The organism is Taklimakanibacter deserti, from assembly GCA_003574785.1.
This window is the reverse complement of record QORU01000021.1, coordinates 55,792-110,887: the sequence shown is the minus strand read 5'-3', so window position 1 is coordinate 110,887 and position 55,096 is coordinate 55,792. Positions and strand designations below refer to the sequence as shown.

Below are 55,096 nucleotides of genomic sequence, written 5' to 3'. Positions count from 1 at the left end.
GATCTCGGCCCGTGGCCAGGACTTTGGCCCCGCGACGGGCAAGCGCCATGGCCGTCGCTTCGCCGATGCCGCTCGAGGCGCCGGTCACAATGGCGACCCGGCCAGCCAGGTCCTGCCCATCGCGAGGCGGCGTCATGCGGCATCCTCCCCTGTCTCTTGGGTTGCGTGAACCAGCCGGCAGAAGCGTTGCATCGCCTGCGCCGGGTCGGAAGCGCCCCAGGCATTGCGACCGATGGCAACACCGGCAATTCCGCTCGCCAATGCCCTGGCTATGGAAGCGTCATAGGCTCGGCCGTCCTTCGCCGGCGCTCCGCCCGCGAGCACGACCGGAATATCGCAGGCCGCCACCGCGCTTGCGATCCCTTCCCCCGGGACGGGCATGGTCGTCTTGATCACATGGGCGCCGAGCTCCTGGCCGGTCCGGCAGGCGGCAGCGATAGCTTCCGGCGCCTCAGGCGTGGGATACATGGCGCTTTCGACCGGCATGATCTCGCAGAGATAGGTGAAGCCGCGTGCGTCGCATTTTGCGGCAAGACGCGCCGACTGGCGCAGGGCCTCGAGCTCGAAAGGAGCTCCAAGCTGTATGTAGTTCAGAACGGTTTTGACACCGAGCCTCTCCGCATCATCGAGATCATAGGCCATGACATATTCAGTCAGCGGATACTGGCCGCCCAGCGTCAGCGACGTCAGATCGAGCTTGAGGATGGGTTTAACGGGACCGAAGGCGGAGCGGAAATCGCGTATTGTCCCATAGCTTGCGATCATCGCATCGACCCCGTAGCACGCGCCGCGGCGATGATGGCCTTGCGGTCTTCGAGACCGGGGCAGGGCCACGAATAAAGCGAATGATCGATGGCGATGATGACGGTCCGGCCGTCATCGCTCAGGCAATCCGGCCGCGTCATGTCTCGGGCTCCGGCGTGAACATGATCTTCAGTCCGGTAAAATTCTGTCGCGTCCGCAAGGCCTTCTCCAATGTTGCAAAACCGCAGGTCGATGTCACGAGGCTCTCAAAAGGCACATGCGGATCCATGAGGAACTGCAAGGCTTCGTCGTAACGATGCCGTCTCTGGTTGGGCGGCGTTCCGATCCATTCGCTGCCGATCAATTCGATCTCGCGATAGTGGATGTCGTTGAGATCAATGACGGCCTCCCGCCGGTTGCCGAAGCCCGCGAACAGCACGACGCGTCCGCCGGGCCGCGCGGCGCGGATCGCGGGCATCACGAGATCGGGGTTGCCGATGGTGAGAATGACCGCATCGGCGCCCTCCCCACCGGTCCATGATTTGACGTCGTCGATCCAGCTGTCCGGAGACGAGACGGCAGCAGCACCGAACGTGAGCGCCACCGATCGGCGCTCCGCCAAAGGCTCGACCGCCAGCACCTCGCAGCCCATGCGCGCGGCATCGGCGATGATCTTGAGGCCCATCACGCCCGCGGCGATGACCACCAGTTTTCCGCCCGACAGGAGCCGGGCCTGGTCGCGCACCGCATGAATGCAGTCGGCCAGAGGCTCGATGAAGATCGCGCGGCGCACATCGAGGGATCGCGGCAGAAGCATGGGCCCGCGCGACCAGTCGACGGGCATGACCGGAATGGTGGCATAGTCGGCGTAGCCGCCATAGGTGTCGCCATAGACCCTGTCGCCCGCCTTGAAGCCGGTGACGCCCGAGCCCACCTCGGATACCTCGCCCAGCCATTCGTGTCCGGGGTTGAAAGGATAATGGCCGTCATTCACGCCGATCTCATATTTGCGTGAATCGGTGGCGCAGACGCCGCAGGCCTCGATCTTGACTTGTATCTCACCCGCCTTGGGCCGAGGGACCGGCACGCGATCGACCTCGAGCTGCCTGATGCCCACGAGCCGGGCCGAGCGCATGCCGGCACTCATGATGGAATTCTCCTTTCATCGGTCACGCGGCGGATTTCACCCATCATCGGCGCCAACAGGGCGCCGAGCCGCCGATAGGCCTGAAGCTTCTTCGTATAGACGCCGTGCTGGCGGGGACGCGGACGATAATGCCGTTCGACAGGCAGGCGGATCGTCACGCCGCAGCTTCTGGCCGCGAGAATTGCCGGCCCAAGGCTCGCATCGGCGCCCGCGATCACATCGAGGCGGGCGCCCAGGGCGTCGGACAATTCCACCATCAGCGAAGTGTTGCGGGTGCCGCCGCCCGCGACCGTCCAGCGCGGGATCCGGCCGAACTCTTTTTCCAGGCGCTCCGCAATGTCGGCCGCGGAGAGGGCGACACCCTGGACAAAAGCGCTGCGCAAATCTTCAGGCGTCGTGTGCGGCGTCAGCCCGGCAATCACACCCGTCGCCTGTGACGACCAGATGGGCGCGCGTTCGCCAGCAAAATAGGGCAGGAGCAGCGGCGTCGATCCCGATCGGGCCGAGGGGCCGGGCTTCATCCATTGGTCGGCGAGAAGGAGAGACGACCCGGCGCAATTGGTCCAGCCGCCGGAAAACCATCCTTCTCCCAGATGGGGCACCGCGCGCAGGCTCCGATCCCGCACCGGTTGCGCCGTCAGGATGCCCATCACTAATGTCGAGCCGAGGACGATCGCCGCTCTCGTCGTCTCGCCGAAGCCCAGCGCGGCAAGGTCGGCCGCACTGTCATAGGCGCCATAGGCCACAGGAATGCCCTGCGGCAGGCCAAGGCGGCGGGCGGCCGCCGCATCGAGCGGACCGGCATGGTCGAGCGATGACGCCTCGACCGGCAACCGAATGCGCTTGGGCAGCGAAGCTTTGCGGAAATCCGCGGCGGTCAACCTGTCCATCACGGTGTGTCCCACGAGACGCGAGACGAGATATCCGGTGACGTCACAGATGAAACGGGCTTTCGAAAATCGCGCAGGCGCCTTGCGGCGATACTCTCGCAAGCGTCCTTCGAGGTCATCCTCCTCGCCGTTCGCGGGTGAGAATAGCGGCAGATAGCCGATGATGCGCCGAGACTGATCGAGAAGGATGGGAGCGGGACCAAAGCCGCAAACGGCTATTCCGGCGATAGTCACTTTGCGGTTTTGGCGAAGCGCCAGCCGGACGGCGCGATCCATCGCTTCCACCAGGGCCTCAGGCGTCGGATCAGCGCTCGCATGGGGAAGGCGAGCGCTCGCCAGTACCTTGCCGGTCGGGGAGAGAACCGCGCTGCGGGCCCCCGATAGTCCAATATCGATGCCAAGAAATCCGGTGGTCATCGCAATTCGGCCTTGAGAGTCGTCTGAAACCGGTAGCGGTCGCCTCTGAAGACTGTTTCGCTGAGCTCGACCGGCACACCATTGACGTCGCGGCTTATCGCACTGCAGGCGAGGAGCGCCACCCCCGGCCGAACCCGCAAACGCCGTGCCTGCTCCTTCGTCGCGGAGGTGGCCGAGAGCACATAATCCGCGACAGCGGGCCCTGCGCCCGCCTCGCGCAGCGCCGCGTAGAGAGAACCTTTCGCCAGATCGGCGCGCATCAGTCCGGGCGCTCGCCGGACAGGTATCCGGCTGTGCTCGATGCCGACAGGCTCGCCGGCAAGGATGCGTATCCGCTCGACGTCGAACAGCTCCGCTCCGGCAACAAGCTGAAGCGCTTCGGCCTCCTCGCGGTTCGCCAGGCGAATCTCCTTGCGGATCACCTGCGAAGCGGCGGTGAGGCCGAGGGCGGCGGCCATTTCCGTGAAACTGCGCAGCACGTTCTGCTCGCCCACTTTCGGGGGAGCGACGAACCATCCCTTCGCTTCACCGGAGACCAGGATTCCCCGTTCCTTCAACTCGCCGAGCGCGCGCCGCAAGGTGACCCGGCTCACACCGAGCAGCTTGGCCAATTCACGCTCGCCCAGAATGCGCGATCCGGCGGCGATGCCGCCGTCGCGGATGTGCTCCTCGATCCGGCGTGCCGCGGCGCTGTAGCGATGCGGCTCTTGGACGATGACGCTTGAAGGTTGATCCTGAGCCACCAGACCAGATTAAGACCAGAAACGAACCAGTCAAGGTCCATTGTTCACCCCCGCTCCCAGCGAAGGCCTAGACCATGTCATATGACCCCTCACCCCAAATGCCGGATGCGACTAACCCCTGAGTAGAATGGGCCGGCTCATCTCGATCGACTAGCCTCGAACCACTGCATCTCGTCGCGAGACGAATCCGCGCCGCAGGTTGTTGCGGGGCATCAGCGAGTGGAGGTGGACGATGATCGACGTGTATGAGGCGGTCGCCAGCCGACGGGCGGTGCGCGGATTCACCGACCGGGATGTGCCCAAGGAGGTGTTGCAGCGCGTCCTCGCCGCCGCGGCCTGGTCGCCATCCGGATCGAACCTCCAGCCGTGGAACATCTATGTGGTGACCGGCGGGCCGTTGGCCGAGCTCAAGAAACGCGCCGGCGAACGCGTGGCCGCAGGCGACCCGTGGGACAAGCGGGAGTACCAGATGTACCCGCCCGAACTGAAGTCCCCCTACAACGAGCGCCGGTCCGCCTTCGGCAAGGAACGCTACAGCGCGCTCGGCATTGCGCGCGAGGACTGGGAGGCGCGTCAGCGGGCCGCTTCCGCGAACTGGAGTTGCTTCGGCGCGCCCGCCGCCCTGTTCTGCTACATCGACCGCGACCTGGGACCGCCGCAATGGTCCGACGTCGGCATGTATCTGCAGACCGTCATGCTGCTGCTGCGTGCCGAGGGGCTGCACAGTTGCCCCCAGATGGCGTGGTCGGTCTATCGCAAGACCGTCGCGGAAATCGTGTCACCCAAGGACGGGCTCATCCTCTTCTGCGGCATGTCGATCGGATACGAGGATGTCGCGGTGCGTTGTATCCGCACGCGCCGGGCGCCGCTCGCCGAGACCGTCACGTTCGTGGGTTCGGCGGAAAGCGTACCCGACCGCCGCCCGGATTTGCTGGTCACCGAGATGGCCACTGAGGACGTTCGTTAGCCGACATCTCCGCAAGAACGGTTATTTCGAGTTCAGGACCGTATCCACCGCCTCGGCGATCCACTTCTCCGGAGTTACGCCGGCCGCCGCGGCTTTGCTTCTGATGGCATCGACCACCGGCGGATCGAAGGGAACATCCAGGATAATGGCCTCGGCGCCCTCGAAGGAATAGACGAGCCGGGTAATGCGCATCGCGAATTTCTGCACGCGCGAGGTCTTCTGCGGCACGGTAAGCGATGTGTCCGCGGCGACGATCGGGCAGTAGGAGCCGATCAGGCCGTCGATGATCAGAGCAGAGGAAAGACCTTGCCGGCGCAAGGTGTCGATGGCCGCGTCCAGTTTGGCCGGATCGTCCAGGGGATCGCCGACCGGCAGCAGAGCCGCCATCTCGGCGGGACCGAGCTTGAGATAATCGCCAGGCTGCGCCGGGCATTCGAAATTCGAGCTCGCCGCCACCGCCGTTGTCGTCAGGCCGAGGAGGACAAGAAAGACTACCGAAAGATGCCGCAAGACCCCCTCCATATCATCGCTTATGACGATCGAGTATCTGTATCGTTGGTACGTGCATTCTGCAACCGCGCAGGAATCGCCGTCACTTCACGCAGGCTGCCGCCCAGGTTTTGACATCCGCCGTGACCGGGAGCGTCAGGCTCTGGCCGCCGAGCGTGGCTTTGAAGCTTGCCGCTTTGGCGAGCGCGGCCGTGAATGCCGCCGGATCGGTAAACAAGTGGCCGCTCACGTCCCAGGATCCGGTCAGTTCGACAAAGCGCAGTTCCTCGATGGGGAAGCCGAAAGTCTTGCCACCGGCTTTCACCGCAATCTCCTGCTTGTCGCTGGTGATGGCTGCCGCTGCATTCTTGGACGGCACATCTGCGACATCAAATGAGATGCGGCGAGAGCCGTCGCAGTGAAGGCTCGCCGCATTGCACTCCTCCTCGCAACCTTTCTCGGAGAACACCACGCTGGAGGCCGGCGCCTCGCTTTCGCCACTGAGCGTGGTTTCGTAACTGTCAGCGGCTTCAGCCGCCTGTCCAGGGAGGGCGGCAAACAGCACCGCGGCGGCAAGGCTGGCGGCAAGGCGCGTCATCGCCAAAGCGTAAGTCGGCAGCACCTCAATAGCAAGCCGAGAGCTTCAGCATGTCCGGGAGCAAGGTTCGCACGCGATCAGTAAGTGCGGCCATAGGGGCGGCAAAAAGGCGGTATCCAGCCGTCATAGGTGTCGTAGTAAAAAATGCAGCGGTCGCTCCAGCCTGCGTTGGGCTCGCCCCACGGATATTTCTTCTTCCCGTGCGGATATGCTTGCTTCTTCTGGTCGACCTTCTTCTTTTTCTTTTTGACAGTGGTCTGTGCCGCCTCCGCCGGTTGCGGATCGATGGGCAGGGTGGTGTGGATGAAGCCTCCCAGAATCACGCAAACCATCAGATGTCGCATAGCCATGATTGTCTTTCCTTCTCATCCCCGATGGTTTGCTCCCCTTTTTACCTGTTTTGTAGCTATTTCAGCCGCACCCCGGCGGCATGAAACCACGCAATGCTAACCACATCCGGCGGCGCGAGGAAAGTCGGCTTCAAAGGATCGGATAGTAAGCGAAATCCGGCGTGTTGGCGCCGCTCCGACTCAAAAGCTTCTCGAGCTTCTCCAGCGCCTTGGTGATCACCCCGGGGCGTTTGCCCTCGCCCAGTTCCGCCTTGATCTCGACAATGATTTCATTGGCGGCGTCGAGACGTTGCGCCAGCAGCGCCGATACATAAAGCAAGGCCGCGGCGTTCTCGGCGAGCAGCGAGGAAGCCTTGGCGACATGGAATTCGGAGCGCTCCACGGCGCGCACGTCGGCGGTATGCGGCTTGTCCAATATCACGGAGAGCTCGCCGAACACCGCGCCGGGCTCGGAGACGACAGCGATCTGCAGGCCGTCTCTGACGACTTCGACGACGCCCTGGCGAAGAATGAACAATTGCCCGGTCTTCGATCCCGCCGCCAGCACGGTTTCTCCGGGCTCAAAGGTCTTCGCCGGAAGGGAAGCGAGGCTCTTCTTGAACGCGGCTAGGTCTGGAATAATCCCCATAATCTCTGATCCTCTCGTCTCCATGAAGCTCCGACGAGCATCTGCTGTCCGGCCGATTCCCCTGAGCCTGACGCCAATCTGACGTTGCGTATGAAGGGGGTCAATGGCCGAGAGAAGCGGGTCTCCACAATCCAGCAATGCGTGATCCTCATGCAACAGGGCGGCCATTCGCGAGAGCTACGACGGCCAAATTAATCCTGATCGTGCCCGGCTTTTTGGGCTATCCTTGACAGGCAATATCATCATCTCCGGCTCAGGATGATCGTGGAGAAGCCGATGTCGCGATGGCTGGTGCTGGCGGCGATGGCGCTCGCTGCCGGAATGAACAGCCCGCAGCCGGCGCTTGCCCGATCCTCGACGATCGGCTGGCGGCCCGGCGGCGATGTCTACAGCTACATCGCCCAAGCCCTGGACATGATCCGCAGCGGCAAGGGCTATCGCGTGACCGGCGATCAATATTCAGCCGCGGCGATGCAAGTGGTCTATCTCGAGAGCCGGATGCCGGCGCGCATCTGCGCCAGCCCCGGCGCCAAGCTCAATTTCCATCTCGGTTTCGACAAGGAGACGAAAAAGCCCATGAAGGGCCTCGACCCGGTGTGGGTCGCCTTCATCGGGCCTCGGAACCTGAAACGCCTCGGCAAGCTTCCCGCCTATGGAAAAGGCTTCAAGACGGTGAAGGCTAGCGACTATCTGGGACTGTGCAAATAATCGCGGCCCTCCGAAGCCTTGGCGAAGGAGGGCCCTGCTTCGCGCTGACGCGCTTCGCAGGACTGGAAAGGAGCCCTCCGAAGCTTTAGCGAAGGAGGGGCCGGCTGATTGTCGCAGCACAATCTAGGGGTTGGCCTCAAGACGGAAAGCTGTGACTATGCCCGGGGCTCGCGCCAAATCCAACCCCCGGTGATGAAGCGCTCCCTAAAGCGTGATGGCATTGCAGTGAATGGCCATCACGCTTTACCGTCGAAGCCGGCATCGCAAATGGCAGCGCGGCGCATCGCCTCTCGCGCCTGAACGAGCTTCGTTTACTCTGCCGTTTTGCCTCCTTCTTCATGAGGATTCGCATGCCAGTGCTTCCCAGAATTGCCGATTTCGCGGACGAGCTGACCGCCATACGCCGCGACCTTCACAGCCATCCCGAAATCGGCTTCGAGGAAATCCGGACGAGCCGCATCGTCGCCGAGAAGCTCGTCTCCTGGGGCATCGAGGTTCACACCGGCCTCGCCCAGGCGGGCGTCGTCGGCGTGCTGAAGGGCCGGCAGACGGGCATGCGCAGCATCGGCCTGCGCGCCGACATGGACGCCTTGCCGATGAACGAGCAGACCAATCTCGCCTATGCCTCGAAGACGCCCGGCCGCTTCCATGGCTGCGGCCATGACGGGCATACGACGATGCTGCTCGGCGCCGCCCGCTATCTGGCGGAGACGCGCGATTTCGCCGGCACCGCGGTTTTCATCTTCCAGCCGGCGGAAGAAGGGCTCGGCGGTGCGCGCCGGATGCTGGGCGAAAGGGCTGTTCAACCGGTTTCCCTGCGACGAGATCTACGGCCTGCACAATGATCCTCTCGCCCGGCCGAACACGGTCGGCGTGAAGCCCGGCGCGGCGATGGCGGGTGCGACCTTCTTCGATATCACGGTGAACGGCGTCGGCAGCCATGGGGCGATGCCGCATCACGCCAAGGATCCCATCATCGTGGCGACGAGCCTCGTGCAGGATCTGCAGACGGTCGTTGCCCGCAACGTTCCGGCGGTGCGCCCGGCGGTGCTTTCGGTCACCCAGATCCATTCGGGCTCGGCCTATAATGTCGTCCCCGACACGGCGACGATTGCGGGCACCATCCGCTATTTCGACGATGCCACCATGCAGCTGATCCATGATCGTGTCCGCGCGCTGTGCGCCGGGGCGGCGCTTGCTCATGCGGTGAGCATCGATGTCGACCTGCGCAATATCTTCGACGTGCTGGTCAATGACGCCGGCCTGTCGCAAGCCTATCTGGCGGCAGCCTCCGAGATCGTCGGCCCCGAGAATGTGTCCGAGACCAAGGAGGTCGTGACCGGCAGCGAGGATTTCGCCGACATGCTGAAAGTGGTGCCCGGCGCCTATTGCACCTTGGGGCACAAGGGCGGCATTCCGGTGCACAATCCGGCCTTCATCCTCGATGAGGAGGTGCTGCCGGTCGGCGCCAGCATCATGGCGCGCATCATCGAGCGGCGCTTGCCGCTCACGCCGGCATAGTTCCACCGCCGCGGCGGCCGGAACCCTGCCTCCCGTGACGGTTAACAGCCGCCAGACCTCCGGTTTCTTCCCCAACGCTAATTCGATTTGACGCCATGTCAGAGCGAAGGCAGGATATGGCGGGCGCCCATCCATGAGAGGACAGAAATTTGCGTTCACATCCTCATGCACGTCATATCGTTTGGCTTATCCTCGCCGGCGGACTTCTCCTGTCCGGCACGGCTTCGGCCCTTGCCGAGGTGGCGGGAACCGGGCCTGCGATAAACAAGAAGGAAATGCCGAACTACTGCCGCAACATGGCCATTGAGATGTTCGCGGTGAAGCCGAACAAGGTGAAGCTGAAGAAGCTCGTCGAGGGCAGCAATGTCTTCTCGGTGCCCGGTGCGGCGGACCAAGGGTCCAACGGCACGCGGGCCTTTCAGTGCACCTTCGATGCCGAAGGCAGGTTTGTCGAAATGGTCGTCGAAGCCCAGGGCGGCGAGTAGCCGCGCCGGACATTCATCACGCTGCCGGATCGACGGCGGTCAAAGGTGTCTTTGACGGCGGATTGCTGCGCGCCGCCATCATCAGGCGTGCCGCGATCTCATTCTCCTGTGCCGCGGTGATCGCACCATGCTCGCGCGCATATTCCGCGCATTCCTGCTGAAGTTCCTTGTAAAGCGCCGCGAGCTGGGCGCCGTCGAAATAGCCTGTAGCCATGCTCAATTCCTCCCTCAGGAAGGGATGCCGCGGTCAATGCGTAAGGTCATTCCAGCGTTTGGAAATATAGACCTCGCGGTCTACACGCCTGACCCACTCTTTCGGTATCGGCTGGTCGGACCTGTTCATGAAAATCTCGTCTGCCGTGCAGCCGCTCACATGACCGGCACACCGGCCGTCTGCGGTAATGACTTCCATCTGTTGGCGGACACGGCTCATCGGATCATCGTGAAGGCGAGTTTCTGTCATTCTTGCCTCCTTGCACCGTCATGAAGCGATCATATGCCTGAGTGTCGGCGCAAGCGAATCATATTTGCGCAGAACGCCCGTGTTTCCGGCCATTTTAACGCGATTTAATGCGATGGTGACATGTTAGATGTTCAAGGAAGCGTGACCGCGTACGCTAACGTACATTCGTTTTCGTTCGCTTTCGCACTTTCGTTCGCGCAATTCGAAAGAGCGCCGCAATCGCGCGTGAATAGAGAGGCAAGCTGGGAATGTATGACTCCTAGCCGACTTTACCCGCATTATATTGCTCGTCGCTGACCTGCTCGAGCCAGTCGGCCGTGTTGCCGTCGAGCGCTTCCTGAATGGCGATGTGAGTCATCGACGATGACGGTGCCGCGCCATGCCAATGTCTCTCGCCGGGCGGAAACCAGACGACGTCGCCCGGCCGGATCTCCTCGACGGGACCTCCCCAATGCTGTGCCCGGCCGGTGCCTGAAGTGACGATCAATATCTGGCCGAGCGGATGCGTATGCCAGGCGGTGCGGGCGCCCGGCTCGAAGGTGACGGCGAGCGCGCGCACGCGCGCCGGATCGGCCGCGTCGAATACCGGATCGATGCGCACATTCCCGGTGAAATACTCAGCCGGGCCTTTTCTCGACGGCCGCGAGCCGCTTCGCTTGATGTCCATCTTCATCCTCACTCATTGATGCGCCGGCGCGGACGGCGTGACCGCGAAGCGCTTGCGATAATCCCCGGGCTTCAGCCCCACAACCTTCTGAAACACCTTGCGGAAGGAACTCGTGTCCTCATAGCCGACATCCCAGGCCACCTGGTCGATGGTGCGGTTCGTCAGCTCCAGCATCTCGCGCGCCTTGCCGACGCGCAAGCGCTGGCAATATTCGGTCGGGTTGAGTTCCGTCGCCTTGCGGAAGCGGCGCAGGAAGGTGCGCTCCTCGAGCCCGGCCAAGGCCGCCATCGCCGGCAGCGTCGCCTTGCGCAAACCCTCCTTCTGCAGCCAATGCTGCACCTTGAGCACGGCCTCGTCACCATGCCGCAGCTTGGGCGAAAAGCTGCTGTAGAAACGCTGCTCGCGCCCGGCGGTATCGATCAGGAAGAATTTCGCCGTGGTCAGCATCACGGCGGAGCCCAGGAACCGGTCGATGAGCTTCAGGCCCATATCGGTCCAGGCCATGATGCCGCCCGCCGTGATGATGTCGCCATCATCGACGATCACCTTGTCGCCATCGACATGGATATCGGGATGACGTCTCGCCAGCTCTTCGGCATAGCCCCAATGCGTGGTCGCGCGACGATTGCGCAGCAGCCCGGTGTCGGCCAGGAGGAAAGTGCCGCCGCAGACCGAGCACAGCGTCGTCCCTTCCTCATGCTTGCGGCGCAGCCAGCCGGCAAAGGCTGCGCTCGTCTCGAGCGCCGGCGGCCCATGGAGCGTCGGCGGCGCGATGATGACCGCCGGCCGGGCCGGATGTCCCGCATGCGTGTCGAAGCTCACTTCCAGCTCGCGTCCAGATGTGCCGGGCCGCCAATGGGTGACGCGCAGCGTGCGCGCCGTCGCTCCCCCCATCTCGCGCGAAATCCGGCTCGCCTCGATGAAGAGGTCGGTCAGGCCGTGGATCGCGGTGCGTTGGGAATGGCGGTAGTCCAGTATGGCGATCTCGGTCAGGGAGGTCTCGGGGTTCCTTGTCACTTTCGCCCTGAAGAATGTCAGTTTTGCCAATCCGCATCATGCGCCGGACTGCCTATCTTTTCCATGTCAAAGACGTTCAACCGTCGCATTCGCATTCAACAAAGGATCAGAACCATGCCTATCGTCACCACCCAGGACGGCGTCGACATCTTCTACAAGGACTGGGGCAAGGGCCAGCCCATCGTCTTCAGCCATGGCTGGCCGCTCTCGGCCGATGACTGGGACGCCCAGATGCTCTTCTTCTTCAACCAAGGCTTCCGCGTCATCGCCCATGACCGCCGCGGCCATGGCCGGTCCACCCAGGTCGGCCATGGCCATGACATGGATCACTATGCCGACGACCTCGCCGCCCTGACGAAGCATCTCGATCTCAAGGACGCCGTCCATGTCGGCCATTCCACCGGCGGCGGCGAAGTCGTGCATTATCTGGCGCGCCATGGCGAGGCCCGGGTGGCGAAAGCGGCGATCATCGCAGCGGTGCCGCCGCTGATGGTCAAGACGCCGGCCAATCCGGGCGGGCTCCCCAAGGAGGTGTTCGACGGTTTCCAGGCCGAGGTCGCCGGCAACCGCGCCCAGTTCTATTACGACGTGCCGGCCGGCCCCTTCTATGGCTACAACCGCCCGGGCGCCAAGCCTCGGCAAGGCGTGATCTGGAACTGGTGGCGCCAGGGGATGATGGGCGGCGCCAAGGCCCATTATGACGGCATCGTCGCCTTCTCGCAGACCGACTTCACCGAAGATTTGAAGAAGATCACGGTACCGGTGCTGGTGATGCATGGCGATGACGACCAGATCGTGCCCTATGCCGACTCGGCACCCTTGTCGGCAAAGCTCCTGAAGAACGGGATCCTCAAGACCTATAAGGGCTTCCCGCATGGCATGCCGACGACCGAGGCCGAAACGATCAACAGCGATCTCCTGAGCTTCATCAAGGGCTAGGAAATCATCGCCCGCCAGAATGCTAAAGCGTGATGGCTTTACATCGAATCGCCATCACGCTTTATCTTTTGTTTGCGAAAAACCGGTTTGAAGCCGCGCTCGCCAACTTCGGAGAGATGAAGGATGAAACCTATCTGAGGCTGGCGCAGGACTGCCTCGCGCGGCTGCCGCTGGACGAACCAACTAAAGCGCGAGGGCCGCGGCGAGAAGCATAAGCGCGAGCAGGCCCAGGGCGGCGCGCGCGATATGGGCATATTCCCAGCGGTCGCGCAGCTCCGTCCAATCGGGCCTGAGCCCTGAATCGTTCCGTGTACGGAAATCGAAACCGAAGAAGCGCGCGCCGAAACCCTTGAGCTCGAAATCCTTGAGCCAGAAGCTGTTGATCGGGTGAATGAAGAGCCAATAGACGCCATGCATCACGATGACCGTGAGCAGTGCCGAGAGCGTCAGCCAGAAGGGCACGCCTTCCCAGGGCCCGAGCAACAGCAGGATGAGCAAGAGCAGCAGTCCGATACCTTCGCTGGCGCCGCCATAGGTGAAGCCCGGATAATAGATCTCCTGGACGGTCTCGTAGTCGGCGCGCGAAAGCCTGAGCTTGCCCGGGAACTCCAGCGCATGAGCGAGCGCCAGCGCCATGGCGATCGACACCGCCAGGAGCGTCAGGATCTGAAGCAGCGGGGTCATGGACGGCATTCCCATGTCTTCGCAGGAACCGGCAAAAGGGTAATTCCCATCGCGCGCGAGGGTTCCCCTCGACTTGGCGCGCTTCAGCGAATTGATTTCACTTCGCCGGCATGCGCGCTAGAGTTTCCTTCGGTGAACCATGTCACGGTCATTGATCATCATCGGTCTCGTTCTCGTCGCTGCCGGCGTTCTGTGGCCATGGCTCGGGCGCATCGGGCTCGGGCGATTGCCGGGCGACATCATGATCGAGGGGGAGAAATTCACCTTCTATGCGCCGATCACGACGGGCATCCTTGTCAGCATCGTGCTGTCGCTGATCCTGTGGTTCTTCAATCGCTGAGACCTCCATGCCGAAAAGAAGCGCCGGAATCCTGCCCTTTCGCAAGTCGACGAATGAGCTCCAGGTACTCCTGGTCCATCCGGGCGGCCCGTTCTGGCGCAAGCGCGACGAAGGCGCCTGGTCGCTGGCCAAGGGCGAATATGGCGAGACGGAAGTGCCTTCGGCGGCGGCGCGCCGCGAGTTCAAGGAAGAGACCGGATGGGACGTCACCCAGGACATGCATCCCCTGGGCGAGATCCGCCAGGCCGGCGGGAAATATCTGACCGCTTTTGCCGTCGAGGCCGCGTTCGATCCGAAAAGTTTCGTCAGCAACAGCTTCGAGCTGGAATGGCCGCCGCGCAGCGGCCGGTCCCAGTCCTTTCCGGAAGTCGATCAGGTGGCGTGGTTCGGCCTGGCCGAGGCGCGGCGGAAAATCCTGCCCAGTCAAGAACCGCTGCTTGACCGTCTCGAGGAGCTTCTCGGTCGAAGCCGGTGATGTCCTGTCCCAAGGATATTTCCATCCTGGCGTTAGAAAATCTCAAACGACCACTTTTGCGGCGTGTGTAGGATCGGGTCCGGATGAAGGCGGGCCGAGGCGCCCCACGCTCAAAGGACTCTACCATGTCACCCCTCAGAATATTGATTGCCGCCGCCGCCATGCTGCTTGCATGGCCGGCCAATGCCGAAACGGTCGTGCGTATCGGTTATCAGACCGCTCCCGATCCCTCGCAGGTCGCCATTGTCGACGGCGATTACGAGAAGGCTCTCGGCACGAAAATCGAGTGGCGTAAATTCGATTCAGGCGCCAGCGTCATCACCGCGCTCGCTTCGGGCAGCATCGATATCGGCTATGCCGGATCGAGCCCGCTTGCTGCCGGCGTTACCCGCGGCGCTCCCATCAAGGCTTTTCTCGTCGCCGGCCTGATCGGCGAGGCCGAGGCGCTCGCCGTCCGCAACGGCTCAGGCATCAACGAGCCGCAGGATCTGGTGGGCAAGAAGGTTGCCGTGCCCTTCGTCTCGACGACGCATTACAGCCTGCTCTTCGCGCTGAAGCACTGGGGCATCGATGCGTCCAAGGTCAATATCCTCAACCTGCAGCCGCCCGAGATCGCCGCCGCCTTCGCGCGCGGCGACATCGACGCCACCTATGTCTGGGATCCCGCTCTGGCGAGCGCCAAGAAGACCGGCAAGGTGCTGATCACCTCGGCCCAGGTCGCCGAGCTCGGCGCGCCGACCTTCGTCGCCTGGATCACGCGCGAGGATTTTGCCAAGGCGCATCCCGAGATTGTGACCGGCTTCGCCAAGGTGACGCTCGGGACCTTCACCCGCTACCGCAAGGATCCGGCCGCCTATGGACCGGGCACGCCGGAAGCCAAGAAGATCGCCGACTTCACCGGTGCCAAGCCGGAAGAGGTGTCCGAGCAGGTCGCCGGAAACTATTATCCGCTGGCCGATGAGCAGGTCTCCGACAAGCTTCTCGGCAAAGGCACGGCGGAAGCGATTGCCGCCACTTCGGCCTTCCTCAAGGAGCAGAAAAAGGTCGACAGCCTGCTTTCGGATTATTCGCCGACGGCCACGCCGGAATTCGTCAAGGCGGCGACGGCTTCGAATTGAGAAACGGAAGAAGCAGGCGGGCATGCCCGCCTGCCTTTCGCTTGTTAGGACGCAGGCCTTGTCCCGAAAAGTCTCCAACTTTTCGGGGGCCAGCTTTTTGGACGTATCATGAGTATCTTGACCATAGAGAATGTCGTTGTCCGATACGGCGCCGAAAGCGGCGCCGTTACTGCTCTCGATCGCGTGTCCCTGTCGATCGCCCCCGGTGAATTCGTCGTCGCCCTCGGCGCGTCCGGATGCGGCAAGACCACGCTCCTCAATCTGATGGCCGGATTCCTTGCGCCGAGCGAAGGCACGGTGAGGCTCGGCGATGCCGAGATCACCAGCCCGGGCGCCGAGCGCGGCGTCGTCTTCCAGCATGGCGCGCTCTTGCCCTGGCTCGACGTCGTCGACAATGTCGCCTTCGGATTGCGTCTGCGCAATCTGCCGAAAGCGGAGCGGCGCGAGCGGGCGCGGACCATGCTGCGCCTCGTGGGCCTCGAAGGCATCGAGAACCGGCGCATCTGGGAATTGTCGGGCGGCATGCGCCAGAGGGTCGGCGTGGCGCGCGCTCTGACCGCCGATCCGGATGTCCTCTTGATGGACGAACCGCTCGGTGCCCTTGACGCCCTGACCCGTGAACAGATGCAGGAGCTCATTCTCGACATCTGGAGCCGGACGAAGAAGAGCATCTTCTTCATTACCCATGGCATCGACGAGGCGGTGTTCCTGGCGAGCAAGCTTCTCGTCATGTCGCCGCGGCCCGGGCGGGTCGTGGCCTCGATCGATCTCGATTTCGGCCGGCGCTATGCGGCGGGAGAGCCGGCCGGCAAGATCAAATCCGATCCGCGGTTCCTGGCGACGCGCGAGCGGGTGAAGGCGCTGATCTTCGCCAATCGCGAGCCGCTCGAGGCTGCCGCATGAGCGACGTGACCGTCCCTTCGGCTCAATTCAACGGACCTCCCGCTCGTTCCTTGCGTGCGCCGCGTCTGACCTATATCGCGAAAACCGCCATCGTCACCTTCATCACGCTCATCGCCCTATGGTGGCTTGCCGCCTATCTGGAAGTCGTGCCGGCGATGTTCCTGCCGTCGCCCTATGCGGTCGCCCGCAAGGCCATCACTGTCTGGACGGAAGGTTTCGAGGGTGCCACCTTGCCGCAGCATCTCCTGGCGAGCGTCTGGCGCGTGGCGGCGGCTCTTCTCTTTGCCGCGATAACCGGCGTCGCTGCGGGCTTTGCCATCAATCTCAATGAGACCGCGCGCGGCATCCTCGAGCCTGTCGTCGAATTCTACCGGCCTATCCCGCCGCTCGCCTATCTGCCGCTGATCATCATCTGGTTCGGCATCGGCGAGTTCGCCAAGATCCTGGTGATCTATCTCGGCATCCTGCCGGCGATCGTGATCGCCACCGTCGACGGCCTGCGCTCGGTGGCGCAGGACAAGATCAATGCGGCCCGATCGCTGGGCGCGACGCGATCTCAGGTCGTGACCCTGATCCTGCTGCCGCATGCGCTGCCCAGCATCCTCACCGGGATCAGGATCGGCCTCGGCACCGGCTGGGCGACGCTGGTGGCGGCCGAGCTGATCGCGGCCAATCAAGGGCTCGGTTTCATGATCAAGGGCGCTGCCGATTTCCTCGTCACCGATGTCGTCATTCTCGGCATCATCGTCATCGCGGTGGTCTCGATCGGGCTGGAACTGGGCTTGCGAGCCATCCAACGGCTCATCGTGCCGTGGCAAGGCCATGATTGAGAGGCCGTCATGATCAAACGTCATTTCGTTGCAAGCGCGCCGCCGCCGCCCAAAGGCGTCAAATATCATCATGCGAGCGAGGCGGATGGCTGGCTCCATGTGACGGGACAACTGCCGAGCGACCCTTCGGCGCCGGCCTCTCCCTTTGTCGAAGGCATCGAGGCGCAGACCGAGCAGACCTTCCGCAATCTCATCACGATCATCGAAGCGGCCGGCTACCGGCTCGGCGATACCGTGTTCGCGCGCATCTATCTCAGCAATTTCGAGCGCGACTATGATGGGCTCAATCGGGCTTTCTGCCGTTTCTTCACCGATGATGCGCAAGTGCCCTCGCGCACCACCGTCGGTGTCGCCAAGCTCGGCCGCGATGCCCTCGTCGAGATCGACCTCGTCCTCCACAGAGCGCGATGAGCGGCGATACCGAAGCTGCCAATGACGAGGCGGTGCGCCGGATCGCGGCGGTCGAGCCATGCCTCACCGGCTTCGAGCCGGCCGATGCCGCCCTCGGCCTCTTAGCCGGCGAGCTCGGCCATGCCGGACCGCCCTTCGCCAGCGTCGATCACATTCCGCCCCCTGTCCTGAACGCGCTCGCCGGAGCGGCTTTGCATGAAGGCTGGGCCTGCACGCCTGCGGACGCGAAACGCCGGATCGCCAAAGGAGAGATCAGGCTCAGGTCCAACTATGCGCTCGGCACCGTCTCGCCGATGGCCGGCGTCATCCGGCCGAGCCAAGTGCTGGCTCGCATCGAAAATGCGGCCGGGCCCGGCCATGTCCATGCGACACTGGCGGAGGCCGGGCGCCGGGCACTGCGCTTCGGCGTCTATGACACCAACACCGCCGAAGGCCTCGCCTGGCTCGATCACGTGCTGGCGCCTGCATTGGCACAGGCTCTGCCGCCCGGCGGCCTGCCGCTTCTGCCGATCATCGCGGAGGCCGTGTCGCTCGGCGATGACGTGCATCAGCGCAATGTCGGCGGCATGTATTCGCTGATGCGGGCACTCGACCGGCTCGATGCGGAAGCCCGCGGCTGGCTTCTCGACAATCCGCAACATGCGCTGAACTACGCCATGGCGGCGGCCAAGCTGGCGCTCGATGCGGCGCGCGGTATCGCCGCCTCATCCATCGTCACGGCCATTTCGCGCAATGGCGATGTCTGCGGGATACAGCTCGCGGGAACGAGCGCGCGCTGGTTCACGGCGCCGGCCATCATCCCGGAAGGCGCGTTCTTTCCGACCTATGGCAGAGAGAACGCGCAGGCGGATCTGGGCGACCGCGCCATCATGGAGGCTTACGGCCTTGGCGGTGCCGCCGCGCATATAGCACCCGAACTGGCGCGGACCATGACTCTGGAGTGGAGCGAAGCCGCCGCCGTGGGGCACCGGATGCGCGACCTGTTCGTCGCCAGCCATCCGCGCTTGCGACCGGCCAGCGCCGAACCCCAAGGCATCGGGCTCGGCCTCGATGCGCGCAAAGTGGTTGCGCGCAACGAGCCCGTCCGCATTCACACCGGCATCTCGCATCGCGACGGCGCCACGGGATGGATCGGCATCGGCGTTGCCTTCGCGCCGGTTGCCTGCTTCGCGGCGGCGATAGCCGCCCTCAACGCCGGAGCCCGCCCGTGACGGTACCGATCCAGCTCCATATGCGCCTGCGGATCATCGTCGTCGGTGGCGGCTTCACCGGCGCCGCCTTCATCCTTCATGCGATCCGGTCGCTGCGCGGCCCGCTCGACTTCGAGGTGATCGAGCCCGCCGGCGAAATCGGGCGCGGCATCGCCTATGGCGCGGCAGATTCGCGGCATCGGATCAATGTGCCGAGTGAGCGGATGAGCCTGTTTCCCGACGATCCCTTGCATGCGGTGCGATGGCTGTTCGACAAGGATATCCTGCCCGGCGATGGGGCAAGCCGCGACGCCGCCGGCCATCACTATGTTCCACGCCGGGATTATGGCGCCTATGTCGCAGATACGCTCCGCCAGGCGCTGTCTGAAACCAGAGGCCGGGTGCGGCTGCGGCATCACCGCACGCAGGCGCAGGATGTTTGCAGGCAAGGTGCGCGATGGTCGGTCAAGCTCGCGGATGGCGAGGCCATCACGGGCGATTATGTCATACTGAGTTTCGGCCATGCGGCACCCAGGGCGCCTTTCCCGGTCAGCGCCGAAGCCGCCGCCGATCCTCGCCTGGTGACCGATCCTTGGCGCAACAATGCTCTGGCGGGCCTGAGCCGCGATGCATCCCTGTTGCTGGTCGGGACGGGACTGACCATGGTCGACATGGTCGAGACCTTGCTGTCGCGCGGCCACCAAGGCGGCATCACCCTCGTGTCGCGCCATGGCCTTTTGCCTCGGCCGCACGGATTGTTCGGGGTCAGCGTCGATCTTCTCCAGGGGGGCGCTGCGCCAAGCTCGGCGCTGGCGCTGCTCCGCCTGGTGCGGCGCCAGGTGCGAGAGGCCGTGCGCCAAGGGCTTGGCTGGCAGCCGGTCGCAGATGCGGTGCGCTTCGATCTCGGCAACATATGGCCGGCACTGCCGGTCGCCGAGCAGCGGCGTGTGATCAAGCGACTCCTGCCTTATTGGGATGTCCATCGCTTCAGGATATCGCCGCAGGCTTGCGCCACTCTCGAGAGAGCGATCTGGACGGGCCGGGTCGTCCTGCAAAAAGCCGCCGTCCTGTCGGTCGAAGCGGAAAGCCGATCGCTTGTTGCCACCTTGCGCCGTGGCGGGACGGTCGAGCGCCGACCATTCGACGGTGTCGTGCTGTGTATCGGGCCTGACAAGGATCTCAACCGCAATCCGCTCGCCCGCAACCTCCTGGCATCAGGTCTTGCGCGCTCGGATGCCTTGCACTTCGGACTCGATGTCGACCGGCATAGCCGTCTCGTCGCGGATGACGGCCATGCGCATGCGACGCTTCTCGCGCTCGGTCCGATGACCCGCGGCACCTTTGGTGAAATGACCGGCGCGCCGGACATCGTTCGCCAGATCGTGATCGTCACGCGCTCGATGGCGGACAGCGTGGCGATGCAGGCTTCGGCCTGATGCGCCTTGCCGGCGGCTATTTCCGCGCCTTTGCCGGCTTTGCCTTCTGCTTTTTCGAGATCAGCAATTTGTCGATGCGCCGCCTGTCCATATCGACCACTTCGAATTTCCAGTCCCGGTATTTGAACTTCTCTCCCGCCGTCGGTATGTGCCCGAACCGGTACAGCGCAAAGCCCGCTATCGTGTGGAACCCGTCTTGCGCCGAGACTTCCGGAAGGCCCAGCCGGTTGAAGACGTCGCGAATAGGCGTCAGACCGTCGACGAGGAAGGATCCGTCGGAGCGTTCGACGATGTGCGGCTCCTCGTCCTCCGCCTCCGGCAGATCGCCGGCAAGAGCTTCCAGGAGGTCGGTCTGGGTGACGATCCCCTTCAGGCTGCCATATTCATCGACGATCATCGCCAGCCGGACCGGGCCCTTCTTGAACTGGCTGAGCACGCTGAAGATGGGCGTGACTTCGAGGACCACGAAAGGCTGGTGCATGATGCTTTCCAGGCTCACCTGGTGCCCGTCCAGAATCTGGTCGAGCACGTCATGCTTCGATATCAGGCCGATCGGCTCGTCGATCGTTCCCCTTGCCACCAGCATCTGGTCATGCGGGCATTGGCGGATGCTTTTCAGAATTTCATCCGGACCGTCGTCGGCATCGACCCAGTCCAACTCGGGCCGCGGCGTCATGATGTCGCTGATGCGACGGTCGGCAATGCTGAATACCCGTTCCACCACTTCCTGCTGCGCTTCCTGGATCAGTCCCGCCTCGTAGCTGGCGGTGATCAGGAGTTTCAATTCCTCGGGCGAATGCAGGGACTCTTCGCCGGTCCCCGGGCGCAGCCCCACCAGCCGCAGGACGAGGTTGCCCAGCCCATTTAGAATCATGATCGCCGGCTTCAGGAGGAACAGGAAAACCGTAAGTGGGCGCACCACCCAAAGGGCGGTGCTTTCGCTGCGCTGAAGAGCGAGGCTCTTGGGGGCGAGCTCGCCCAGCACGATGTGCAGTGCGGTAATCAAGATGAACGCAATGGCGACCGCGATGGCATGCGAGCTCGCCGCCGCGAGCGTAGCCGGGAGATAGCTCAGCAGGGGCTGAATCAGATGGGCCAATGCCGGCTCGCCGATCCAGCCCAGCCCCAGCGAGGAAATGGTGATGCCGAGCTGGGTGGCGGCGAGGTTGGCGTCGAGGTTGTTGACGGCCCGCTGGAGCGCTGCGGCATTCATCCGGCCGGCGGCCACCAATTCGGCGACACGGCTGCGGCGGACCGCAACCATCGAAAACTCGGCAGCGACGAAGAAACCATTTGCGGCGACCAGAAATAGGACACTCAAGATGCCCAGCAGATCGAGAAGACGGCTATCTGATTCCGACATGGCCTACCTTTGCGCATCCGGCGCGATGATTGTCGATAAGCCAGTATATACGATCAGGAGAGGACTGCGGTCAGCCTATTCTGCGGCACTGCGGTAAGCTTCGTCGCGCAGCGAAAGGTCGAGCGCTCCGCGCAATTTGTGCTTCAGCGCTTCGAAGTGGCGGCTGTCGCGATGACGGGGGCGCTCGAGCCGCACATCGACCACGGCGTCGGTGCGTCCCGGCCGCGGACGCAGGACGACGACCCGGTTGGCGACGACCAGCGCCTCTTCGATGTCATGCGTGACCAGGACGAGAGTGGGGCGGCTCTTTTGCCAAAGCTCGACCAGGTGGTCCTGGAGACTGGTCCGCGTCAGCGCGTCGAGCGCCGAGAAGGGTTCGTCGAGAAGCAGCACGCTCGGCCGCGTCACCAGCGCGCGCGCCAAGGCAACGCGCTGCGCCATGCCGCCCGACATCTCGCGGGGCCATTTGTGCCACTGCTCGGCAAGGCCCACGCTCATCAGGGCCTCGTGAATTCGCGCCGTACGCTCGTCCTTGGCCACGTCCTCGAGCCCGAAGCCGACATTGTCGCCGATGCTGAGCCAGGGCAGGAGCCGCGGCTCCTGGAAGACGAGGCCGACGGCGGGATGCGGCTGCGATATGCGCTCATTGTCGACAGAGACTTCGCCGCTCGACGGAGGGTCGACGCCGGCGATCAGGCGCAAGAGAGTGCTCTTGCCCGAGCCCGAGCCGCCGACGATCGCGACGGGCTCCCCGTCCTCCACATTCAGCGTGAAGTCATGCAGGGCTTCCGTGCCATTGGCATAGGTCTTGGAGATGCGGCGCAGTTCCAGCATGTCAGTGCGCCGTTTCGTAGGAATCCTGCCAGCGCAGGAACGGCGCGCTGGCCGCGACGACCAGCGCGTCGGTGATCTTGCCGAGCACGGCGAAGACGAGGATGGCGGCGACGATCTGATCCGGCTTGCCCAGCTGCTGGCCGTCGACGAGAAGATAGCCCAAGCCTTGCGCGGCGCCCATGATCTCCGCCGCGACGACGAACATCCAGCCGAGGCCAAGACCGGTGCGCAGCGCCAGGATGACATTGGGAAGTATTGCCGGCACCAGGATGCGCCGGATGAGCCTCGTACCCTTCAGCCTGAATATCCGGCCGACCTCGACGATTTTGCGGTCGACGCCGAGCACGGAAGCCGTGACCCCGAGATAGACCGGAAAGAACACGCCGACGGCGATGAGAGCGACTTTCGATCCCTCGAAAATCCCGAGCCAGAGAATGAAGAGGGGAACCCAGGCGAGCGAGGGAACGGCCCGCAATCCCTGAATGGTCGGATCGATGATCCGGCGGAACGCCTTCGAATATCCGGCGGCCGCGCCAATGAGAATCCCCGCGACGGATCCGGCGAAAAATCCAACCGCGACACGCCACAGCGTCGCCGAGATATGCTGAAGCAGCTCGCCGCCCTGAGCGAGGGACCAGAGCGTCTCGGCAATCCGGCTGGGCGGTGGCAGAAGCCGGCCCTCCGCCCATCCCGCCTGGACCACAATTTCCCAGCCGGCGGCGAGCGCCACGGGCAAGATCGCGCCCAGCGCCATCGCATGCCAGGCGCCGCGTCCTTTTGCTTGTGGCGGCGCCGGCGTCTCGCTGGCTGCTGCCGGCACCCTGATATCGATGCTGGCCACCTTCACCTCAGCTGCCGGGAAGCTTGAAGCTCGAGTCGATGAGGGAGTCGAGTGCCGCCTTCACATCCACCTTGGCATCGACAACGCCCGCCTTCTGCAGGGCAAGCCCGGCCTGAAGGATGGTTTCACGCTGCTCATCGCCGATGGCGCCGTATTTGATGTCGGTGCGTTCGATCTGGCGGGCGATCACGTTCTCCGGCAGCTTCGCGACCTTCACGAGTGCAGCGGTCAGTTCTTCGGGATGCTCGATCGCATATTTGCGCGCCTTCTCGTAAGCCGCGAGAACCCGCTCGACGAGCTGTGGGTTCTCCTTGGCGAAGGCCTCACGCACATTGAGAATGCCCCAGCTGTTCAATTCCGGCCTCCGGTAAAAGAGCTCGGCGCCGCTTTCGAGCTCGGCCGACGCCATCAGCGGGTCGAGGCCCGCCCAGGCATCGACATCGCCGCGCACCAGGGCCGCTTTTCCATCGGCATGCTGCAGCAGCACGAACTCGACGTCGTCGGCGCTCAAGCCGTGATCCGCCAAGGCGCGGATGAGGAAGATATGCGGATCCGTGCCGCGCGTGACCGCAATGCGCTTGCCCTTCAGATCCTCGACCTTGCCGATCGGGCTGCCTTTCGGCTTCACCAATGCCGTCCATTCCGGACGGGAATAGACATAGATCGATTTGATCGGATTGCCGTTGATCCTGCCGACCAGCGCCGCGGCGCCCGCGGTGGAACCGAAATCGATCGAGCCGGCATTGAGGAATTCGAGCGCCTTGTTGGAGCCCTGCGACTGGACCCAACGCACCGAAACGCCGTCGGGGCTGAGGCTTTCTTCAAGCCAGCCCTTTTCCTTCAACACCAGGCCGACGGGATTGTAGGTCGCGAAATCGAGGGTGATTTCAGTGACCTGCGCCTCGGCCGGCGCGCCCAAACCGACTGAAATCATGGCGGACAGAGCAAAGAGCGTGCGGCGGGACAGGCGGACTCTTGACATGAAAATCTCCCGGTTCAGCGAATTCGAGTTAACCCATTGGGCCGGCCAGGGTTCCGGCATCCGGCCTTGCTTGGTGCATGATGCGGCACCCGCGGTATCGGCCATCGAGGCCGGCCGACAGTTTCGGATCGAGCGTCCTTGATGGCGAAAGGTCGACGGTCGATCCGCGGCGATCAATTGAGAAAAACTAAAGCCGGCCGCAAACCAATCTTGGCCTGCCCATCTGCTCTACATTGGCTGTTGCATGCGTGGGCCAGACCGTGCGATTTGGGAAATATCAGCATGGAAGACGTGCCGGCATAGGGGCCGCAGGGGTACAAAATTCCCTGCTCGGCGCGATCCATGAGGCTAACTCTTTGAAATTGCTCAACCCGAGAATTTTTTGCAAAAATTCCCTGATAATCCCTGCAAATCCCTGTATCCGGCGTCCCGGAAGGCCGGTCATTCGTTCTGGGCCTCAGCCTGGGTGACGATGCTGCCCGGGGGCACACTGTGGGTCAGCCAGACATTGCCGCCGATCACCGAATCCCGCCCCACGGTAATACGCCCCAATATGGTGGCGCCGGCATAGATCACGACATTGTCCTCGATGATCGGATGGCGCGGCGCACCCTTGAGCAGGCTGCCGTCGGCGGCGACCGGGAATCTCTTGGCGCCGAGCGTGACCGCCTGATAGAGGCGCACATGGCTGCCGATGATCGCCGTCTCGCCGATGACGACACCGGTGCCGTGATCGATGAAGAAGCTTTCGCCGATCTCGGCGCCGGGATGGATGTCGATGCCGGTCGCCGAATGGGCGATATCGGCGATGAGCCGCGCCACCAGGCGGGCGCCAAGCCGATGCAATGCATGGGCGAGACGATGATGGATGATGGCGGTGACGCCGCGATAGCACAGCAGGATCTCGGCGATGCTGGTCGCCGCCGGATCGCCGCGCAAGGCCGCCCGGAAGTCGCTGACGAGGAGCGCCCTAAGCGCCGGCAATCGATGCGCGAAGCAGCGGATGATCTCCAAAGCCTTCGCCTCGGGATCATCGACCGGCGGATCGGCGTCGGCGGTGAAATGAAGGCCGCGGCGGACCTGCTCCTTGAGGCTGGTCAGGGCGCGCTCGAGGCTGCTGCCGACGAAATAGTCGATGCTCTCGTCGGTGAGCACGGTGCGCCCGTAATGGGTGGGGAAGAGGGCCGCGGCGAGATCGTCGAGGATGCCCGCGACCGCCGCGCGCGACGGCAACTCCCGGACCTCGCCGCGATGGCGGATGTTGTCGGCGACCTCGCGCGACAGGCGCAATTCTTCGACAATGGCGTCGAGGTCCCAGGATTGCTCCGGGGCGCCGGCCGGCTTGAGCGTCTGGATCTGGGCTGTCACTTGTGCCGTCTCGTCTCGCTTTTCAATAAGCGGAAAGCGCCAGGCAAGCAGCTTAGATATTGTAGGGGCAGCTTTTAGTTTTTCTGTGCGTTCCGCGAAATCAATGCGCTCGCCGGCGGGTGGAAAAGAAGGCGCCCAGCTCTAGGGCCGGGCGCAAGTCTGGGGAGGAACAGCAATGAAAAGCTTCATTGCTGCACCAGCTTTACTCTCTTCCGCAAAGAGCGGGCCTTGAGAAATATGTCGTATCCGGGTTAGTTTCTTTCCCGAGACAATCATCGAGTTTGCCCCTATGCATGATCCCGGCGATGACCATGTCGTTGCCCATTTCTCTGGAGACTTGCGCCCGGTCCAAAGCCGGGCGTTTCTTCTGGATTGATTTGGCGGTCGAGGGCGCGACCCTTTCGCAGGGCGAATTTGCGAAATGCTCAGTTGCGCGATCGCACCGCCCGATTCGGACTACTGTTGAAAGGGACCGCGCCGGGCCGCGGGACACATGCGCCGCATATGGACGGAGGTTTCGGCGCGCTCCTTGGTGATCGCATCGCGGACCTTGCCGAGATCGAGAGCGCTGATCCTTGCCAGCAGTTCGGCCATGCGCTCGGCCGAATGCTCGCCCGGCTCCAGATAAAGGACGATACCCTCCCGGAAGATCAGCAAGGCGGGAGCGGCGGCGATCCCGAACATCCCGGCAAGGCCAGGCTCGGCCACGGGATCGACCCGCGCGAAAGTGACGTCCGGAAAGCGTGCCGCAAGTGGGTGTGGATCCGCGGAATGTGAGGAGGGGTGCGCGAATTCCACGGCGAGGACGACGCTGGCCTCGACGCGGGAATGGAAATCCGACTGGGTCAGCTCAAGCATTTTCCGCGGATCCTCCAGCCGTTGCTGCAGAGTGCATCAAGCCTCCCGTGAGACGGGCCGGCTGTCAAGCTGCAATGACCGTTGCGTCAATTCACCAAACAGGCTCATATAGGGCCATTGCAATCGACAATTGAGGTCAAGGAATCATGAGACGGCTAGTGCGTTTGGGCAGTCTGTGCTTAATGATGGCGGCAGCGCTCGCGGCCGGTGCCTTCGCGGCAGCATCGCAAGAGACCACCGGGCAGACCAACCAGGCCGCCCCCAAGAAGCAGCCCATCCCGTGGTCGAGCACCTGCTCGGCCGCCGCCCGCAACCTGCCGCTCGAATGCGCCCTCGAGCAGCGCGCCTTCGTGCGCCAGTCCGGCCAGCTCATCGGCATGGTCACCATCAGGGTTCCCTCCGACACGAAGAAACCCGTGGCCATGATCCAGGCGCCGCTCGGCCTTTTCCTCCCCGCCGGAATCACCGTCGATGTCGATGGCGACATGGCGCAGAACTATCCGCTGCAGACCTGCAACGCCAATGGCTGCTATGCCGGCTTCCCGATAACCGACCAATTGCTCAACCGCATGTTCAATGGCGGCAAGCTCAATGTCATCTTCCAATATCTGGACAAGAAGCCGTTCACGCTGCCCATGTCGCTGGTCGGCTTCACCGAGGCCTATGCCCGGATCAAGTGATTTTCCGTCATAAGTCGTAGTGACGCTTATTTCTTCACCGGGCGCTTCTGCATGAAGAGCTTGACCGTCGCATGGGCGACGGAAGCGAATTGGGCGGAGAGGCCTTCGGGGCCCATGCTCTGGCGATTGGAGCGTGCGCCCTCGATCAGGAGAACGAGGGTCGTGGTCAGGAGCTCATAATCGTCGATGCCGGCGGCGCGGCATATCCGCGCCAGGCGATCGCGCTGCCGGGTCTTGAATTCATTGATGACCTTGAGGGCCGAACCGTCATCCGGCATCAATTGGAAAGCGGCAGACAGAATCTCGCAATTGCAGTCGCCGCCGCTCCTGATGCCCTCCGCCACCCGGTCGATCCAATCTTCGAGCTGCGCTGCCGCATCGTCAGGGTTGCGGGCCTCGATCCCTTGCCAGAAGGAGTCCCATTCGCGCGTCGCCGCCTGCAGGCAGGCGACGATGAGATCGTCCTTCGAGCCGAAGTGACGATAGAGCGTCATTTTGTTGCTGTCGGCGGCGCTGGCGATGGCATCGACGCCGACGCCACGGATGCCGTGCTTGCGGAAGAGGTCGCGCGCCGCATCGAGGATGCGGTCCCTGGGCTTCAGGCTCGTCGTGTCACCGGGCGCCATGTCTCTCCGGCTTGCAAAGAATAGTAACTTGACAGATGTTACTGACCTGTAACATATGTATGTGACTGAGTAGTAACATGAGCCGGTGACTCGTTCAAGTGCAGATCGACAACTCAGTCTGGGTCCGGTGCCAAATGCGGATCGAGGCTTCACTGCTGCCAGGTCCTGCCGTCATGCGGCTGCATCATCCGCCGGGATCATGATCACTCAAGGACGGATCGACCTGAAGTGATCGTGATCGGAATCTTGGGTTTGGCGCGTGATCGGACGGAAAGCCGATGCCCACTTTCCTGATCACACGCCGAGAAAGGCTTAATGCGATGTCTCGTCACAGCCCGGCCCGTTATCGCATCCCGCGCCAGCGCATGAGCGCGCGATGATCGGCTTCTTCATCGAGCGGCCGATCTTTGCTTCCGCCATCGCCATCATCATGACGCTGGCCGGCGCCATCTGCTATTTCCTCCTGCCGGTCGCGCAATTTCCCGATGTCACGCCGCCGCAGATCGTGGTCAGCGCCAAATATCCCGGCGCCAGCGCCCAGGTCGTCGCCGACACGGTGACGACGCCGCTCGAGCAGCAGATCAACGGCGTGCCGGGCATGCTCTATATGTCGTCAACGAGCTCCAATGACGGCTCATCGCAGATCACCGTCACTTTCCAGGTCGGCTATTCGCTCGATACCGCGGCGATGGACGTGCAGAACCGCGTGTCGCAGGCGGCCTCCTCGCTGCCTGCGCTCGTCAACCAGTCGGGCGTGACCGTCGTCAAGCAGAACCCCAATTTCGTGCTGATCGTCGATCTGACCTCGCCCGACGGATCGGTCGATCCCGTCACCTTGAGCAACTACGCCTATCTGCAGGTGCTCGACCAGATCAAGCGCCTGCCGGGCGTCGGCGATGTGCAGATCTTCGGCGAGCGGCGCTATTCGATGCGCGTGTGGCTCGATCCCGACAAGATGGCGAAATTGGGCGTCACCGCGGTCGATGTGCAGAACGTCATCGCCGAGCAGAATGTACAGGTCGCGGCCGGCAAGATCGGCCAGTCGCCGGCGCCGCAAGGCACCGCCTTCGAGATGCAGGTCAATGCCCTTGGGCGCCTTTCCGATCCGGAGCAATTCGGCGACATCGTATTGCGTACCGACCTTGCCGACGGCGCCATCGTGCGCCTGCGCGATGTGGCGCGGATCGAGCTCGGCGCCCTGCAATATTCGTCTTCCGGCCGTTTCGGCGACAAGGAGACGGTGGTGCTCGGCGTCTTCCAGATGCCGGGATCGAACGCGCTCGATCTGCAGAACCAGGTCACGCGGAAGATGGAGGAGCTGGCGAAGCGATTCCCGAAGGGCATCGCCTGGGGCATGAACTACGATACGACGCGCTTCGTGTCGGCGGCGATGCGCGATGTGGTGGTGACGCTTTCGGAAGCGCTCATCCTGGTCATCGCCGTCGTCTTCATATTCCTGCAGAACTGGCGCACCACGGTCATCCCGACCATCGCCATACCGGTGTCGCTCATCGCCACCCTCGTCGTCATGTATCTGCTCGGCTTCTCGCTCAATATGCTGAGCCTGCTCGGCATGGTGCTGGCGATCGGCCTCGTGGTCGATGATGCGATCGTGGTGGTCGAGAATGTCGAGCGCCAGCTCGAGGCCGGACTGGCTCCGCTCGCCGCGGCGAAGAAGGCGATGCAGGAAGTGACCGGACCCATCATCGCCACGACCGCGGTGCTGATGGCGGTGTTCGTGCCGGTCGCCTTCATTCCGGGCGTCTCGGGCCTCCTCTACAACCAGTTCGCGCTGACGGTGGCGATCTCGGTCGGCATCTCGGCGTTCAATTCGCTGACGCTCAGCCCGGCGCTTTCGGCCGCCTTCCTGCGCCATCGCGGCGAGACGCGGTTCTTCCTGTTCCGCTGGTTCAACCGCGGCTTCCACTGGCTGGCCGACTTCTATGCCAGAAGCGTGCATGTCTTCGTGCGCTGGCGCTTCGCCCTCCTGATGCTGTTCGTCGCGGCGCTGGGCGCCGTCTATCTCCTGTCGCAGCGCATCCAGTCGACCTTCCTGCCGGTCGAGGATCAAGGTTATTTCTTCGCATTGATCCAGCTTCCCGACGGGGCATCACTGGCCCGCACCGAAGCGGTGTCGAAGCAAGTGCAGCGCACCATAGAAGCCGAGCCCGGCGTGTGGATCACCGGCGCCATCACAGGACTCAATTTCCTCACCAATGCGGCTCAGTCGAATACCGGCATCGTCTTCGCCATCCTGAAGCCTTGGGACGAGCGGGGAGCCGAGCTCACCTCGACCCATATCGTCAATGCGGCGCGTCCGAAGCTCTTGCAGATCCCCGACGCCATCGTCTTCGCCATCGAGCCGCCGGCGATCCAGGGCCTGGGCGTCACCGGCGGCTTCGAATTCCAGCTCGAGGACCTGGCCGGGCGCGGCAGCCAGGCGCTCAACGACGCGGCGCAGGCGCTCCTTGCCGAAGCGCGCAAGCAACCGGAGCTCGATCCCTATCAACTCTTCACCACGTTTTCGACCTCGACGCCGCAATTCGTCTATGACCTCGACCGCAACAAGGCCAAGCTCCTGGGGCTCAGCCTGCCCGATGTGTTCAGCACGCTGCAGATCTATCTGGGCTCTCTCTATATCAACGACCTCAACCTGTTCGGACGCACCTTCCGCGTTACCTTGCAGGCGGACGAGAATGCGCGCGCTGCCGCGACCGACATCTCGCGCCTCTATGTGCGCAATGCCCGAGGCGAGATGGTGCCGCTCAGCACGCTGGGCGAGCTCAAGCCGATCACCGGGCCCGAGGTCGTCACCCACTACAACAACTATGGCGCCGCGCTGATCAACGGCGTGGCGGCGCCTGGCTACAGCTCCGGCCAGGCGGTCACGGCGATGCAACGCGTCGCCCAGACCGCCCTGCCGCGCGATTTCAGCTTTGAATGGACCGGCATCACCTACCAGGAGATCCGGGCGGGGTCGATCGCGACCCTCGTCTTCGGCCTGGCGCTTGTCTTCTGCTTCCTCATCCTCGCCGCCCAGTATGAAAGCTGGTCGATGCCTTTCATGGTGCTGCTGTCGGTGCCGCTGGCTTTGCTCGGCGCGCTGTTCGCCATCTGGGTGCGCGGCATGCAGATCGACGTCTATTCGCAGATCGGCTTCGTCATGCTCATCGGGCTTGCGGCGAAGAATGCCATCCTGATCGTCGAATTCGCCAAGCGCCGGCGCGAGGAGGGACTCTCGGTCATCGATGCCGCTGCGGAAGCCGGACGCTTGCGTTTGCGCCCCATCCTGATGACCGCCTTCGCCTTTATCTTGGGCGTCGTGCCGCTGCTCAAGGCGTCGGGTGCCGGCGCCATGAGCCGGCAATCGATCGGCACCGCCGTCTTCGGCGGCATGCTTGCCGCGACCGTTCTCACCCTCATCTTCGTCCCCGTCTTCTACGCCGTCATCGAGCAGTGGCGGGAACGTGTCTCCGGTACAGAAGCTTCGCCGCATCAAGCGATCGCCGATGCGGCGGCAGAGAGGATTTGACCATGCGCCTGTTGAAAGTCGGTTTCGGTGTCACCCTGGCGGCGGCCCTCGTCGGCGCCGGCGTCTATTTGCATGTCTTCAACCCGCAGAAAGGTGCCGATGCCGCGGCACCGAGTCCCGCCATGGCGGCGATCCCGGTCCCGGTGACCAAGATCGTCAGGCAGACCGTACCGATCTATCTCGACTATTCGGCGCGCACCGAGGCCGTCCGCCACGTGACGCTGCAGGCGAAGATCCCGGGCTATCTGGAAGAACAGGCAGCACCCGACGGCACGGATGTGAAGGAAGGCGAGCTCCTCTATCGCATCGATGCGCGCGACTATCAGGCCGCCCTCGATCAGGCCAAGGCGCAGGTCGAGCGCGATGAAGCTTCGCTCGACTATCTGAGCGCCAACCTCAACCGCGGCGGCAAGCTCGCCAGCAGCGGCTATCTCGCCAAAGACAGTTTCGACCAGCGCCGCAGCGCGGTACGCCAGGCCGAGGCCGCGCTCGCCATGTCGCGGGCGCAGTTGCGCATGGCCGAGCTCAATCTCGGCTATACGGAAATCAGGGCGCCCTTCGCCGGGCGCCTCGGGCGCAACCAGGCACCGATCGGCACGCTGATCAGCCCCGCGGCGGGCACGCCGCTCAATACAGTGGCGCAACTCAAGCCGATCTACGTCACCTTCAATCCGAGCGAGCGGGAGCTGGCCCAGATCCAGAGCGCCCGCGCCCGCGGCACGGTCGAGGGCGATGTCTTCCTCTCGGGCAGCGACACGCCGCGCTATCACGGAGAATTGACCTTCCTCGACAATGCCATCAGCCAGTCGACCGGCACGATCGTCGCGCGCGCCACGCTCGACAATGCCGATCTGACCCTGATGCCGGGACAATATGTGCGCATCAGGCTGCATGTCGGCGAGGAGGCGGACGCGCTGCTCATCCCGCAAGTGGCGCTGGGCTCGAGCCAGCTCGGCAAGTTCGTCTACGTCATAGGTGAAGGCAACAAGGTCGAACAGAAGCTGGTGTCGATCGGGCACGCCGCCGGCGAGCTGGTGACGGTGCGCAACGGCCTGAAAGAGAGCGACGTGGTCATCGTCGGCAACCTGCAGAAGATCTTCCCCGGCATGGAGGTCAGCCCGCAGGCCGCATCACCGTGACGTGCTCGCTGCCCATTTTTACCGATGCTCTAAATATGCAGCCGCGCCGGCCCCAGCCATTTGTAGCTACGGTCCTTGAACTGGCTGCGCGCCGATTTTATTTCCGCGCCATGCTCATCGACCCAGCGCATCAGTCCGGTCACTTTATCGAGAAACATGACGCCGAGCGGCGTCAGGCTATACAAAGTACGTGACGGGAATGTTTCAGAATGTTTCCGCGTGGCAAGTCCATTCCTGATCAGCTGGCGAAGGGACAATGCGAGTTTCCGCTGCGATATTCCGTCAACAGATTGACGAAGCTCGTTCAGCCCCGCCGATCCTTCGCTCAAGCGCAACGTAACTTTCAGCGTGAGCGCATCACCGACATGATCGAGAAGCTCGCGTACGATATCGGAATCGCCGCTCATTGCTTCGCGGCTGGGCAGCCTTGCTTCTTTTGCCATTGTGAGCATCACGCGGGCTCCTTATATGCCTACGCAGAGGGTATAAGCGATGAAATCTCTGATACAAGAAGGCACATCGATGTCACTAAAGCGCTTCGCGGTTAGCGACGATCAGCGGGTGGTCGTGAGAGAGGTTCTCTCGCGACTCGGCGACAGGTGGAGCGTGCGTGTCATTTATCACACAGCCGGGGATCCGATCCGGTTCAGCGAATTGAAGCGCAAGATCGACCGAATCACACCGATTTCGGCGCGCGTGCTCACCCGCGCGCTGAAGCAATTGGAGAAGGACGGTCTCATCTACCGTCAGGTCTATCCGATCATTCCGCCGCGCGTCGAATACAGCCTGACCGCGCTGGGTCAGCGCTTTCTCTATCTGGCGATGGAGATTATCGACTGGTCGATCGAGAATCAGCTCGACTTCGAGGCGGCGCGCCGTGAATTCGAAGCGCAGGAAGCGCGGCAATAAGCCGCCAGAATCGGGACTTTTCAAGCTTTGATGGTGCACCGCGACGCGCATGCGGGGCGCATGAGCGCATGCGGCGCATCGGCAAGACAATCGGGCTTTGATTTCCCGATAACGCAACGTGATGCACAAACTGAATTACTGAGCGGCATAATATGCGCGCAAGTCGCCTAGTGACATTGGTGTCACCATATGCGTTTGCGCATGTTTCGGCTCATTGCCGTGATTACGATGCGGAAAATTGCCATGGCAAGTCAGTCAACAAGTGACATCCATGTTCCTGTTGCGTGAATCTCACAACGCAAATTTATCGCGCTCATCCTCCGGCCAAGTGATTGTATTCGAACAGGTCGAGGGTAAGTATGCAGCATCTCGATTCACCGCGTGGGGGGTTGAGCAGGCTCCTTGGGGGCATCGTAGTAATATCGCAACACAGCAGAATCTCGCTGTTTTGAGGGAGAACAATAATGAAGATGATGAAGTGGGCGCTTCTGGGCGGTGCGGCTCTGGCCGTGACGGCCACCGCCGCCCGCGCCGACGACCTCGGCGCGCTCAAGGCGCAGATCGAAGCCCTGCAGACGCGGGTGTCGCAGCTCGAGGCCCAGCCGCAGGCGGCGATGCCGTCCGGCTACAGCTTGATGGCGATCCGCGACGGCCAGGGCACATACGAAGGCATTGCCCCGGAACGTTATGGCGATCGGGTGCGTGACGATTCGGGCTTCACGCTCTCGGTTCTCCCGACGGCTGACGCGGCCCCGGTCGCGGAAGTGTCGGTGTCGGGCGAAATCCGCACCGCCTTGATCTACAGCGACTTCGATGTCGATAACGACGACAATCTCGACGTTGCCAACCGTGGCCGCATCTTCATCCGCGGCAAGTCGGACACGGCGGTGGGCGAGGTCGGCGGTTATTTCCGTCTCGAAGCCTCGGGCGGCGGCAACTTCTCGGACTATGACGAATCCGTCAACATGAACAAGGCCTATGGCTGGTGGAAGTTCGCTCCGGAATGGGAACTGATGGCCGGCTATAACGACAATACCGGCGCTCTGCAGACCTCCTATGACTGGCTCGTCACCTCCATCCCGATCGCGACCGTCGGTCCGTCGAATCCGAACAACGAGCAGTTCCGCCTGACATATGCGAGCGGTCCGCTGTCCTTCGCAATTTCGTTGGAAGATTCCGATTCAACAGCATTCATCGATGCCGACGATGATGGCGATCTCGACGTCATAGACGGTGTGGACACAAGCGATCTTCCGAACGCGCAGGCCTACCTAATGTATTCGTCGGACACCTTCACGGCCCAGCTCGTCGGTCTTCTCCAGGATGACGATTGGGGTGACAATTTCGATTGGGCAATCGGCGGCGGCGCCACGATTGGCATCGCCGACAGCTTCACCTTCCTCGCGGCCGCGGTGGTGGGCGAAGGCACGTCATCCTATGCCAACAATCTTGCGCCGGTCTCGGCGGACGAGGAGTTCTGGGGTGGCAGCATCGGCGTGATCGCCAATCTGTCGGAAGATACCCGCATCGAACTGGGTGTCGGCTACGAAGACTACGATCTCGCCGGCGAAACGCTCGGCTTCAACGGCGGCGTCTTCTGGGATCCGGTCAGCCAGGTTACCCTCGGCGTCGGCGCCACCTATCTCGATCGCGATGATGCGTTCGACATCGATGATGGAGATATTGAAGTCTTGGATGACAGCCTGCAGGTCTATTTCGGCACCTGGCTGCGCTTCCCGTAAGCCTTTCAGGATTGTGACCTGACACCGGTTGTTCCCACTTCCGGACGCTAGGTCCCGATCCCCTACAGAGGGTCCCCGCTGAACCTTGCAGCGGGGGCTTTCTCTTGTCTGAGCTCTCCGTTACGGAAAACGGACGAGATTGTGAACGGGCAGCGGGCCACCGGGGAACTGAACCAGCGGGGCTCCGATTGCCAGGCCGCCGAGATCGAGACCGAAGAAGCCGAGACGATCGATGAGACGGGCGACCTCCGCTTTGGCATGGGCATCATCGCCGGAATAGAACAGCACGCGCTTACCTCCCTCAGCCATCGGATCGCCAGCGATGAGTTCGGGCCGAAGATGGTTGAAGGCCTTGACGACCCGCGCTCCCGGCACCAGGTCGGCGAAGACTTCGCTCGATGCCCGCCCGCCGAGCTCGGCCGGCTTGAATAGCGGCGCCTCGATCGGATTGTTCGCATCGATCACGATGCGGCCGTTCCAGTCGGGCAGGTCGGCCAGGGCCACCGGCAATTTCGACCAGTTGACGGCGACGAGCACAACATCCTGACCCGCTGCCTCTTGTTTTGTCGCGGGCGTGATCGCGGGTCCGATCGTACGGGCGAGTTCGGTGAGCGACCGGGGACCGCCGCTGTTGGCGATCGTCGCGGCGATGTCGTTGCGGGCTAAGGCGCGGGCGAAAGCCGTGCCGATATTGCCGGCGCCGATAATGCCGAATGTTGTCATGGCGATTTTCCCTGCGTTGTCGATTGAAGCTCAAGCGGTGAAGCCGCCGTCGGCGAGGATATCGGCGCCGGTGATGAAGGCCGCTTCCGGCCCGGCGAGGAAAGCGACGAGGCTCGCGATCTCATGCGGCTGGCCATAGCGGCCGATCGCCATGCCGGGGCCGACGATCTTGGATACCGGGCCACCATCGGGGTTCATGTCGGTGTCGGTCGGACCCGGATGCACCGTGTTCACGGTAATGCCGCGGGGACCGAGATCGCGCACGAGGCTGCGGTTGAAGCCGGCGACCGCCCCCTTGGTCAGTGTGTAGAGGGAAGCTGTGGGGAAGGCGGCATAGCGCGTCATCGATGAGCCGATATGGATGATGCGGCCGCCATGACCCATATGGCGTACTGCTTCCTGTGTCGCGACGAAGACCCCGGTGACATTGACGGCGATCATGCGCTCATAGGTTTCCGAGTTGATCTCGTCGATCGCGCCGCCGAGAGCGAGGCCGGCATTGTTGACCAGGATGTCGAGACGTCCGAAGGCGGCGATCGTCCGGGCGACAGCCGAGCGTACGGCGTCGGGTTCGCCGGCATCGGCGGCGATGGCGAGAGCGTGGCCGCCCTCCGCTTCCACGGCCTTCACCACCTCCGCCGCCTTGGCGGGTGAGGCGCTGTAGGTCAGAGCAACATGCGCGCCGTCCCGGGCGAGGCGCTTGGAGATGGCCGCGCCGATCGAGCGCGAGCCGCCGGTGACGAGCGCCACCTTGCCGGCAAGCGGCTTGGCGGTCGGGGTGATGGTTTCGGGACTCAAGGCGATGGACATTGGCTTCACTCCTTTATGTCGGTGCTGCCGATATCGCCTCCTCATTGCCTCTTGATTAGCCGGTAATTGCTTGCTTTATTTTCAAGTACTAGTTGAAAAAGAATATGGAAACCCTGGCCAATCTCGAATCCTTCATTCGCAGCGCGGAGCTGGGCAGCTTCTCGTCGGCGGCACGGCAGCTTGGCCTGACGCCGGCGGCAGTCAGCCGCAATGTCGCCCTTCTGGAGCGCCGTCTGGGCGTCCGCCTGTTCCAGCGCTCGACCCGGAAGCTGGCTTTGACCCAGGCCGGTGACCGGTTCTTCCATGAGATCGGCGGGACGCTCGCGGCGCTCAAGGCCGCCATCGCCCGGACGGCCACCGAGCGCGGAGAGCCTGCCGGCCTGCTCAAGGTCAGCATGGCGCCGGCTTTCGGCATCACCTATCTCATGCCGCTGCTGCCGGACTTCCTGGCGCGTTATCCGCTGATCCGGCCGCAATGGCATTTAGAAAACCGGCCCGTCGACCTTGTGGCCGAAGGTTTTGACGCGGCCATTGGCGGCGGCTTCGACTTGGCGCCCGGCATCGTCTCGCGCCAGCTGGCCCCCGCCCATCTCGTCGCTGTCGCATCACGCGATTATCTCGCCCGGCACCCACCGCCCGTCGATCCTTCCGATCTCGCGCGCTTCGCCGGCATCGTCATGCGCTCCGACCGAACGGGACGCGTGCGACATTGGCCGATGCGCGATGCCGCGGGCATCGAGATGCAAGCGGCGCTCAGCGAAACGATCGTGGTCAACGATCCGATGGCCATGCGTGAGGCCGCCCTGCTCGACCTCGGCATCGCCCTGATCGCCGTACCGGATGTGCTCGCTCATCTCGAGGGCGGCACGCTGATCCGCGTCCTTCCCAGATGGTATGTCGATGCGGGATCGATCTCGATCTATTTCGCAAGCCGCACCCTCATGCCGGCAAAGGCCCGCGTCTTCGTCGATTTCGTTGCGGAAAGATTCAAGCGTGACAGGCTCGCCCAACGCTTTGCCGGGAGTCTCGGATAGACGAGGAAGTGCGCATTTTTCGCAGGCAGCCTCGAATTCAAGGTCGCCTGGTAGAAAGCGCGTGCATACGGCTGCGCATGAACTCATGCGTCTCCGACAGAAGATGCTGCATGGCCGCCGCTGCCGCTTCGCCGTCGCGCCGCTCGATCGCCTCATAGACCGCCTCGTGCAAAGGCAGGAACACGACGAAGGAGTCGGCTGAAATGCGGTGCGCGATATCGAGGCCGACGGCGATCAGATTGCCCATTTGCAGCAGCAAGGCATTATGGCTGGCAACAAGGATGGCGCGGTGAAACGAAAGATCCGCCTCGATGCCTGAGCGATCGATGCGCGACGCCCGGCTCATGCGGGCGAAAGCGTCGGCAATGGCGGCGATCTCCCGGCGGGTCCGCCGCCTGGCGGCGAGATGGGCGGCGGCCGGCTCGATCATCCGGCGGATCTCGAACAGCTCGCCATAGAATTGCTGGGGCGGCATCGCGCTGTAGCGCCAGTTCAGGACATCGGCATCGAGCAGATTCCAGTTGAAGGGCTGGAGCACGCGAATGCCGATGCGGGTCTGGGACGCGATGAGGCCGCGCGCGGCCAACGCCTTGACGGCTTCGCGAATGACCGAGCGGCTGGCGCCGAACTCCACGCAAAGATCGGCCTCCTTGGGAAAGGGCATGGCGGGGCCAAGCTCGCCTTTGACGATGCGGGCGCCCAGGCTTTCCACCACATGCGCAAAGAGATTGCGCTTCAGGCCGCGCCTCTCGCGAAATCCGGGATCTTGCTCGGCCATCGGCTCTTGTTTCCGGGCGCTTGACAATCATCATCATATTATCTGATAATATGATAAAAGAAAGCGATCTGCCATGGGGATGAGCGGTCAGGGTTGGTCGAATGACGGACAAGCGCCGGTGCCTATGGGAAACGGGGCGGCGAGGAACCCCGCCGCGGTCGTCCTCGAAATGCGCGGCGTCGGCAAGAGCTTTCCCGGCGTCGTCGCGCTGACCGATGTCGACCTCCAGGTTGCCCGGGGCGAGGTGCTGGGCCTCGTCGGTGAGAACGGCGCCGGCAAGTCCACCCTGATCAAGATTCTCTCCGGCGCCCATTATGCGGATCAGGGCGAGATCATCGTCGCCGGCGCAAAAGTGCATCAGCCGACGCCGCTGCAGATGCTCGGGCTCGGCGTCTCGGTCATCTATCAGGAGACGATGCTGGCACCGCATCTGAGCGTGGCCGAGAATATGTGGCTCGGGCGAATGCCCAAGGGACGAGCCGGGCTCATCGACTGGCGCGCGACGCTCAGACAGAGCCGCGAGGTGCTGGAGCGCCTCGGCTTCATGCTCGATCCCAAGGCGAAGGTCGGGCGCTTGAGCGTCGCGCAGCGGCAAATGACCGAGATCGCCGGCGCGCTGTCGCGCAATGCCGGGCTGGTCGTGCTCGATGAGCCTTCGGCGGTGCTGGGCAGGAAGGAGCTCGAGAAGCTCTTCCAGATCATCCGGCGCCTCGCCAGTGAGGGCGTCGCCTTCATCTATATCTCGCACCGGCTCGCGGAGGTGTTCGAGATCTGCAGCCGGGTCACCGTCCTGCGCGACGGGCGCGTCGTCGGCGGCGGCGCAACGGCGGAGCTCGACAGCCAGGACCTCATCGCCATGATGGTCGGGCGCAAGATCGAGGACATCTATCCGAAGCGCCGGCGCAAGCCCGGCGTCCTCGCGCTCTCAGCCAAGGGCCTTCGCCGCGGCGGCATCCTGCATGATATCAGCCTCGATGTCCGCAGCGGTGAGATCCTCGGCATATGCGGCCTTGCCGGTTCCGGGCGCTCCGAAGTGCTGCGGGCCCTGGCCGGCGCCGACCGCAGCACGCAGCAGGATTTCCGCCTGCTCGACCGCGGAGAGCGGCCGTCGAGCCCGAAGCGCTCGATCAGGCAAGGCCTCTATTTCCTGCCCGAGGACCGCAAGGCCGAAGGCTGCTTCCTGTCGCAGGAAGTGGCCTTCAACATCACCATTTCCAGCCTGCACCGGATCATGCGCAAGGGCCTGCTGAGCCGGCGTCATGAGGCGAAGGTCGCGGGGTCGCTCATCGAGCGCCTGCGCATCCGCACCCAGGGACCCTATGAGCAGATCAATCAGCTCTCCGGCGGCAATCAGCAGAAATGCCTGATTGCGCGCGGCCTCAGCGCCCGCTGCCGGGTCCTCCTGATCGATGAGCCGACGCGCGGCGTCGATGTCGGCGCCAAGCGCGAGATCTACCAGCTCATGGCGAGCCTCGCCGATGAGGAAGGTGTCGCCATCATCATGGTCTCGTCCGAGCTGCCGGAGATACTGGGCCTCAGCGACCGCATCCTGGTGATGCGCGCCGGCCGGATCGTCGGGCGTTTCGACCGGGCGCAAGCCTCGGAAGAAGCCCTGATGAGCGCCGCCCTTGGCGTGACCGGTGCATCCGATGAGGGAGCCGCGGCATGAGCGAGAAGCTCGAGCGGCAGACGGCCGGCGCCGGCGGCCTGGAGCTCGGCATCGCGCAGCTCAAGCGCCTCGGCCGGCTGCGCGCCTCCGGCCTCATCTGGGTGCTCCTCATCATGTGCGCCATCGCGGCGCTGGTCTCGGAAGCTTTCCTCAACCCCTTCAACATCATCAATGTGCTGCGCCAGATCGCGCTCTTCGGCATCGTCTCGATCGGCATGACCTTCGTCATCCTGACCGCCGGCATCGACCTGTCGGTCGGCTCGATCGTCGCCGTCGTCGCGGTGACGGCGGCGATGCTGCTCGATGATGGCCTGCCCATTCCGCTCGTCATTATTGCCGGCCTCTTGATCGGGGCGCTCATGGGGGCCGGCAACGGCGCCGGAATCACGCTTGGCGGCATCCCGCCTTTCATCATGACGCTCGGCACCATGGTCATGGGGCGCGGCCTCGCCATGACGATCTCCGACGGCCATCCGATCCACTTCCGTGGCGCCGCCGATCAGTTCGCCTGGCTTGGGCAGGGACATCTCCTGGGCCTGCCGGTCCCGGTCTGGGTGTTCGCCGCGGTGGCGGCGCTGGCGGCGGGCGTGCTGCGCTTCACACCCTTCGGCCGCAACATCTATGCCGTCGGCAGCAATCCGGAAGCGGCGCGCCTCGCCGGGATCGATGTCAGGCTTACGATCTTCCTGGTCTATCTCATCAGCGGCTTCCTGTCGGGATTGACGGCGCTCATCTTCATCTCGCGGCTCACCGTCGGCGAGCCGGTCGCCGGCGTCGGCCTCGAGCTCGAAGCCATCGCCATCACCGTCATCGGTGGCACCAGCCTGTTCGGCGGCGAAGGCCGGATCAGCGGCACCATCCTTGGCGCGGCGATCGTGGCGGTGCTCGCCAATATCCTCAACCTGTTCGGCGTCTCGCCCTTCACCCAGCAGATCGTCAAGGGCGCCATCATCGTCGCCGCCGTGCTTTTCGAGATCATCAGGAGACGAAAGTATTCCGCGCCTTGAGCCGCGGATGAACGACCGCCGGCGGGCAATCAGGCCCCCGGGGGCGATGAACGGGAGGTAGCCATGAAAGGAAAATCTAGAGCGAGCATTTGGATGTTCACAGCGGCGCTTGCCTTGGGCGCCGGCGCTGCGGCAACGCAAGCCGGAGACGACAAGCTGAAGATCGGCTTCTCGCAAGGGACGATGGAAAGCTCCTGGCGGGTCAATATGGTGGAAGGCAACCGCAAATATGCCGAAGCCAACCTGCCGGATGTCGAGCTCATCGTCACCAATGGCGAGAACAATGCGTCGAAGCAGGTCGCCGACGTCGAAAGCCTGCTGGCGCAAGGCATCAAGACGCTGATCATCAGCCCGGTGACCGCCGATGCGCTGACGCCGGTGGTGAAGCAGGCGATGGATGCCGGCATCCCGGTCGTCACGCTCGATCGCAAGGTCAGTACCGATGTGACGCTCCACATCGGCGCCGACAATAAGCTGATCGGCAAATCGGCCGGCAGCTATGTCTGCAAGGCGCTGAACGGCAAAGGCAACGTGGTCGAGATCCAGGGCACGGCCGGGGCCTCCGCCACCGTCGATCGTCACGATCTCTTCGTCGAGACGATCGGCAAGGAATGTCCCGATGTGAAGGTCGTCGCGAGCCAGGTCGCCAATTACGTGCGCGAGCCCGCGATCAAGTTCATGGAGGACACGCTGCAGCGCTTCAAGGACGGCGAGATCCAGCTCGTCTATGCCCATAATGACGACATGGCGCTGGGCGCCGTGACGGCGCTCGAGGCGGCGAACCGGCAGAAGGGCGTCATGGTCGTCGGCATCGACGGCGAAAACGCCGCCTATGACGCGATCAAGGCCGGCAAGATGGTAGCCACATTCACCTATCACTTCGTGGCGCCGGAAGGCGTTCAATATGGCTACAAAATCGCCAAAGGCGAGAAGCTCGACAAGGAAATCGTGCTGCCCACGCATCAGGTCGATGCCAGCAATGTCGATCAGTTCCTCGGCAAAGGATTCTGATCGCACCGCGCAACCCCCGGATACTCCCTTCCGGGGGTTGCGCCAAAAATTATTCATATTAATGCGGAGACCGGCCAGATGATGCGCATTGAAGAGCTCGACACGCCGGCCGTGGTGGTCCTTCTCGATCGGCTTAAGCGCAATATCGAGCGCGTGCAACGCCTGATCGCCGGACAGGGCATCGCCAACCGGCCGCATATCAAGACGCATAAGATCCCGGCGATCGCCCGTATGCAGCTCGATGCCGGCGCCCAAGGCCTCACCTGCCAGAAGCTCAGCGAGGCGGAAGTCTTCATCGACGCCGGCATCTGCGACGACTATCTCCTCACCTACAATATCATCGGCGAGCGCAAGACCGACCGGCTGATGCAGCTCGCCGCCCGGGTGAAAAGGCTGGCGGTAGTCGCCGACAACGACATCGTGCTCACCGGCCTGTCGCAAGCGGGCGTGCGCCACGGAAGCGACGTGCCGGTCCTCGTCGAATGCGACACGGGCTTTGGACGCAATGGCGTGCAGTCGCCGGAAGCCGCCCTCGATCTGGCGCGCCTCGCCGTCAAGCTGCCGCGCATCCGCTTCGAGGGGCTGATGGTATTTCCCAATACCGCGCCCCGAACGCAGGATTTCTTCGTCCGCGCGCTGGCGCTCTTTCGCGACGCGGGCATTGCGCTGCCGGTCGTCTCCGGCGGCGGCACGCCTGCGCTCAACCGGCTCGCCGACTTCCCGATGATGACCGAGCATCGCGCCGGCACCTATGTCTATAACGATGTGATGATGGTGCATTCGGGCGTCGCCTCGTGGGAGGACTGCGCCCTGCAAGTGCGGGCCACGGTGGTGAGCCGGCCGTCGCCCGACCGCGCGGTGCTCGATTGCGGATCGAAGGTGCTGACCTCCGATCAATATTATGTCGAGCACTATGGCAGGCTCGCCCACTATCCCGGCGCCCATATCTCGGCACTCTCTGAAGAGCATGCCATTGTCGACCTGACGCAATCGGCGGCGCGCCCAAAGATCGGCGAGGTGGTCGACGTCATCCCCAATCATTGCTGCTCCGTCTCCAATATGAATGACGAGATCCATGGCGTGCGCGACGGGCTTGTCGAGATCACCTGGCCGGTGGCGGCGCGCGGCAAGGTGCGGTGAGATGTCGAACTTCCTCGCCGGCCTTTTCGATCTTACCGGCAAGGTCGCCCTGGTGACGGGTGCGCGCAGCGGCCTCGGCCAGGCCATGGCGCTGGCGCTCGCCCAGGCCGGCGCCGACATCGCCGGTCTCGGCTCATCACCCATGACGGAAACGGCGCGGCTCGTCGAGCGGATCGGACGCAATTTCGCGGAGATCCGCTGCGATCTCGCGGCACTGGACGATGCCGATGAGGTCGTCTGCGGCACGACCCAGGAGTCGGGTCCGATCGACATATTGGTCAATTGCGCCGGCATCATCCGCCGGTCACCCGTCACCGAGATGGCGCTCGGCGACTGGGACGAGGTGCTCGACGTCAATCTGCGCAGCCTGTTCATGCTGAGCCAGAGCACGGCCCGCCACATGATCGCCTATCAGCGCGCCGGCCGCATCATCAATGTCGCGTCGTTGCTCGCCTTCCAAGGCGGCACCCGCGTCGCCGCCTATGCGGCGGCCAAGCATGGCGTCGCCGGCCTGACGCGGGCCATGGCCAATGAGCTGGCACCCAAGGGCATCACCGTCAATGCGATCGCGCCCGGCTACATGGCGACGGCGAATACCGAGGCGCTGCGTGAGGATGCGCAACGCTCGGCGGAGATCCTGGCGCGCATCCCGATGGGGCGCTGGGGCGCTCCGGACGATCTTGCGACCGCGGTTTTATTCCTGGCGGCGCCGGCGAGCGCCTACGTGACCGGCACGGTGGTGACCGTCGATGGCGGATGGCTTGTCCGCTGAGGAGAGCTCTCGACTTCGCCGGGTGGCGGCGAAGCGGTTGATGGGAGGAGTAGCCTATCTCACGGAGGTCTTCCGCGCAGGCCTCGCCGGCGTGCCCTGGGCCTCGGCCGCGTCAGCGTCGCGCGCCTCACCGTGATGCCGATCATGTTCCGCAACGCCTTGCCGGCGCTCGGCACCACCTTCATCGCGCTGTTCAAGGACACTTCGCTGGCGGCGGTGATCGCGGTCTCGGAGCTCACCCATGAGGCCCGCAAGCTCAATACCGAAACCTTCCGAGTGGCGGAAGCCTGGGCCACGGCCAGCGTCCTCTATCTCGCCACCTGCCTCGCCATTGCCTGGGGCCTGCGCCGTCTCGAGCGCCTTTATCCAAGGTTCTGAGGCGCCATGGAGCAGTTCCTGCACGAGGTCTGGATCGCCCGCACCCCGCTCGTTCAGGGCCTCATGCTGACGATCGGAATTTCGTTCTTCTCGATCATCGGCGGCAGCCTTCTCGGTCTTCTTGGCGGCATCGGCCTCACCTATGGCGCGCCTTGGCTCAGCTGGCCGATTCGCTTCCTGGTCGATGCCCTGCGCGGCATCCTGGTGCTCGTGCTGATCCTCGCCATCTTCTATCTCCTCGCCGTGGCCGGCATCAATTTCACCGCCGTCCAGTCCGGTCTCCTCGCGCTCACCATCTTCTGCGCGGCGCATATGGCCGAGATCTTGCGTGGCGCGCTACAAGCGATACCCGAGGCGCAGACCGATGCGGCCCGCGCGCTCGGGCTCAATTTTGCGATCATCCTCGGTCTGGTTCTCCTGCCGCAGGCGCTGCGCATGATCGTGCCGGTGTGGGTCAATGCCAGCGTCGAGCTGATCAAGACCTCGACCCTTCTCTCGGTCATCGGCACCGGCGAACTCTTGTTCCGCACCCAGGAGATCGTCGGGCGCAATTTCATGACGCTGGAATTCTACGGCCTTGCCGGCCTGCTCTTCTTCCTCATCAATTGCGCGATCGAGCATGCGGGCAAACTCGCCGAGCGGCATTTCGCGTTGCGTTGAAACGCTGCTGCGGTGGCGAACCTGGTCAGGTGCCCGATTGCTGAGCCATGAACCGCAGGAGCGCGGTCCGGTTGGGATCGTCGAGCTGCAACAGCGAGCGGAAGAACAGGATGAGGCCGCGGCAGTTGCGCTCAGGGCTGAGCTTGAACTGGATCGCTTTCTCCAGATCGTCAGGTGTGAAGCCTTGGCTTTGGGCGGCGGGCAGCAATTGCGCGAGGACGGTCCGCGCCTCGCTCTTCTCGATCGTCTTGCCGGTATAGCTGCCGCTGGTGCGGATGAGATCGGCGGTGGCGCTAAGCTCGCGCTCCTGCAATTCAGCGGACAGCAGGCTCTGGTCGAAACCCTCGCTGCGCCCGCGCAAATAGGCCTCGCAGCCACGAACATCCTTCGCGGCAAAGGTCTCCGCTTCATCGACCGCCAGCCGATAGAACGACACCAGGGCCGTGTCGGAGGCGGAAGAAAGGCTCTTGTTCACGATCGGCAATATGACGGACCAGATTCGCTGGCGCATGGCGGCGACGGGCTGGCCCTTGACATAGCCATTGCGCAGGATCGCGACGATCGCTTGATGCGCTTGCGGATGCTTGTCGCGCAGCACGCGATAGAGACCGATGCTGTCCAGCTCCTTTTGCGCATCCTCGATCTCGCGCACCGGGATGCCGGCAACCGCAACTTCGGCATCGGTGGCATAGGAGGTCGCGAAACCGGCACTGAACAATTCGGCATGGGTCGGGCGCCAGGCGGCATCACGCGGGCTCGAAAGGCCGCGATCGATGAATTTGCCGGCGATGCCCCGGCTTTCCAGGAAGGCCTTTGTCTTCGCCGTCTCCGCCTCGAGGGTCGCTGCTTCAGCACCTGGCCGGTGCAGGGCGATGACCGCGGCGCGCGACAGCCAGCGCTTCTTGCCGGCGGCGAACACCCGCGCGCAATCACCGAGGCAGAATGTCGAGACGTAAGTGTTCAAATTCCGCTTGAGCACGATGTCGGCGAGCTTGTCGGCTTCGCTCAATCTTCCCCCGGGGCTGTTCACATCCAGCGTGGCGATTTGGGGATTGCCGTCGAGAGAGGCGGCGATCGTGTCGGCAACGCCGAAATCCATCTGCCCGACGAGCTCGAGCTCGGTGTTGTCGCGCAGCAGGCGCAATTGATAGCGGGGCGCCATTGTTTCGGAGATCACATTGGCAGATTCGCGAATCTCAGGAACGCCCTGCTGCACGAAGACGGCGAGAACCGCGAGGCCGGCCAGGGCGGTCACGACCTTGGCGGCGCCGCTCCAATAGGGATGGGCCGAGGCCTTCGCCTGCCGGTCGACCGAGCGGACGACCCCGATGCTGAGCCACAGCATCGCCGCGAGAAGCGCCAGCCACAGGACGATGAGCCCACCGCTGATCAGGCGCGGATGATCGGCGAATTCAAGTTTGAGGAGGGTGAGGGAGGAAGCCGCAAACAAGCCTGCGATGACAAGGCCGGTGATCCAATAGGCCGCCGACTGGGCAAACCATTTGTGCCATTGGCCGGGACCCGGCTCCGCATTTCTGGTCATCGCCGGACTGGCGGGAAGAGCCGGCGCTTCCTCAGGCTTGGACAGATCGACGCTTTCGATCTGCATCCACTCCTTGAAGCCGTTGCGCCAGATCCAGTCGGAGGGTTTCAACGAGCCGCCGGCCAGTGCGGTTTCGACCGCATCGGTCGTCAGCGGCCCGCTCTGATTGCCGCCCGCATGCAGGAACCACATGGGGGCGAGTGAAGCCTGCGGACCGGCATTGCGCAGGGCGGCGATGGCGATGGCATCGAGCGTGAAAACGACGAGGGTCGGAGCGATGAAGCTCGCAAGGGCGGGCTGCCATTGCGGCGGGCTACCATCTGCCGAGAGAAGGGCGTAGGCCAGGCCGACAAGTGCATAAGTGAGCAGGTGGGCGAGGAACAGGCGCAGGAAACTTTTCTTCTTCCAGGCGCGCAAAGCCCAGATCGGAATCCTCGAGAACAATGCAATGCCGAGAAGTGCTCCGGCAAAGACTGCGGTCGCCACTGTCGCCATGGTCCCACCTAGCAAACCTCGGGTAAGCTACGTCTAAGCCACGCAATTAAGCAAGCATCAAGGCAGCCTCCATGGCGATGCGGTAAATGGTGAATCTTTTATTAAAAACAGAGGGATATCGGGCGGTGGGTGATTCATCGCAGGCCCCTTCGCGCCGTCGTCGCGGCCAGAACATTACGGACCTTCGTCGCGACTAAAAATTAGACCGACGACGGATCAATTCGCGAGCCATCGCGAAGCCCTGCGCACCATCGGCAAGCAGCGCGAAGTCAGTGGTTCGCATGATGATCCGACAATGCTCGCGAAGCCCTCATCGAGATCTTCCACGACCTTTGTCAATTGAGCAGTTGAAACCATTAACCAAAACGCGCATGCTCACGCGCTATTCCGGGTGAGGGCGAGAGACAAGAGAGCAATGCCTGGCATGGGTCATGAGTATTCGTCGGAGCCGTGGCGAGTAGGCGTCTTGTTTTCGCGCAGCGGCTACATGGCGCTGATCGAGGAGACGCAGTATCGCGGCACGATGCTGGCGATCGATGAGATCAACGAAGCGGGCGGCATCAATGGCCGCGAGCTTCTGCCTTCGGTCTTCGATCCCGGCTCCGACAATGCCCAGTTCCGCGCCTATACGAGGAAGATGCTCGCCGAGGACGGCATCCGCACCATCTTCGGCTGCTATACCTCCTCGAGCCGCAAGGCGGTGCTGCCGATCGTCGAGCGCCTGAACGGCCTCTTGTGGTATCCGACCCTCTATGAGGGCTTCGAGTTCTCGCCCAACATCATCTATACCGGCGCCGCTCCCAACCAGAACAGCCTGACGCTGTTCAATTATCTCGCCGCCAATTACGGCACGCGCTTCTATTTCGTCGGATCCGACTATGTCTATCCGCGCGAATCGAACCGCATCATGCGCGCCTTGATCAACCAGTCGGGCGGCGAGGTGGTGGGCGAGATGTATGTCTCGCTCAATGCCAGGCGCGAGGAGTTCTATCCGATCCTGCGCGACATCAAGACCGCAAGTCCCGATGTCATCTTCTCGACCGTCGTCGGCGAGGCGACCGTCTTCCTCTACCAGGCCTTCAACGATTTCGGCCTCGATGCAAGGAAACTGCCGATCGCGAGCCTCACCACCACCGAGGCCGAGATCCGGGCGATGGGTGCCGATGTCGGCGAACATCACGTCACCGCCGCACCCTATTTCCAGGGCAGCGGCGGCGAGCGGGAAGAGGCGTTCGTCAAGCGCTACCGCAAGCGCTATGGCGACAGCGAAAGCACGAATATGTGCGTGGAAGCGGCCTATTTCCAGGTGCATCTCCTGGCCAAGGCGCTGGAGCAGGTCAACACGCTCGATACCGACATCCTCAGGCCCTTCGTCCTCGGCTCGACCATCGATGCGCCGCAAGGCAAGGTCACGATCAATCCGTCCTGCAGCCATGCCAATGTCTGGTCGCGCGTCGGCCGGGTCAATCGCGCCGGACAGTTCTCGATCGTGCATCAGTCGCTGTCGCAGATCGATGCCGATCCCTATCTGATCGGCTCGCATCGGGCGCTGGAGAGTGCCTGATCATGGCGGCCAATCCGGTGAGCCAGTTCTCGCGGCTGCGTCTCCTCGTCGTCTGCGAGGCCGACGATGATGGCCAGACGCTGTTGCGCCATCTGCAGCGCACGCGCGCGGCGGTCAGGCATCAGTGGCCGGCGCCCGACCGCATCGGCGAGAATGCCGATGTGCTGTTCTGCGAATATGGTCCGGGCCTCGGCTCGCGCCTCGCCTGGATGCCGGGCGAGGCCGAAGCGGCCCTCGTCGTCCTCCTGCCGCAGAACGGGCGCTTCGACTTCAACGAACTGCAGGTGGCCTGTCCCAATGCGGTGCTGCATCGTCCCTATCTGCCGCATTCGATCGATGCGGCATTGCTCGTCGCGCATGATCAGTTCGCCTTCTTCAAGCGGCAGAAGTCGCGCATCACGCGCATGGAGGAGAATGTGCGGGCGATGCGCGACATCGAGAAGGCCAAGCAGCTGATCATGTTGCGCGATCGCGTGAGCGAGGCGGAAGCGTTCCGCACCTTGCGCGACATCGCGATGAAAAAGCGCGCCACGATCGCTTCGATCGCCTCGAAGCTCGTTGACACTTCCGACAGCCTCGTATAAGGGAATTCATCCGTCCAAGGCGGAAAGCGGCAAAAATGCCGCTCACATAATCAGGCAGTAACGCCTCCATGTTTGGCCACGTGTGGTCAACTTGGGGGTTTTTTGTTGTTGTCATGGAGGAAACGATGGCTATCAGGAGACGAGCTTTCCTGAGGGGAACGGCTGCGCTCGGCGCGGGTGTGATTGGCGGCTTCCCTCATATCTGGATCAAGGATTATTCGCTGGCGCGCGCGGCCGGAGGTGAAATCAAGGTCGGCGTGCTGTTCTCGCTGACCGGCACCACCGCGATCATCGAGGAATCGCTGAACAAGGCGACGATCCTTGCGATCGAGGAGATCAACGCGGCGGGCGGCATCAACGGCATGCAGATCAATGCGGTCGTCGAGGACCCGGCATCGGATCCCGCGACCTTCGCCGAGAAGGCGCGCAAGCTGGTGGTCGGCGACAAATGCGTCAGCGTCTTCGGCTCCTATACGTCGGCGAGCCGCAAAGCGGTACTTCCCGTCTTCGAGAAGCGCAACAACCTCTATTTCTATCCGACCCTCTATGAGGGCCGCGAATGCTCGAAGAACGTCGTCTACACGGGCGCCGTCCCCAACCAACAACAGGATGAATTCGTCCCCTGGCTGATCGAGAAATTCGGCAAGAAGTTCTTCCTCATCGGCTCGAACTACATCTATCCCAAGGAAGAGAACAACTACTGCAAGAAGCTGCTGGAGAAGCTCGGCGGCGAAGTGGTGAACGAGGAATATGTGCCGCTCGGCCATTCCGAGTTCTCGTCCGTCATCAACAAGATGAAGAGCACTCAGCCGAATGTGATCTTCTCGACGGTTGTCGGCGATTCGGTGGTGGCGCTGCACCGGCAATACCGTGCCGCCGGCCTCGATCCCGCCAAGATGCCGATGGCGAGCCTGACGACGTCTGAGAACGAGATCGCGGCCATGGGTGGTGACGCGGCCGCCGGCCACTTCACCTCGGCACCCTATTTCATGGTGCACAAGTCGCCCGAGAACGAGAAGTTCGTCGCCGCCTACAAGAAGCGCTGGGGCGACGACAAAGTGACCCACTTCGTTTCGGAAGCCTGCTACTTCCAGACCTATCTGTTCAAGCAGGCGATCGAGAAGATCGGCCAGAGCGACATCACGCCCGAGACCATTCGCGAGGCGGTGAAGGGCCAGGAGTATCAGGCGCCGCAAGGCAAGATTCTGCTCGAGAAGGAGAATCTCCACACCTGGCTGTGGCCGAAGATCGCCGTCGCCAAGTCTGACGGCCAGTTCGAGGTGCTGAAGGAATCGGCTGAGTGGCTGGCGCCCGATCCCTATGCCGCCTATCCGAACCAGAAATGCACGGAGGCGGGGCTCAAGGAAACCTGAGCTCATTCTCCGGAGCCGCGGTGGCGGACCCCGTCACCGCGGCCCAGTTCTCGCGAGTTTCGCCTATGGAATTTCTGCTCGAACAGTTCATCACCGGCCTCAGCATCGGTTCGATCTTGCTGATCGTCGCCTTGGGCCTCTCGATCATCTACGGCTCGATGGGCGTCATCAACATGGCGCATGGCGAGTTCATCATGCTCGGCGCCTATGGCGCCTGGGCGCTCAAGACTTTCGCCGGCATCAGCTTCTTCCCGGCGCTCATCATCATCTTCATCGTGACCGCACTCCTGGGTGCTGTGATCGAGCGCGGCGTCATCCGCTATCTCTACAAGCGGCCGATCGACACCATCCTCGCGACCTGGGGCATCGGCGTCATGCTGCAGCAGGCGGTAAGGCTCATGGCCGGTGGTGAGTTGCGCTATGTCGAGATGCCGCCGAGCCTCAGCGCCACGGTGAACATCCTCGGCGTCGACGTGTCGGGCTATCGCGTCTTCATCATCGTCGCCGGCGCCGTGCTGTTCGGCCTGACCTGGCTCCTCATCAACAAGACGGCGGTCGGCATGCAATTGCGCGCCGTCATACAGGATCGCAGCATCGCCACCGCCTTCGGCATCAATGCCAGCAAGATCTATACCGGCACCTTTGCCTATGGCGCGGGCCTCGCGGGGCTCGCCGGGGCGCTGGTGGCGCCGCTCAAGAGCGTGTCGCCGGAAATGGGCACCGGCTACGTCATCGACGCCTTCTTCGTCGTCGTGCTCGGCGGGGTGCAGAGCCTGTTCGGAACGGTGGCGAGCTCGCTGCTCCTGGGCGAGCTCTCGGGCGTGCTCGCCTTCTGGCAGAACGACACCATCGCCAAGGCGCTGGTGCTCGTCGCCATCGTCATCCTCATCAGATTCAGGCCGCAGGGCCTCTTCGTCACGCGGGTTAGGACATGATGACGAACAAGACGCTCACGCAAGTGATCCTCTATGGCGTCGTCTGCCTCGCCATCCTGCTGCTGCCGACGCTGATCAACGACGACTTCCTGCTCAACCGGGTCGCGCGCTACCTGGTGCTCGCCATGGTGTCGATGGCGCTGGCCTTGTCCTGGGGCTATGCCGGCATCCTCAATCTTGGCCAGGCGATGAGCTTCGGCCTCGGCTCCTATTGCATGGCGATGGCGCTCAAGCTGCGCACCATCCCGGTCCATACCGGCTCCGAAGGCTTGCCCGACTTCATGGTGTGGAACAATGTCGAGAAGCTGCCCTGGTTCTGGGAGCCGTTCTATTCGATGCCTTTCGCCATCCTGGCCGGCATCCTCATACCGGTCATCGTCTCGGCGATCCTCGCCTGGTTCATGTTCCGCGGAAGGGTGACCGGCGTCTATGTGGCGATCATCACGCTCGCCACATTGGTGGTCGTCAATCTCGTCATCATCGACCAGCAATGGGCGACGGGCGGCTTCAACGGCATCACCGATCTGGCCCAGCTCGAGCTCTTCGGCATCACCTTCGACGCCTATAGCGCCACGACCTACTACCTGATCGCCATCTGCCTGACCGTGTGCCTGTTCCTGGCGCTCGCCGTCACCAAGAGCAAGGCCGGGCTTATCCTGCAGGCGATCCGCGACCAGGAAGCGCGGGTGCGCTTCTTCGGCTATGACGTCGCTTTGTTCAAGACCATGGTGTTCTGCATCTCGGCCGGCATCGCCGGGCTCGCCGGCATGCTCTACACCATCGTCATGGAATTCGCCTCGCCGACCTTCCTCGGCGTGCAGCTCAGTCTGTCGATCGTCGTCTGGTGCGCCGTGGGCGGCCGCCAGAGCCTCGTGGGCGCGCTTCTCGGCGCCATCCTGGTCGCCGGCGTGCAAGGGGCGCTCTCTGAATCGGAGGTCTTCCTCGATACCTGGACGCTGGTCATGGGGGCACTCTTCGTGCTGGTCGTGCTCTTCCTGCCCAATGGTCTCGCGAGCCTCGGCGAGAAGGTCGCCGAGAAGATCGGGCAGATGCGCGGCACCGCGTCGCAGACGGCTGCGCCCGGCAAGCCGGTCGCCGGCGGCAAGCCCTTGCGCAACACCAAGCTGGTCGAGGGACAATGAGCGCGCATCTCGAGCTCAATGATGTGAGCGTCAGCTTCAACGGCTTCAAAGCCGTAAACGGCCTGTCGCTCGCCGTCGAGAAGGGCGAATTGCGCTGCCTCATCGGGCCGAACGGCGCCGGCAAGACCACGGCCCTCGATCTCATCTGCGGCAAGACTGTGCCGACCTCGGGCTCGATCCGCTTCAAGGGCGCCGAGGTGAGCAAGCTCGACGATTATCAGATCGCCCGCTGCGGGGTCGGGCGCAAATTCCAGGTGCCGAGTGTCTTCCGACAACTGACGGTCAGGCAGAATCTCGAAGTCGCCTATTGCAAGCGCAACGGGGTCATGGCGAACCTGTTCCGCTGGGCGCGTTCCGTCGACAGCGACGGTCTCGACAAGCTGGCCGAGTTCGTTGGCTTGAGCGATGCGCTCGATGTGCCGGCCGGCCATCTTTCGCATGGCCAGACGCAATGGCTCGAGATCGCGCTGCTGCTCGCCCAGGACGCCGAGCTCATCCTCCTCGATGAGCCGACCGCCGGCATGACGGCACAGGAGACCCAGAAGACGGCCGACATATGCAACCGGCTGAAGGGCAAGCACACGATCATCGTCGTCGAGCACGATATGGGTTTCGTCAAGGCGATCGGCGACATCATCTCGGTGATGCATCAGGGCAAGCTCCTGGCCGAAGGCCCGGTCGCCGAGGTCGAGAACAATCCGAAGGTCAAGCAGGTCTATCTGGGATCGGTGGGGATCAGCAGTGCTTGAGATCAAGAACCTCGAAGCCTATTACGGCAATTCCCGCGCGCTGCAGGGCATCAATCTCAAGATCGAGACCGGCAAGTTCATGGCCGTGCTCGGCCGCAACGGCGTGGGCAAGACCACTTTGTTCAAGGCGATACTGGGCCTCATGGACCGTTGCGGCGGTGAGATCGCGCTCGGCGGCGACCGGCTCGACCAGATGCCGACCTACAAGCGCGCCCATGCCGGGATCGGCTACGTGCCGCAGGGGCGCGGCATCATCCCGACCTTCACGGTGCGCGAGAACCTCAAGATGGGAACTTTCGCCCGCACCGGCAACGGGAGCAAGACCTATGACGACCTCGTCTTCGAGATCTTTCCCGTCTTGCGCGAATTCCTCGACCGCCAGGGCGGCAATCTGTCTGGCGGCCAGCAGCAGCAGCTGGCGATAGGCCGGGCGCTGCTCACGAACCCTAAGATCATCCTGCTCGATGAGCCGACCGAGGGCATCCAGCCCAATATCGTCGAGCAGATCGAGCAGGCGATTATGACGCTCAACAAGGTGCATGGCATCACCATCATCCTGGTCGAGCAGGACATCGATTTCGCAAGGCGTGCGTCCGACTCCTTCGTGATCATGGAGAAGGGCCGTGTCGTGGCGGAGGGTCCGATCAAATCACTGACGGACAATCTCATGCACAAGCACATGGCGGTGTGATCCATGGATCTGTGCGCATCGAGTGGCAATACTATGGGAGACGAACATGATTCATGGCGATATTGGTAGCAGCAATGACACGATCGGCGTTGCCGTCGTCAATTACAAAATGCCGCGTCTGCACACCCGCAAGGAAGTGCTCGACAATGCGCGCAAGATCGGCGAGATGCTGGTCGGGATGAAAGTGGGCCTGCCGGGCATGGACCTGGTGATCTTCCCGGAATACAGCACCCACGGCATCATGTACGACGCGAAGGAGATGTATGAGACGGCCTCCCAGATCCCGGGCGAAGAGACCGAGATCTTCGCGGCCGCCTGCCGCAAGGCCAAGGTCTGGGGCGTGTTCTCGCTCACCGGCGAGCGTCATGAGGAGCATCCCAACAAGGCGCCCTACAACACGCTGATCCTGATGAACGACAAGGGCGAGATCGTGCAGAAATACCGCAAGATCATGCCCTGGGTTCCGATCGAGGGCTGGTATCCCGGCAACTGCACCTATGTGTCGGAAGGGCCCAAGGGACTCAAGGTCAGCCTCATCATCTGCGATGACGGCAACTATCCGGAAATCTGGCGCGACTGCGCCATGAAGGGCGCCGAGCTCATCGTGCGCTGCCAGGGCTATATGTATCCGGCCAAGGACCAGCAGGTGCTGATGGCCAAGGCCATGGCCTGGGCAAACAACAGCTATGTCGCGGTCGCCAATGCGACGGGCTTCGACGGCGTCTACTCCTATTTCGGCCATTCGGCGATCATCGGCTTCGACGGCCGCACGCTCGGCGAATGCGGCGAAGAGGAAATGGGCATCCAATATGCGCAATTGTCGAAGTCGCTGATCCGCGATGCGCGCAAGAACAGCCAGTCGAACAACCATCTCTTCAAGCTGGTGCATCGCGGCTATACCGGCATCATCAATTCGGGCGAGGGCGCCCAGGGCGTGGCCAATTGCCCCTATGACTTCTATAAGAAGTGGATCACCGACCCCGAAGGCACCCGCGAGATGGTCG

The 55,096-nt window shown here is 63.1% G+C and carries 59 protein-coding genes and 2 pseudogenes (2 of these 61 running past the window's edge); 34 read left to right on the top strand and 27 right to left on the bottom strand.

Annotation, left to right across the window (positions count from 1 at the left end; genetic code table 11):
• The 6 genes in view from DS839_RS32510 to DS839_RS32490 are tightly spaced (each overlapping or abutting the next) and all read right to left on the bottom strand, a layout consistent with a single transcriptional unit that may run on beyond the window.
• Positions 1-136: the 5' portion of an SDR family NAD(P)-dependent oxidoreductase gene (locus DS839_RS32510; RefSeq protein WP_119274704.1), read on the bottom strand. It extends 650 nt beyond the left edge of the window; 136 of the gene's 786 nt are visible here — the first part of the coding sequence; the start codon lies at positions 134-136; its stop codon lies beyond the left edge, outside the window.
• Positions 133-765, bottom strand: coding sequence for a class I fructose-bisphosphate aldolase (locus DS839_RS32505; protein ID WP_119274703.1), 633 nt, complete (start codon positions 763-765; stop codon positions 133-135). The genes DS839_RS32510 and DS839_RS32505 overlap by 4 nt, the downstream gene beginning before the upstream one ends.
• Positions 762-905: a hypothetical protein gene (locus tag DS839_RS36745; protein WP_162918954.1), complete on the bottom strand. Its 144-nt coding sequence runs from the start codon at positions 903-905 to the stop codon at positions 762-764. The genes DS839_RS32505 and DS839_RS36745 overlap by 4 nt, the downstream gene beginning before the upstream one ends.
• A complete protein-coding gene (locus DS839_RS32500; RefSeq protein ID WP_119274702.1) occupies positions 902-1,891 on the bottom strand; it encodes a zinc-dependent alcohol dehydrogenase in 990 nt (329 codons plus the stop codon). The genes DS839_RS36745 and DS839_RS32500 overlap by 4 nt, the downstream gene beginning before the upstream one ends.
• On the bottom strand, positions 1,888-3,198 hold the full coding sequence (locus DS839_RS32495; protein ID WP_119274701.1) for a xylulokinase: 1,311 nt from the start codon (positions 3,196-3,198) through the stop codon (positions 1,888-1,890). The genes DS839_RS32500 and DS839_RS32495 overlap by 4 nt, the downstream gene beginning before the upstream one ends.
• Positions 3,195-3,941, bottom strand: coding sequence for a GntR family transcriptional regulator (locus DS839_RS32490; protein ID WP_119274700.1), 747 nt, complete (start codon positions 3,939-3,941; stop codon positions 3,195-3,197). The genes DS839_RS32495 and DS839_RS32490 overlap by 4 nt, the downstream gene beginning before the upstream one ends.
• Positions 3,942-4,176: 235 nt before the next feature.
• On the opposite strand from DS839_RS32490, the pseudogene DS839_RS32485 reads away from it, so the two are divergent.
• Positions 4,177-4,836, top strand: a pseudogene (locus DS839_RS32485) (nitroreductase); the annotation flags it as partial.
• A gap of 93 nt (positions 4,837-4,929) precedes the next feature.
• Here the strand turns inward: DS839_RS32485 and DS839_RS32480 are convergent.
• From DS839_RS32480 to DS839_RS32465, 4 genes are all read right to left on the bottom strand, one after another.
• Complete coding sequence (locus tag DS839_RS32480) at positions 4,930-5,418, bottom strand: hypothetical protein (RefSeq protein WP_119274699.1); 489 nt, start codon at positions 5,416-5,418, stop codon at positions 4,930-4,932.
• Positions 5,419-5,500: 82 nt separating this feature from the next.
• Entirely contained in the window at positions 5,501-5,995 is a 495-nt protein-coding gene (locus tag DS839_RS32475; protein WP_119274698.1) for a hypothetical protein, read from the bottom strand.
• Between the two features lie 77 nt (positions 5,996-6,072).
• Positions 6,073-6,345, bottom strand: coding sequence for a hypothetical protein (locus DS839_RS32470; protein ID WP_162918953.1), 273 nt, complete (start codon positions 6,343-6,345; stop codon positions 6,073-6,075).
• Positions 6,346-6,475: 130 nt separating this feature from the next.
• Positions 6,476-7,141: a cyclic nucleotide-binding domain-containing protein gene (locus DS839_RS32465; protein WP_119274696.1), complete on the bottom strand. Its 666-nt coding sequence runs from the start codon at positions 7,139-7,141 to the stop codon at positions 6,476-6,478.
• Between the two features lie 108 nt (positions 7,142-7,249).
• Here DS839_RS32465 and DS839_RS32460 point away from each other — a divergent pair, with 108 nt between their 5' ends.
• The 3 genes and pseudogenes from DS839_RS32460 (at position 7,250) to DS839_RS32450 (ending at position 9,687) form a co-directional block, all read left to right on the top strand.
• Complete coding sequence (locus tag DS839_RS32460; protein ID WP_162918952.1) at positions 7,250-7,681, top strand: hypothetical protein; 432 nt, start codon at positions 7,250-7,252, stop codon at positions 7,679-7,681.
• Positions 7,682-8,031: 350 nt separating this feature from the next.
• Positions 8,032-9,202, top strand: a pseudogene (locus tag DS839_RS32455) (M20 aminoacylase family protein).
• A gap of 149 nt (positions 9,203-9,351) precedes the next feature.
• Positions 9,352-9,687: a hypothetical protein gene (locus DS839_RS32450; protein WP_119274694.1), complete on the top strand. Its 336-nt coding sequence runs from the start codon at positions 9,352-9,354 to the stop codon at positions 9,685-9,687.
• Positions 9,688-9,703: 16 nt separating this feature from the next.
• Here the strand turns inward: DS839_RS32450 and DS839_RS32445 are convergent, their stop codons facing one another.
• The 4 genes from DS839_RS32445 to DS839_RS32430 all read right to left on the bottom strand — a co-directional run bounded on the left by DS839_RS32445 (position 9,704) and on the right by DS839_RS32430 (position 11,864).
• The gene (locus DS839_RS32445) at positions 9,704-9,901 is read right to left on the bottom strand and encodes a hypothetical protein (RefSeq protein ID WP_119274693.1); all 198 of its coding nucleotides are present in this window, start codon (positions 9,899-9,901) and stop codon (positions 9,704-9,706) included.
• Between the two features lie 33 nt (positions 9,902-9,934).
• Positions 9,935-10,150: a DUF2171 domain-containing protein gene (locus tag DS839_RS32440; RefSeq protein WP_119274692.1), complete on the bottom strand. Its 216-nt coding sequence runs from the start codon at positions 10,148-10,150 to the stop codon at positions 9,935-9,937.
• A 259-nt stretch (positions 10,151-10,409) separates the two neighbouring features.
• A complete protein-coding gene (locus DS839_RS32435; protein ID WP_119274691.1) occupies positions 10,410-10,817 on the bottom strand; it encodes a (R)-mandelonitrile lyase in 408 nt (135 codons plus the stop codon).
• 12 nt (positions 10,818-10,829) lie between these two features.
• Positions 10,830-11,864 carry a GlxA family transcriptional regulator gene (locus tag DS839_RS32430; protein WP_368912049.1) on the bottom strand — a complete coding sequence of 345 codons (1,035 nt, stop codon included), beginning with the start codon at positions 11,862-11,864 and terminating at the stop codon, positions 10,830-10,832.
• Positions 11,865-11,948: 84 nt separating this feature from the next.
• Between DS839_RS32430 and DS839_RS32425 the strand changes: the two genes are divergently transcribed.
• Entirely contained in the window at positions 11,949-12,773 is an 825-nt protein-coding gene (locus DS839_RS32425; protein ID WP_119274690.1) for an alpha/beta fold hydrolase, read from the top strand.
• 183 nt (positions 12,774-12,956) lie between these two features.
• Here DS839_RS32425 and DS839_RS32420 read toward each other — a convergent pair whose 3' ends face one another.
• Positions 12,957-13,457, bottom strand: coding sequence for a DUF1772 domain-containing protein (locus DS839_RS32420; RefSeq protein ID WP_119274716.1), 501 nt, complete (start codon positions 13,455-13,457; stop codon positions 12,957-12,959).
• Positions 13,458-13,596: 139 nt separating this feature from the next.
• Between DS839_RS32420 and DS839_RS32415 the strand changes: the two genes are divergently transcribed.
• The 8 genes from DS839_RS32415 to DS839_RS32380 all read left to right on the top strand — a co-directional run bounded on the left by DS839_RS32415 (position 13,597) and on the right by DS839_RS32380 (position 20,160).
• Positions 13,597-13,797, top strand: coding sequence for a DUF2905 domain-containing protein (locus DS839_RS32415; RefSeq protein WP_119274689.1), 201 nt, complete (start codon positions 13,597-13,599; stop codon positions 13,795-13,797).
• A gap of 7 nt (positions 13,798-13,804) precedes the next feature.
• Positions 13,805-14,272 (top strand): NUDIX hydrolase, encoded by a 468-nt coding sequence (locus DS839_RS32410; protein ID WP_119274688.1) that lies wholly within the window; start codon positions 13,805-13,807, stop codon positions 14,270-14,272.
• A gap of 125 nt (positions 14,273-14,397) precedes the next feature.
• On the top strand, positions 14,398-15,390 hold the full coding sequence (gene tauA / locus DS839_RS32405) for a taurine ABC transporter substrate-binding protein (protein WP_119274687.1): 993 nt from the start codon (positions 14,398-14,400) through the stop codon (positions 15,388-15,390).
• A gap of 108 nt (positions 15,391-15,498) precedes the next feature.
• A complete protein-coding gene (tauB, locus tag DS839_RS32400) occupies positions 15,499-16,293 on the top strand; it encodes a taurine ABC transporter ATP-binding subunit (RefSeq protein WP_119274686.1) in 795 nt (264 codons plus the stop codon).
• A complete protein-coding gene (locus tag DS839_RS32395) occupies positions 16,290-17,123 on the top strand; it encodes an ABC transporter permease subunit (protein WP_119274685.1) in 834 nt (277 codons plus the stop codon). Before tauB ends, DS839_RS32395 begins: the two co-directional genes overlap by 4 nt.
• A 9-nt stretch (positions 17,124-17,132) precedes the next feature.
• Complete coding sequence (locus tag DS839_RS32390; protein WP_119274684.1) at positions 17,133-17,534, top strand: RidA family protein; 402 nt, start codon at positions 17,133-17,135, stop codon at positions 17,532-17,534.
• Positions 17,531-18,745 (top strand): oxamate carbamoyltransferase subunit AllG family protein, encoded by a 1,215-nt coding sequence (locus tag DS839_RS32385; protein WP_119274683.1) that lies wholly within the window; start codon positions 17,531-17,533, stop codon positions 18,743-18,745. Before DS839_RS32390 ends, DS839_RS32385 begins: the two co-directional genes overlap by 4 nt.
• Positions 18,742-20,160, top strand: a complete 1,419-nt coding sequence (locus tag DS839_RS32380) for an FAD/NAD(P)-binding protein (protein WP_368912048.1) — start codon at positions 18,742-18,744, stop codon at positions 20,158-20,160. Before DS839_RS32385 ends, DS839_RS32380 begins: the two co-directional genes overlap by 4 nt.
• 16 nt (positions 20,161-20,176) lie before the next feature.
• Here the strand turns inward: DS839_RS32380 and DS839_RS32375 are convergent, their stop codons facing one another.
• From DS839_RS32375 to DS839_RS32350, 6 genes are all read right to left on the bottom strand, one after another.
• Positions 20,177-21,523, bottom strand: a complete 1,347-nt coding sequence (locus DS839_RS32375) for a hemolysin family protein (protein ID WP_119274682.1) — start codon at positions 21,521-21,523, stop codon at positions 20,177-20,179.
• A gap of 75 nt (positions 21,524-21,598) precedes the next feature.
• Positions 21,599-22,357: an ABC transporter ATP-binding protein gene (locus tag DS839_RS32370; protein ID WP_119274681.1), complete on the bottom strand. Its 759-nt coding sequence runs from the start codon at positions 22,355-22,357 to the stop codon at positions 21,599-21,601.
• A 1-nt stretch (position 22,358) separates the two neighbouring features.
• Positions 22,359-23,189 carry an ABC transporter permease gene (locus tag DS839_RS32365; RefSeq protein WP_438816558.1) on the bottom strand — a complete coding sequence of 277 codons (831 nt, stop codon included), beginning with the start codon at positions 23,187-23,189 and terminating at the stop codon, positions 22,359-22,361.
• 16 nt (positions 23,190-23,205) lie between these two features.
• A complete protein-coding gene (locus DS839_RS32360; RefSeq protein ID WP_119274680.1) occupies positions 23,206-24,180 on the bottom strand; it encodes an aliphatic sulfonate ABC transporter substrate-binding protein in 975 nt (324 codons plus the stop codon).
• Positions 24,181-24,621: 441 nt separating this feature from the next.
• Positions 24,622-25,548 carry a serine O-acetyltransferase EpsC gene (gene epsC / locus DS839_RS32355; RefSeq protein WP_368912046.1) on the bottom strand — a complete coding sequence of 309 codons (927 nt, stop codon included), beginning with the start codon at positions 25,546-25,548 and terminating at the stop codon, positions 24,622-24,624.
• A gap of 456 nt (positions 25,549-26,004) precedes the next feature.
• Positions 26,005-26,406, bottom strand: a complete 402-nt coding sequence (locus DS839_RS32350) for a thioredoxin family protein (protein ID WP_119274679.1) — start codon at positions 26,404-26,406, stop codon at positions 26,005-26,007.
• 182 nt (positions 26,407-26,588) lie between these two features.
• Here DS839_RS32350 and DS839_RS32345 point away from each other — a divergent pair, with 182 nt between their 5' ends.
• Positions 26,589-27,086, top strand: a complete 498-nt coding sequence (locus DS839_RS32345; RefSeq protein WP_162918951.1) for an invasion associated locus B family protein — start codon at positions 26,589-26,591, stop codon at positions 27,084-27,086.
• 26 nt (positions 27,087-27,112) lie between these two features.
• Here the strand turns inward: DS839_RS32345 and DS839_RS32340 are convergent, their stop codons facing one another.
• Complete coding sequence (locus DS839_RS32340) at positions 27,113-27,712, bottom strand: TetR/AcrR family transcriptional regulator (RefSeq protein ID WP_119274677.1); 600 nt, start codon at positions 27,710-27,712, stop codon at positions 27,113-27,115.
• A gap of 376 nt (positions 27,713-28,088) precedes the next feature.
• On the opposite strand from DS839_RS32340, the gene DS839_RS32335 reads away from it, so the two are divergent.
• Both DS839_RS32335 and DS839_RS32330 read left to right on the top strand, forming a co-directional pair.
• Positions 28,089-31,244, top strand: a complete 3,156-nt coding sequence (locus DS839_RS32335; RefSeq protein ID WP_119274676.1) for an efflux RND transporter permease subunit — start codon at positions 28,089-28,091, stop codon at positions 31,242-31,244.
• Between the two features lie 2 nt (positions 31,245-31,246).
• A complete protein-coding gene (locus tag DS839_RS32330; protein WP_119274675.1) occupies positions 31,247-32,383 on the top strand; it encodes an efflux RND transporter periplasmic adaptor subunit in 1,137 nt (378 codons plus the stop codon).
• 29 nt (positions 32,384-32,412) lie between these two features.
• On the opposite strand, the gene DS839_RS32325 is transcribed toward DS839_RS32330, so the two are convergent.
• A complete protein-coding gene (locus DS839_RS32325) occupies positions 32,413-32,835 on the bottom strand; it encodes a winged helix-turn-helix transcriptional regulator (RefSeq protein ID WP_119274674.1) in 423 nt (140 codons plus the stop codon).
• 40 nt (positions 32,836-32,875) lie between these two features.
• On the opposite strand from DS839_RS32325, the gene DS839_RS32320 reads away from it, so the two are divergent.
• Both DS839_RS32320 and DS839_RS32315 read left to right on the top strand, forming a co-directional pair.
• Positions 32,876-33,292 (top strand): winged helix-turn-helix transcriptional regulator, encoded by a 417-nt coding sequence (locus DS839_RS32320; protein WP_368912045.1) that lies wholly within the window; start codon positions 32,876-32,878, stop codon positions 33,290-33,292.
• Between the two features lie 464 nt (positions 33,293-33,756).
• The gene (locus DS839_RS32315; RefSeq protein WP_119274672.1) at positions 33,757-35,034 is read left to right on the top strand and encodes a porin family protein; all 1,278 of its coding nucleotides are present in this window, start codon (positions 33,757-33,759) and stop codon (positions 35,032-35,034) included.
• A gap of 120 nt (positions 35,035-35,154) precedes the next feature.
• On the opposite strand, the gene DS839_RS32310 is transcribed toward DS839_RS32315, so the two are convergent.
• Entirely contained in the window at positions 35,155-35,757 is a 603-nt protein-coding gene (locus DS839_RS32310; protein ID WP_119274671.1) for an NADPH-dependent F420 reductase, read from the bottom strand.
• Between the two features lie 30 nt (positions 35,758-35,787).
• On the bottom strand, positions 35,788-36,567 hold the full coding sequence (locus DS839_RS32305; protein WP_119274670.1) for a 3-oxoacyl-ACP reductase family protein: 780 nt from the start codon (positions 36,565-36,567) through the stop codon (positions 35,788-35,790).
• A 104-nt stretch (positions 36,568-36,671) separates the two neighbouring features.
• On the opposite strand from DS839_RS32305, the gene DS839_RS32300 reads away from it, so the two are divergent.
• The gene (locus DS839_RS32300) at positions 36,672-37,601 is read left to right on the top strand and encodes a LysR family transcriptional regulator (protein WP_119274669.1); all 930 of its coding nucleotides are present in this window, start codon (positions 36,672-36,674) and stop codon (positions 37,599-37,601) included.
• A 37-nt stretch (positions 37,602-37,638) separates the two neighbouring features.
• Here the strand turns inward: DS839_RS32300 and DS839_RS32295 are convergent, their stop codons facing one another.
• On the bottom strand, positions 37,639-38,379 hold the full coding sequence (locus tag DS839_RS32295; RefSeq protein WP_119274668.1) for a FadR/GntR family transcriptional regulator: 741 nt from the start codon (positions 38,377-38,379) through the stop codon (positions 37,639-37,641).
• Between the two features lie 79 nt (positions 38,380-38,458).
• Here DS839_RS32295 and DS839_RS32290 point away from each other — a divergent pair, with 79 nt between their 5' ends.
• The 7 genes from DS839_RS32290 to DS839_RS32260 all read left to right on the top strand — a co-directional run bounded on the left by DS839_RS32290 (position 38,459) and on the right by DS839_RS32260 (position 45,016).
• Positions 38,459-40,048: a sugar ABC transporter ATP-binding protein gene (locus DS839_RS32290; RefSeq protein ID WP_368912044.1), complete on the top strand. Its 1,590-nt coding sequence runs from the start codon at positions 38,459-38,461 to the stop codon at positions 40,046-40,048.
• Positions 40,045-41,055, top strand: coding sequence for an ABC transporter permease (locus DS839_RS32285; RefSeq protein ID WP_119274666.1), 1,011 nt, complete (start codon positions 40,045-40,047; stop codon positions 41,053-41,055). Before DS839_RS32290 ends, DS839_RS32285 begins: the two co-directional genes overlap by 4 nt.
• A 93-nt stretch (positions 41,056-41,148) precedes the next feature.
• On the top strand, positions 41,149-42,066 hold the full coding sequence (locus DS839_RS32280) for a substrate-binding domain-containing protein (protein ID WP_368912043.1): 918 nt from the start codon (positions 41,149-41,151) through the stop codon (positions 42,064-42,066).
• Between the two features lie 78 nt (positions 42,067-42,144).
• Positions 42,145-43,206, top strand: a complete 1,062-nt coding sequence (locus tag DS839_RS32275; protein ID WP_368912042.1) for an alanine racemase — start codon at positions 42,145-42,147, stop codon at positions 43,204-43,206.
• A 1-nt stretch (position 43,207) separates the two neighbouring features.
• Positions 43,208-43,978: a 2-dehydro-3-deoxy-D-gluconate 5-dehydrogenase KduD gene (gene kduD, locus DS839_RS32270; protein WP_119274664.1), complete on the top strand. Its 771-nt coding sequence runs from the start codon at positions 43,208-43,210 to the stop codon at positions 43,976-43,978.
• 144 nt (positions 43,979-44,122) lie between these two features.
• Positions 44,123-44,356 carry an ABC transporter permease family protein gene (locus DS839_RS32265; protein ID WP_119274663.1) on the top strand — a complete coding sequence of 78 codons (234 nt, stop codon included), beginning with the start codon at positions 44,123-44,125 and terminating at the stop codon, positions 44,354-44,356.
• Between the two features lie 6 nt (positions 44,357-44,362).
• The gene (locus tag DS839_RS32260; protein WP_119274662.1) at positions 44,363-45,016 is read left to right on the top strand and encodes an amino acid ABC transporter permease; all 654 of its coding nucleotides are present in this window, start codon (positions 44,363-44,365) and stop codon (positions 45,014-45,016) included.
• 25 nt (positions 45,017-45,041) lie between these two features.
• Here DS839_RS32260 and DS839_RS32255 read toward each other — a convergent pair whose 3' ends face one another.
• Positions 45,042-47,054, bottom strand: a complete 2,013-nt coding sequence (locus DS839_RS32255; RefSeq protein WP_119274661.1) for a GYF domain-containing protein — start codon at positions 47,052-47,054, stop codon at positions 45,042-45,044.
• A gap of 415 nt (positions 47,055-47,469) precedes the next feature.
• Between DS839_RS32255 and DS839_RS32250 the strand changes: the two genes are divergently transcribed.
• The 8 genes from DS839_RS32250 to DS839_RS32215 form a co-directional block, all read left to right on the top strand.
• Positions 47,470-48,618, top strand: coding sequence for a transporter substrate-binding domain-containing protein (locus DS839_RS32250; RefSeq protein WP_162918949.1), 1,149 nt, complete (start codon positions 47,470-47,472; stop codon positions 48,616-48,618).
• A 2-nt stretch (positions 48,619-48,620) separates the two neighbouring features.
• A complete protein-coding gene (locus DS839_RS32245) occupies positions 48,621-49,202 on the top strand; it encodes an ANTAR domain-containing response regulator (protein WP_119274659.1) in 582 nt (193 codons plus the stop codon).
• Between the two features lie 125 nt (positions 49,203-49,327).
• Positions 49,328-50,575 carry a transporter substrate-binding domain-containing protein gene (locus tag DS839_RS32240; protein ID WP_119274658.1) on the top strand — a complete coding sequence of 416 codons (1,248 nt, stop codon included), beginning with the start codon at positions 49,328-49,330 and terminating at the stop codon, positions 50,573-50,575.
• A gap of 65 nt (positions 50,576-50,640) precedes the next feature.
• Positions 50,641-51,510 carry an urea ABC transporter permease subunit UrtB gene (gene urtB, locus DS839_RS32235; RefSeq protein WP_119274657.1) on the top strand — a complete coding sequence of 290 codons (870 nt, stop codon included), beginning with the start codon at positions 50,641-50,643 and terminating at the stop codon, positions 51,508-51,510.
• Positions 51,507-52,652 carry an urea ABC transporter permease subunit UrtC gene (gene urtC, locus DS839_RS32230; protein WP_368912041.1) on the top strand — a complete coding sequence of 382 codons (1,146 nt, stop codon included), beginning with the start codon at positions 51,507-51,509 and terminating at the stop codon, positions 52,650-52,652. Before urtB ends, urtC begins: the two co-directional genes overlap by 4 nt.
• Complete coding sequence (gene urtD, locus DS839_RS32225) at positions 52,649-53,401, top strand: urea ABC transporter ATP-binding protein UrtD (RefSeq protein WP_119274655.1); 753 nt, start codon at positions 52,649-52,651, stop codon at positions 53,399-53,401. Before urtC ends, urtD begins: the two co-directional genes overlap by 4 nt.
• Complete coding sequence (gene urtE / locus DS839_RS32220; RefSeq protein WP_119274654.1) at positions 53,394-54,092, top strand: urea ABC transporter ATP-binding subunit UrtE; 699 nt, start codon at positions 53,394-53,396, stop codon at positions 54,090-54,092. The genes urtD and urtE overlap by 8 nt, the downstream gene beginning before the upstream one ends.
• A 46-nt stretch (positions 54,093-54,138) precedes the next feature.
• Positions 54,139-55,096, top strand: the 5' portion of a protein-coding gene (locus DS839_RS32215) for an aliphatic amidase (protein ID WP_119274653.1). The gene runs 83 nt beyond the window's last position; only the first 958 of its 1,041 coding nucleotides appear in the window; the start codon lies at positions 54,139-54,141; its stop codon lies beyond the right edge, outside the window.

What these genes read in the sequence shown, in the direction of transcription:
- DS839_RS32505 (WP_119274703.1), bottom strand. Translation starts at nt 765, where the DNA reads ATGATCGCAAGCTATGGGACAATACGCGATTTCCGCTCCGCCTTCGGT.
- DS839_RS36745 (WP_162918954.1), bottom strand. Translation starts at nt 905, where the DNA reads ATGACGCGGCCGGATTGCCTGAGCGATGACGGCCGGACCGTCATCATC.
- DS839_RS32500 (WP_119274702.1), bottom strand. Translation starts at nt 1,891, where the DNA reads ATGAGTGCCGGCATGCGCTCGGCCCGGCTCGTGGGCATCAGGCAGCTC.
- DS839_RS32495 (WP_119274701.1), bottom strand. Translation starts at nt 3,198, where the DNA reads ATGACCACCGGATTTCTTGGCATCGATATTGGACTATCGGGGGCCCGC.
- DS839_RS32475 (WP_119274698.1), bottom strand. Translation starts at nt 5,995, where the DNA reads ATGACGCGCCTTGCCGCCAGCCTTGCCGCCGCGGTGCTGTTTGCCGCC.
- DS839_RS32470 (WP_162918953.1), bottom strand. Translation starts at nt 6,345, where the DNA reads ATGGCTATGCGACATCTGATGGTTTGCGTGATTCTGGGAGGCTTCATC.
- DS839_RS32465 (WP_119274696.1), bottom strand. Translation starts at nt 7,141, where the DNA reads ATGGCCGCCCTGTTGCATGAGGATCACGCATTGCTGGATTGTGGAGAC.
- DS839_RS32460 (WP_162918952.1), top strand. Translation starts at nt 7,250, where the DNA reads ATGTCGCGATGGCTGGTGCTGGCGGCGATGGCGCTCGCTGCCGGAATG.
- DS839_RS32445 (WP_119274693.1), bottom strand. Translation starts at nt 9,901, where the DNA reads ATGGCTACAGGCTATTTCGACGGCGCCCAGCTCGCGGCGCTTTACAAG.
- DS839_RS32440 (WP_119274692.1), bottom strand. Translation starts at nt 10,150, where the DNA reads ATGACAGAAACTCGCCTTCACGATGATCCGATGAGCCGTGTCCGCCAA.
- DS839_RS32435 (WP_119274691.1), bottom strand. Translation starts at nt 10,817, where the DNA reads ATGGACATCAAGCGAAGCGGCTCGCGGCCGTCGAGAAAAGGCCCGGCT.
- DS839_RS32425 (WP_119274690.1), top strand. Translation starts at nt 11,949, where the DNA reads ATGCCTATCGTCACCACCCAGGACGGCGTCGACATCTTCTACAAGGAC.
- DS839_RS32420 (WP_119274716.1), bottom strand. Translation starts at nt 13,457, where the DNA reads ATGACCCCGCTGCTTCAGATCCTGACGCTCCTGGCGGTGTCGATCGCC.
- DS839_RS32415 (WP_119274689.1), top strand. Translation starts at nt 13,597, where the DNA reads ATGTCACGGTCATTGATCATCATCGGTCTCGTTCTCGTCGCTGCCGGC.
- DS839_RS32410 (WP_119274688.1), top strand. Translation starts at nt 13,805, where the DNA reads ATGCCGAAAAGAAGCGCCGGAATCCTGCCCTTTCGCAAGTCGACGAAT.
- tauA (WP_119274687.1), top strand. Translation starts at nt 14,398, where the DNA reads ATGTCACCCCTCAGAATATTGATTGCCGCCGCCGCCATGCTGCTTGCA.
- tauB (WP_119274686.1), top strand. Translation starts at nt 15,499, where the DNA reads ATGAGTATCTTGACCATAGAGAATGTCGTTGTCCGATACGGCGCCGAA.
- DS839_RS32395 (WP_119274685.1), top strand. Translation starts at nt 16,290, where the DNA reads ATGAGCGACGTGACCGTCCCTTCGGCTCAATTCAACGGACCTCCCGCT.
- DS839_RS32390 (WP_119274684.1), top strand. Translation starts at nt 17,133, where the DNA reads ATGATCAAACGTCATTTCGTTGCAAGCGCGCCGCCGCCGCCCAAAGGC.
- DS839_RS32385 (WP_119274683.1), top strand. Translation starts at nt 17,531, where the DNA reads ATGAGCGGCGATACCGAAGCTGCCAATGACGAGGCGGTGCGCCGGATC.
- DS839_RS32375 (WP_119274682.1), bottom strand. Translation starts at nt 21,523, where the DNA reads ATGTCGGAATCAGATAGCCGTCTTCTCGATCTGCTGGGCATCTTGAGT.
- DS839_RS32370 (WP_119274681.1), bottom strand. Translation starts at nt 22,357, where the DNA reads ATGCTGGAACTGCGCCGCATCTCCAAGACCTATGCCAATGGCACGGAA.
- DS839_RS32360 (WP_119274680.1), bottom strand. Translation starts at nt 24,180, where the DNA reads ATGTCAAGAGTCCGCCTGTCCCGCCGCACGCTCTTTGCTCTGTCCGCC.
- DS839_RS32350 (WP_119274679.1), bottom strand. Translation starts at nt 26,406, where the DNA reads ATGCTTGAGCTGACCCAGTCGGATTTCCATTCCCGCGTCGAGGCCAGC.
- DS839_RS32345 (WP_162918951.1), top strand. Translation starts at nt 26,589, where the DNA reads ATGATGGCGGCAGCGCTCGCGGCCGGTGCCTTCGCGGCAGCATCGCAA.
- DS839_RS32340 (WP_119274677.1), bottom strand. Translation starts at nt 27,712, where the DNA reads ATGGCGCCCGGTGACACGACGAGCCTGAAGCCCAGGGACCGCATCCTC.
- DS839_RS32335 (WP_119274676.1), top strand. Translation starts at nt 28,089, where the DNA reads ATGATCGGCTTCTTCATCGAGCGGCCGATCTTTGCTTCCGCCATCGCC.
- DS839_RS32330 (WP_119274675.1), top strand. Translation starts at nt 31,247, where the DNA reads ATGCGCCTGTTGAAAGTCGGTTTCGGTGTCACCCTGGCGGCGGCCCTC.
- DS839_RS32325 (WP_119274674.1), bottom strand. Translation starts at nt 32,835, where the DNA reads ATGCTCACAATGGCAAAAGAAGCAAGGCTGCCCAGCCGCGAAGCAATG.
- DS839_RS32320 (WP_368912045.1), top strand. Translation starts at nt 32,876, where the DNA reads ATGAAATCTCTGATACAAGAAGGCACATCGATGTCACTAAAGCGCTTC.
- DS839_RS32315 (WP_119274672.1), top strand. Translation starts at nt 33,757, where the DNA reads ATGAAGATGATGAAGTGGGCGCTTCTGGGCGGTGCGGCTCTGGCCGTG.
- DS839_RS32310 (WP_119274671.1), bottom strand. Translation starts at nt 35,757, where the DNA reads ATGACAACATTCGGCATTATCGGCGCCGGCAATATCGGCACGGCTTTC.
- DS839_RS32305 (WP_119274670.1), bottom strand. Translation starts at nt 36,567, where the DNA reads ATGTCCATCGCCTTGAGTCCCGAAACCATCACCCCGACCGCCAAGCCG.
- DS839_RS32300 (WP_119274669.1), top strand. Translation starts at nt 36,672, where the DNA reads ATGGAAACCCTGGCCAATCTCGAATCCTTCATTCGCAGCGCGGAGCTG.
- DS839_RS32295 (WP_119274668.1), bottom strand. Translation starts at nt 38,379, where the DNA reads ATGGCCGAGCAAGATCCCGGATTTCGCGAGAGGCGCGGCCTGAAGCGC.
- DS839_RS32290 (WP_368912044.1), top strand. Translation starts at nt 38,459, where the DNA reads ATGAGCGGTCAGGGTTGGTCGAATGACGGACAAGCGCCGGTGCCTATG.
- DS839_RS32285 (WP_119274666.1), top strand. Translation starts at nt 40,045, where the DNA reads ATGAGCGAGAAGCTCGAGCGGCAGACGGCCGGCGCCGGCGGCCTGGAG.
- DS839_RS32280 (WP_368912043.1), top strand. Translation starts at nt 41,149, where the DNA reads ATGTTCACAGCGGCGCTTGCCTTGGGCGCCGGCGCTGCGGCAACGCAA.
- DS839_RS32275 (WP_368912042.1), top strand. Translation starts at nt 42,145, where the DNA reads ATGATGCGCATTGAAGAGCTCGACACGCCGGCCGTGGTGGTCCTTCTC.
- kduD (WP_119274664.1), top strand. Translation starts at nt 43,208, where the DNA reads ATGTCGAACTTCCTCGCCGGCCTTTTCGATCTTACCGGCAAGGTCGCC.
- DS839_RS32265 (WP_119274663.1), top strand. Translation starts at nt 44,123, where the DNA reads ATGTTCCGCAACGCCTTGCCGGCGCTCGGCACCACCTTCATCGCGCTG.
- DS839_RS32260 (WP_119274662.1), top strand. Translation starts at nt 44,363, where the DNA reads ATGGAGCAGTTCCTGCACGAGGTCTGGATCGCCCGCACCCCGCTCGTT.
- DS839_RS32255 (WP_119274661.1), bottom strand. Translation starts at nt 47,054, where the DNA reads ATGGCGACAGTGGCGACCGCAGTCTTTGCCGGAGCACTTCTCGGCATT.
- DS839_RS32250 (WP_162918949.1), top strand. Translation starts at nt 47,470, where the DNA reads ATGCCTGGCATGGGTCATGAGTATTCGTCGGAGCCGTGGCGAGTAGGC.
- DS839_RS32245 (WP_119274659.1), top strand. Translation starts at nt 48,621, where the DNA reads ATGGCGGCCAATCCGGTGAGCCAGTTCTCGCGGCTGCGTCTCCTCGTC.
- DS839_RS32240 (WP_119274658.1), top strand. Translation starts at nt 49,328, where the DNA reads ATGGCTATCAGGAGACGAGCTTTCCTGAGGGGAACGGCTGCGCTCGGC.
- urtB (WP_119274657.1), top strand. Translation starts at nt 50,641, where the DNA reads ATGGAATTTCTGCTCGAACAGTTCATCACCGGCCTCAGCATCGGTTCG.
- urtC (WP_368912041.1), top strand. Translation starts at nt 51,507, where the DNA reads ATGATGACGAACAAGACGCTCACGCAAGTGATCCTCTATGGCGTCGTC.
- urtD (WP_119274655.1), top strand. Translation starts at nt 52,649, where the DNA reads ATGAGCGCGCATCTCGAGCTCAATGATGTGAGCGTCAGCTTCAACGGC.